Annotated in this window: 54 protein-coding genes, 2 tRNA genes and 1 other RNA gene (1 of these 57 cut by a window edge); 27 read left to right on the top strand and 30 right to left on the bottom strand. The window is 71.1% G+C overall.

Annotated features, from left to right (window positions below):
* Window positions 1–405, bottom strand: a 405-nt coding sequence (locus ACWKZU_RS13405) for a hypothetical protein (RefSeq protein WP_449282832.1), incomplete at its 3' end; no start/stop codon positions are given.
* Between the two features lie 160 nt (window positions 406–565).
* On the opposite strand from ACWKZU_RS13405, the gene ACWKZU_RS13410 reads away from it, so the two are divergent.
* From ACWKZU_RS13410 to glnA (ACWKZU_RS13420), 3 genes are all read left to right on the top strand, one after another.
* Window positions 566–1,255, top strand: a complete 690-nt coding sequence (locus tag ACWKZU_RS13410) for a DUF4191 domain-containing protein (protein WP_449282833.1) — start codon at window positions 566–568, stop codon at window positions 1,253–1,255.
* A 4-nt stretch (window positions 1,256–1,259) separates the two neighbouring features.
* On the top strand, window positions 1,260–1,688 hold the full coding sequence (locus tag ACWKZU_RS13415; RefSeq protein ID WP_449282834.1) for an RDD family protein: 429 nt from the start codon (window positions 1,260–1,262) through the stop codon (window positions 1,686–1,688).
* A gap of 182 nt (window positions 1,689–1,870) precedes the next feature.
* Window positions 1,871–3,295, top strand: a complete 1,425-nt coding sequence (gene glnA, locus ACWKZU_RS13420; protein ID WP_449282835.1) for a type I glutamate--ammonia ligase — start codon at window positions 1,871–1,873, stop codon at window positions 3,293–3,295.
* Between the two features lie 287 nt (window positions 3,296–3,582).
* Here glnA (ACWKZU_RS13420) and ACWKZU_RS13425 read toward each other — a convergent pair whose 3' ends face one another.
* The 3 genes from ACWKZU_RS13425 to ACWKZU_RS13435 form a co-directional block, all read right to left on the bottom strand.
* Window positions 3,583–6,693, bottom strand: coding sequence for a bifunctional [glutamine synthetase] adenylyltransferase/[glutamine synthetase]-adenylyl-L-tyrosine phosphorylase (locus tag ACWKZU_RS13425; protein WP_449282836.1), 3,111 nt, complete (start codon window positions 6,691–6,693; stop codon window positions 3,583–3,585).
* 2 nt (window positions 6,694–6,695) lie between these two features.
* Complete coding sequence (gene glnA / locus ACWKZU_RS13430) at window positions 6,696–8,033, bottom strand: type I glutamate--ammonia ligase (RefSeq protein WP_449282837.1); 1,338 nt, start codon at window positions 8,031–8,033, stop codon at window positions 6,696–6,698.
* Window positions 8,034–8,160: 127 nt separating this feature from the next.
* A complete protein-coding gene (locus ACWKZU_RS13435) occupies window positions 8,161–8,364 on the bottom strand; it encodes a methionine aminopeptidase (protein WP_449282838.1) in 204 nt (67 codons plus the stop codon).
* 76 nt (window positions 8,365–8,440) lie between these two features.
* Here ACWKZU_RS13435 and map point away from each other — a divergent pair, with 76 nt between their 5' ends.
* Together map and ACWKZU_RS13445 are read left to right on the top strand one after the other, a co-directional pair.
* Window positions 8,441–9,310, top strand: a complete 870-nt coding sequence (map, locus tag ACWKZU_RS13440; protein ID WP_449282839.1) for a type I methionyl aminopeptidase — start codon at window positions 8,441–8,443, stop codon at window positions 9,308–9,310.
* A 121-nt stretch (window positions 9,311–9,431) separates the two neighbouring features.
* Entirely contained in the window at window positions 9,432–9,941 is a 510-nt protein-coding gene (locus ACWKZU_RS13445) for a bifunctional nuclease family protein (protein WP_449282840.1), read from the top strand.
* Window positions 9,942–10,021: 80 nt separating this feature from the next.
* Here ACWKZU_RS13445 and rnpB read toward each other — a convergent pair.
* The 6 genes from rnpB to ACWKZU_RS13475 all read right to left on the bottom strand — a co-directional run bounded on the left by rnpB (window position 10,022) and on the right by ACWKZU_RS13475 (window position 15,017).
* Window positions 10,022–10,405: RNase P RNA component class A (gene rnpB / locus ACWKZU_RS13450), an RNA gene on the bottom strand.
* Window positions 10,406–10,609: 204 nt separating this feature from the next.
* Window positions 10,610–11,344: a zinc ribbon domain-containing protein gene (locus ACWKZU_RS13455; protein ID WP_449282841.1), complete on the bottom strand. Its 735-nt coding sequence runs from the start codon at window positions 11,342–11,344 to the stop codon at window positions 10,610–10,612.
* 30 nt (window positions 11,345–11,374) lie between these two features.
* Window positions 11,375–12,217: a Nif3-like dinuclear metal center hexameric protein gene (locus ACWKZU_RS13460; RefSeq protein ID WP_449282842.1), complete on the bottom strand. Its 843-nt coding sequence runs from the start codon at window positions 12,215–12,217 to the stop codon at window positions 11,375–11,377.
* A gap of 61 nt (window positions 12,218–12,278) precedes the next feature.
* Window positions 12,279–12,938, bottom strand: coding sequence for a methionine ABC transporter permease (locus ACWKZU_RS13465; protein WP_449282843.1), 660 nt, complete (start codon window positions 12,936–12,938; stop codon window positions 12,279–12,281).
* The gene (locus ACWKZU_RS13470; RefSeq protein ID WP_449282844.1) at window positions 12,935–13,966 is read right to left on the bottom strand and encodes a methionine ABC transporter ATP-binding protein; all 1,032 of its coding nucleotides are present in this window, start codon (window positions 13,964–13,966) and stop codon (window positions 12,935–12,937) included. The genes ACWKZU_RS13465 and ACWKZU_RS13470 overlap by 4 nt, the downstream gene beginning before the upstream one ends.
* A gap of 160 nt (window positions 13,967–14,126) precedes the next feature.
* Window positions 14,127–15,017, bottom strand: a complete 891-nt coding sequence (locus tag ACWKZU_RS13475; RefSeq protein ID WP_449282845.1) for a MetQ/NlpA family ABC transporter substrate-binding protein — start codon at window positions 15,015–15,017, stop codon at window positions 14,127–14,129.
* A gap of 207 nt (window positions 15,018–15,224) precedes the next feature.
* Here ACWKZU_RS13475 and ACWKZU_RS13480 point away from each other — a divergent pair, with 207 nt between their 5' ends.
* The 5 genes from ACWKZU_RS13480 to ACWKZU_RS13500 are packed head-to-tail and all read left to right on the top strand — an operon-like array spanning window position 15,225 to window position 20,731.
* The gene (locus ACWKZU_RS13480; protein ID WP_449282846.1) at window positions 15,225–16,664 is read left to right on the top strand and encodes a glyceraldehyde-3-phosphate dehydrogenase; all 1,440 of its coding nucleotides are present in this window, start codon (window positions 15,225–15,227) and stop codon (window positions 16,662–16,664) included.
* Window positions 16,665–16,707: 43 nt separating this feature from the next.
* The gene (locus ACWKZU_RS13485; protein ID WP_449282847.1) at window positions 16,708–17,547 is read left to right on the top strand and encodes a universal stress protein; all 840 of its coding nucleotides are present in this window, start codon (window positions 16,708–16,710) and stop codon (window positions 17,545–17,547) included.
* Window positions 17,548–17,569: 22 nt separating this feature from the next.
* Window positions 17,570–18,808 (top strand): glycoside hydrolase family 3 N-terminal domain-containing protein, encoded by a 1,239-nt coding sequence (locus ACWKZU_RS13490; RefSeq protein WP_449282848.1) that lies wholly within the window; start codon window positions 17,570–17,572, stop codon window positions 18,806–18,808.
* Window positions 18,809–18,837: 29 nt separating this feature from the next.
* Window positions 18,838–19,485, top strand: a complete 648-nt coding sequence (locus ACWKZU_RS13495) for an MBL fold metallo-hydrolase (protein ID WP_449282849.1) — start codon at window positions 18,838–18,840, stop codon at window positions 19,483–19,485.
* A 10-nt stretch (window positions 19,486–19,495) separates the two neighbouring features.
* Window positions 19,496–20,731: an MFS transporter gene (locus ACWKZU_RS13500; RefSeq protein ID WP_449282850.1), complete on the top strand. Its 1,236-nt coding sequence runs from the start codon at window positions 19,496–19,498 to the stop codon at window positions 20,729–20,731.
* An 18-nt stretch (window positions 20,732–20,749) separates the two neighbouring features.
* Here ACWKZU_RS13500 and ACWKZU_RS13505 read toward each other — a convergent pair whose 3' ends face one another.
* Window positions 20,750–21,871, bottom strand: a complete 1,122-nt coding sequence (locus ACWKZU_RS13505) for a glutathione S-transferase family protein (RefSeq protein ID WP_449282851.1) — start codon at window positions 21,869–21,871, stop codon at window positions 20,750–20,752.
* Between the two features lie 30 nt (window positions 21,872–21,901).
* Window positions 21,902–22,471, bottom strand: a complete 570-nt coding sequence (locus ACWKZU_RS13510) for a flavin reductase family protein (protein ID WP_449282889.1) — start codon at window positions 22,469–22,471, stop codon at window positions 21,902–21,904.
* A gap of 215 nt (window positions 22,472–22,686) precedes the next feature.
* On the opposite strand from ACWKZU_RS13510, the gene ACWKZU_RS13515 reads away from it, so the two are divergent.
* From ACWKZU_RS13515 to ACWKZU_RS13525, 3 genes are all read left to right on the top strand, one after another.
* Window positions 22,687–23,172, top strand: coding sequence for a glutathione peroxidase (locus tag ACWKZU_RS13515; protein WP_449282852.1), 486 nt, complete (start codon window positions 22,687–22,689; stop codon window positions 23,170–23,172).
* A 120-nt stretch (window positions 23,173–23,292) separates the two neighbouring features.
* Window positions 23,293–23,751 (top strand): peroxiredoxin, encoded by a 459-nt coding sequence (locus ACWKZU_RS13520; RefSeq protein ID WP_449282853.1) that lies wholly within the window; start codon window positions 23,293–23,295, stop codon window positions 23,749–23,751.
* An 84-nt stretch (window positions 23,752–23,835) separates the two neighbouring features.
* Window positions 23,836–23,908, top strand: a tRNA-Val gene (locus tag ACWKZU_RS13525).
* Window positions 23,909–23,941: 33 nt separating this feature from the next.
* Here ACWKZU_RS13525 and ACWKZU_RS13530 read toward each other — a convergent pair.
* Together ACWKZU_RS13530 and ACWKZU_RS13535 are read right to left on the bottom strand one after the other, a co-directional pair.
* Window positions 23,942–24,802, bottom strand: coding sequence for an aldo/keto reductase (locus ACWKZU_RS13530; RefSeq protein ID WP_449282854.1), 861 nt, complete (start codon window positions 24,800–24,802; stop codon window positions 23,942–23,944).
* A 157-nt stretch (window positions 24,803–24,959) separates the two neighbouring features.
* Complete coding sequence (locus ACWKZU_RS13535; protein WP_449282855.1) at window positions 24,960–25,385, bottom strand: hypothetical protein; 426 nt, start codon at window positions 25,383–25,385, stop codon at window positions 24,960–24,962.
* A 60-nt stretch (window positions 25,386–25,445) separates the two neighbouring features.
* Here ACWKZU_RS13535 and ACWKZU_RS13540 point away from each other — a divergent pair, with 60 nt between their 5' ends.
* Entirely contained in the window at window positions 25,446–25,991 is a 546-nt protein-coding gene (locus ACWKZU_RS13540) for a TetR/AcrR family transcriptional regulator (RefSeq protein ID WP_449282856.1), read from the top strand.
* A gap of 24 nt (window positions 25,992–26,015) precedes the next feature.
* On the opposite strand, the gene ACWKZU_RS13545 is transcribed toward ACWKZU_RS13540, so the two are convergent.
* Complete coding sequence (locus ACWKZU_RS13545) at window positions 26,016–26,819, bottom strand: NYN domain-containing protein (RefSeq protein ID WP_449282857.1); 804 nt, start codon at window positions 26,817–26,819, stop codon at window positions 26,016–26,018.
* Between the two features lie 212 nt (window positions 26,820–27,031).
* Between ACWKZU_RS13545 and aceE the strand changes: the two genes are divergently transcribed.
* From aceE to efeB, 8 genes are all read left to right on the top strand, one after another.
* On the top strand, window positions 27,032–29,758 hold the full coding sequence (aceE, locus tag ACWKZU_RS13550; RefSeq protein WP_449282858.1) for a pyruvate dehydrogenase (acetyl-transferring), homodimeric type: 2,727 nt from the start codon (window positions 27,032–27,034) through the stop codon (window positions 29,756–29,758).
* Between the two features lie 34 nt (window positions 29,759–29,792).
* Complete coding sequence (locus tag ACWKZU_RS13555) at window positions 29,793–30,983, top strand: PucR family transcriptional regulator (protein ID WP_449282859.1); 1,191 nt, start codon at window positions 29,793–29,795, stop codon at window positions 30,981–30,983.
* A 141-nt stretch (window positions 30,984–31,124) separates the two neighbouring features.
* Window positions 31,125–32,042 (top strand): ACP S-malonyltransferase, encoded by a 918-nt coding sequence (locus ACWKZU_RS13560; RefSeq protein WP_449282860.1) that lies wholly within the window; start codon window positions 31,125–31,127, stop codon window positions 32,040–32,042.
* 34 nt (window positions 32,043–32,076) lie between these two features.
* Window positions 32,077–33,081, top strand: a complete 1,005-nt coding sequence (locus ACWKZU_RS13565) for a beta-ketoacyl-ACP synthase III (RefSeq protein ID WP_449282861.1) — start codon at window positions 32,077–32,079, stop codon at window positions 33,079–33,081.
* An 89-nt stretch (window positions 33,082–33,170) separates the two neighbouring features.
* The gene (locus ACWKZU_RS13570) at window positions 33,171–33,419 is read left to right on the top strand and encodes an acyl carrier protein (RefSeq protein ID WP_017794148.1); all 249 of its coding nucleotides are present in this window, start codon (window positions 33,171–33,173) and stop codon (window positions 33,417–33,419) included.
* A gap of 122 nt (window positions 33,420–33,541) precedes the next feature.
* The gene (locus ACWKZU_RS13575; protein WP_449282862.1) at window positions 33,542–34,777 is read left to right on the top strand and encodes a beta-ketoacyl-[acyl-carrier-protein] synthase family protein; all 1,236 of its coding nucleotides are present in this window, start codon (window positions 33,542–33,544) and stop codon (window positions 34,775–34,777) included.
* Between the two features lie 149 nt (window positions 34,778–34,926).
* Window positions 34,927–35,682: a glutamine amidotransferase gene (locus ACWKZU_RS13580; protein ID WP_449282863.1), complete on the top strand. Its 756-nt coding sequence runs from the start codon at window positions 34,927–34,929 to the stop codon at window positions 35,680–35,682.
* Between the two features lie 62 nt (window positions 35,683–35,744).
* Window positions 35,745–37,091, top strand: coding sequence for an iron uptake transporter deferrochelatase/peroxidase subunit (efeB, locus tag ACWKZU_RS13585; protein WP_449282864.1), 1,347 nt, complete (start codon window positions 35,745–35,747; stop codon window positions 37,089–37,091).
* Between the two features lie 108 nt (window positions 37,092–37,199).
* On the opposite strand, the gene efeO is transcribed toward efeB, so the two are convergent.
* The 5 genes from efeO to ACWKZU_RS13610 form a co-directional block, all read right to left on the bottom strand.
* Window positions 37,200–38,489, bottom strand: coding sequence for an iron uptake system protein EfeO (gene efeO / locus ACWKZU_RS13590; RefSeq protein WP_449282865.1), 1,290 nt, complete (start codon window positions 38,487–38,489; stop codon window positions 37,200–37,202).
* The gene (gene efeU / locus ACWKZU_RS13595) at window positions 38,486–39,481 is read right to left on the bottom strand and encodes an iron uptake transporter permease EfeU (protein ID WP_449282866.1); all 996 of its coding nucleotides are present in this window, start codon (window positions 39,479–39,481) and stop codon (window positions 38,486–38,488) included. Before efeU ends, efeO begins: the two co-directional genes overlap by 4 nt.
* A 137-nt stretch (window positions 39,482–39,618) precedes the next feature.
* Complete coding sequence (locus ACWKZU_RS13600; RefSeq protein WP_449282867.1) at window positions 39,619–40,107, bottom strand: Dps family protein; 489 nt, start codon at window positions 40,105–40,107, stop codon at window positions 39,619–39,621.
* A gap of 168 nt (window positions 40,108–40,275) precedes the next feature.
* Window positions 40,276–41,025: a hydrogen peroxide-dependent heme synthase gene (gene hemQ, locus ACWKZU_RS13605; RefSeq protein WP_449282868.1), complete on the bottom strand. Its 750-nt coding sequence runs from the start codon at window positions 41,023–41,025 to the stop codon at window positions 40,276–40,278.
* Complete coding sequence (locus ACWKZU_RS13610) at window positions 41,025–42,137, bottom strand: ferrochelatase (RefSeq protein ID WP_449282869.1); 1,113 nt, start codon at window positions 42,135–42,137, stop codon at window positions 41,025–41,027. Before ACWKZU_RS13610 ends, hemQ begins: the two co-directional genes overlap by 1 nt.
* 186 nt (window positions 42,138–42,323) lie before the next feature.
* Here ACWKZU_RS13610 and ACWKZU_RS13615 point away from each other — a divergent pair, with 186 nt between their 5' ends.
* Together ACWKZU_RS13615 and ACWKZU_RS13620 are read left to right on the top strand one after the other, a co-directional pair.
* A complete protein-coding gene (locus tag ACWKZU_RS13615) occupies window positions 42,324–43,079 on the top strand; it encodes a FadR/GntR family transcriptional regulator (protein WP_449282870.1) in 756 nt (251 codons plus the stop codon).
* A 38-nt stretch (window positions 43,080–43,117) separates the two neighbouring features.
* Window positions 43,118–43,191, top strand: a tRNA-Ile gene (locus tag ACWKZU_RS13620).
* A gap of 82 nt (window positions 43,192–43,273) precedes the next feature.
* Here the strand turns inward: ACWKZU_RS13620 and ACWKZU_RS13625 are convergent.
* Window positions 43,274–43,864, bottom strand: coding sequence for a PepSY domain-containing protein (locus tag ACWKZU_RS13625; RefSeq protein WP_449282871.1), 591 nt, complete (start codon window positions 43,862–43,864; stop codon window positions 43,274–43,276).
* Between the two features lie 156 nt (window positions 43,865–44,020).
* The gene (locus tag ACWKZU_RS13630) at window positions 44,021–44,278 is read right to left on the bottom strand and encodes a hypothetical protein (protein WP_449282872.1); all 258 of its coding nucleotides are present in this window, start codon (window positions 44,276–44,278) and stop codon (window positions 44,021–44,023) included.
* A gap of 249 nt (window positions 44,279–44,527) precedes the next feature.
* On the opposite strand from ACWKZU_RS13630, the gene ACWKZU_RS13635 reads away from it, so the two are divergent.
* Window positions 44,528–45,067: a YaeQ family protein gene (locus ACWKZU_RS13635; RefSeq protein ID WP_449282873.1), complete on the top strand. Its 540-nt coding sequence runs from the start codon at window positions 44,528–44,530 to the stop codon at window positions 45,065–45,067.
* Window positions 45,068–45,123: 56 nt separating this feature from the next.
* On the opposite strand, the gene soxR is transcribed toward ACWKZU_RS13635, so the two are convergent.
* Complete coding sequence (soxR, locus tag ACWKZU_RS13640) at window positions 45,124–45,564, bottom strand: redox-sensitive transcriptional activator SoxR (protein ID WP_449282874.1); 441 nt, start codon at window positions 45,562–45,564, stop codon at window positions 45,124–45,126.
* Window positions 45,565–45,675: 111 nt separating this feature from the next.
* On the opposite strand from soxR, the gene ACWKZU_RS13645 reads away from it, so the two are divergent.
* Window positions 45,676–47,091, top strand: a complete 1,416-nt coding sequence (locus tag ACWKZU_RS13645; RefSeq protein WP_449282875.1) for an MFS transporter — start codon at window positions 45,676–45,678, stop codon at window positions 47,089–47,091.
* A 22-nt stretch (window positions 47,092–47,113) separates the two neighbouring features.
* Here the strand turns inward: ACWKZU_RS13645 and ACWKZU_RS13650 are convergent, their stop codons facing one another.
* Window positions 47,114–47,665, bottom strand: a complete 552-nt coding sequence (locus ACWKZU_RS13650) for a DUF308 domain-containing protein (RefSeq protein ID WP_449282876.1) — start codon at window positions 47,663–47,665, stop codon at window positions 47,114–47,116.
* Between the two features lie 125 nt (window positions 47,666–47,790).
* Between ACWKZU_RS13650 and ACWKZU_RS13655 the strand changes: the two genes are divergently transcribed.
* A complete protein-coding gene (locus ACWKZU_RS13655; protein ID WP_449282877.1) occupies window positions 47,791–48,462 on the top strand; it encodes a DNA-3-methyladenine glycosylase in 672 nt (223 codons plus the stop codon).
* Between the two features lie 109 nt (window positions 48,463–48,571).
* Here ACWKZU_RS13655 and ACWKZU_RS13660 read toward each other — a convergent pair whose 3' ends face one another.
* The 6 genes from ACWKZU_RS13660 to ACWKZU_RS13685 form a co-directional block, all read right to left on the bottom strand.
* Window positions 48,572–49,459: a siderophore-interacting protein gene (locus ACWKZU_RS13660; protein ID WP_449282878.1), complete on the bottom strand. Its 888-nt coding sequence runs from the start codon at window positions 49,457–49,459 to the stop codon at window positions 48,572–48,574.
* Window positions 49,443–50,369 (bottom strand): ABC transporter ATP-binding protein, encoded by a 927-nt coding sequence (locus tag ACWKZU_RS13665; RefSeq protein ID WP_449282879.1) that lies wholly within the window; start codon window positions 50,367–50,369, stop codon window positions 49,443–49,445. Before ACWKZU_RS13665 ends, ACWKZU_RS13660 begins: the two co-directional genes overlap by 17 nt.
* Complete coding sequence (locus ACWKZU_RS13670; RefSeq protein ID WP_449282880.1) at window positions 50,366–51,391, bottom strand: FecCD family ABC transporter permease; 1,026 nt, start codon at window positions 51,389–51,391, stop codon at window positions 50,366–50,368. The genes ACWKZU_RS13665 and ACWKZU_RS13670 overlap by 4 nt, the downstream gene beginning before the upstream one ends.
* Window positions 51,388–52,464, bottom strand: coding sequence for a FecCD family ABC transporter permease (locus ACWKZU_RS13675; protein ID WP_449282881.1), 1,077 nt, complete (start codon window positions 52,462–52,464; stop codon window positions 51,388–51,390). Before ACWKZU_RS13675 ends, ACWKZU_RS13670 begins: the two co-directional genes overlap by 4 nt.
* Complete coding sequence (locus ACWKZU_RS13680; protein WP_449282882.1) at window positions 52,461–53,495, bottom strand: iron-siderophore ABC transporter substrate-binding protein; 1,035 nt, start codon at window positions 53,493–53,495, stop codon at window positions 52,461–52,463. Before ACWKZU_RS13680 ends, ACWKZU_RS13675 begins: the two co-directional genes overlap by 4 nt.
* Window positions 53,496–53,587: 92 nt before the next feature.
* On the bottom strand, window positions 53,588–55,081 hold the 3' portion of the coding sequence (locus ACWKZU_RS13685; RefSeq protein WP_449282883.1) for a sensor histidine kinase. Its footprint extends 21 nt past the window's final position; only the last 1,494 of its 1,515 coding nucleotides appear in the window; the start codon falls outside the window, past its right edge; the stop codon is at window positions 53,588–53,590.

A 55,081-nucleotide genomic window follows, 5' to 3' on the forward strand; every position in this document is an offset into this window, starting at 1 on the left:
CTCCACCGGGAGTCGCGGCCCGCTTCGCGTTTGCGGGATCGGGGTGATCCGCTGCGCGATCGCGTAGCCGACGATCTCGCGGGCCTCCGCGGGCGACCACTCCTCCCCGAGCGCGTCGATCTCCTCCACCGCCTCGCGGAGCGCCTCGGTCAGCAGCCCGGCAGCACCCGCGCCGTCCCACCACCGGAGCGCCCGCACGGTGCGCTCGAGCGGGAGGCCGATGGCGCGGCACCCGGCATCGTGACCGCGCAGGGCGTGGCCGGCCTCGCGGCGATCGGGCGCCGCGCACACCCCGCGGGCGCGCAGTTCGATCCCCGCCGCGCAGAGCAGCTCGAGGCGGGCGGCGAGAGCCGCCGCGGCGCCCGGCATCGACGCGGGCGGACGCGAACGCTGGATCCCGAACATCCCTCCATTGTGCGCGCGGCACGGCAAGTGGGCGGCGCGTGCCGCGGATCCGGGGACAGCGGGCCTCCCACCGCCGCCGCACGCCCGCTGTGAGCGAACATGCGGCCGCTTCCCGCTCCCCGCGGACCGCACCCCCGCTCAGAGGCGATACCCTTGATGTATGGCAGAAGAGAAGGCAAAGCGGACCGGCCGTATTCGGCAGATGGTGGAGATCTACAGGACCACGAAGGTCCATGATCGAAACCTGCCGTGGGTGCTCCTGCTCTGCTTCATCGCGCCCGTCGCGGTCTCCGTGCTGCTCGCCTGGCTTCTGAGCGACAACTGGTTCGGATGGGTGCTGTGGCCGATCACCGGCATCCTCGTCGGCATCCTGCTGGTGATGATCGTGCTGGGCCGCCGGGCCGAGAAGATCGCCTACCAGCAGATCGAGGGCCGCCCCGGCGCGGTCGGCGCGGTCGTGCAGAGCGCGCTGCGCCGGTCGTGGCGCGGCTCGGAGGTGCCGGTCGCCATCAACCGCAACCAGGACGCGGTCTACCGCGTCGTGGGGCGGGGCGGCATCGTGCTCATCTCCGAGGGATCGCGGCAGCGCACGCAGCGCATGGCGTCCGACGAGGAGCGGAAGATCCGGCGCGCGCTGCGCAACGTCGAGATCGTGCACCTGTACGTCGGCCCGGACGGCGACGGCATCCCCCTCGCCAGGCTCTCCAAGACCCTCGTGAAGCTGAAGCCGAAGCTCAACCGCAACGAGGTCGCCGCGGTCTACAACCGCCTCTCCTCGCTGCAAGCCGCGCCCGTCGGCATCCCGAAGGGCATGGATCCGAACCGCATCCGCTCCCAGCGCCCGCGCTGATCCGATGGCGAGTTCAGCTCCGCAGCGCTTCGGCGATCTCGAGCCCAGCAAGTGGCCGGGCGAGCGCCTCGGCCTGCCCGATGCCGGCCCGCACTCGGTGGGCCGGCTCGGCCGCCGCGTTCTGGCGATCTTCCTCGACTGGGGTCTCGCGGCGCTTCCCGCCTACCTGCTGATCGGCGGCCCTCATCCCGAGTGGTGGAACTATCTGATCTTCGCGGTGATGCAGATCGTCTTCATCCCGACGCTCGGCGGTTCCATCGGGCACCGCCTGCTGGGGCTGCGCGTGGTGCCCCTCTCCGGCGGGTGGGTCGGCCCGTGGCGACCCCTCGTGCGCACGGTGCTGCTGTGCCTCGTGATTCCGGTGCTCGTCTGGGACTCGGACCAGCGCGGCTTCCACGACAAGATCGCGGGCACGGTGCTCATCCGCGCGTGAGCGGCTCCTCGTCGGCGCTCCGGTTTCCGGGCTGTTTCGGCGCGCTATGCGCCCCGCCCGCGTAACACGCGCGAAACACGGGAATCACGCTTCTGAAATCACGGTCGCGTAGGGTTGAACGCAGTCGTTCGGTTTCGCGCAGCGATCCCGAACGGAACTGCGCACAGGCGAAAAGGAGCAGCATGTTCAACACCCCGCAGGAAGTCATCGACTTCATCAAGGAGACGGACGTCAAGTTCGTCGACATCCGTTTCACCGATCTGCCGGGAGTGCAGCAGCACTTCAACATTCCCGCTGCCACGGTGGATCTCGACTTCTTCGAGGTCGGTCAGATGTTCGACGGCTCGTCGATCCGCGGCTTCGCGGGTATCGCCGAATCGGACATGCAGCTGATCCCGGATGTCACCACCGCCTACGTCGACCAGTTCCGCGCCGAGCGCACCCTGATCGTCATCTGCGACATCTTCAACCCCCGCACCGGCGAGATCTACGCGAAGGATCCTCGTCAGGTCGCCAAGAAGGCCGAGCAGTACCTCGCGTCCACCGGGGTCGCCGACACCGCGTTCTTCGCCCCCGAGGCCGAGTTCTACATCCTCGACTCGGTGCGCTACGAGACCACCCCCCGCCGCACCTTCTACGAGGTCGACTCGGAGGAGGCCTCGTGGAACTCCGCCCGCAAGGTCGAGGGCGGCAACCTGGGCAACACCACCCGCGAGAAGGGCGGCTACTTCCCCGTCTCCCCCGTCGACAAGCAGGCCGACCTGCGCGACGACATCTCGCTGCGGCTCATCGAGGCGGGCCTGCACCTGGAGCGCTCGCACCACGAGGTCGGCGCCCCCGGCCAGGCCGAGATCAACTACCGCTTCAACACGCTCGTGAAGGCCGCCGACGACGTGCTCAAGTTCAAGTACGTCGTGAAGAACACCGCCGAGCTCTGGGGCAAGACCGCCACCTTCATGCCGAAGCCCGTCTTCGGCGACAACGGCTCGGGCATGCACACCCACATGTCGCTCTGGAAGGGCGGCGAGCCGCTGTTCTACGACGAGAACGGCTACGCGCAGCTCTCCGACGTCGCTCGCTGGTACATCGGCGGCATCCTGCACCACGCCCCCGCGCTGCTCGCCTTCACCAACCCGACGATCAACAGCTACCGCCGCCTGGTCAAGGGCTACGAGGCGCCCGTCAACCTCGCCTACTCGGCCGGCAACCGCTCCGCCGCCGTGCGCATCCCGCTGACCGGGTCGAACCCCAAGGCCAAGCGCATCGAGTTCCGCGCCCCCGACGCCTCGGGCAACCCCTACCTCGCTTTCGCCGCGCAGATGATGGCGGGCCTCGACGGCATCCGCAACCGCATCGAGCCGATGGAGCCGATCGACAAGGATCTCTACGAGCTGCCCCCGGAGGAGGCCAAGAACATCCCCCAGGTGCCCGGCTCGCTCGAGGAGGCCCTCGACGCGCTCGAGGCCAACCACCAGTTCCTGCTCGAGGGCGGCGTCTTCACCGAGGAGCTCGTGCAGACCTGGATCGACTACAAGCGCGAGAACGAGATCGCTCCGATGGCGCTGCGCCCGCATCCGTTCGAGTTCGAGCTCTACTACGGCGTGTAACCCGCACGAGGCTCCCGAACGACGAGGACGTCCCCGGCCGATGGCCGGGGACGTCCTCGTTTCAGTTCGGGCAACGCCGCTGTTGCGCACGTGCGATCGGTCAGGATTCGAGTTCGTCCTCGAACTCGGCCCCGTCTTCGGCGAGCAGGGCCTCGAGAAATGATTGTAAGTACTGCATAACGATCAGATTACGCTTCGATAACGTTTTTGGCTAGCCCTCCAAGTAAACAATTGGAGCATGTTTCGTGAAGTGACGGTGAAGCGACGGCAGCGGCCGAGGCGGCCGCTCAGTACCGCGAGATGTGCGCGTCCTCGACGTAGCCGAAGAACTCCCGTTCGAACACCGCTCTCGCCCGGCGCGACACGGCGAACCAGCGCTCCTCGAACTCGGAAGTGCGGCCGCTCGGCAGGCCGAGCACGCCGGCGATGCCCTCGAGGTCGACCCAGTCGGCGGGCAGCGTGTCCGAGCGCCGGCCGGTCCACAGCTTCAGCGCCGACCGGACGCGGCTCGCGAACCGCCAGGACTCGGCCAGCTGTCTCGCGTCCTCGGCGGAGATCAGTTCGAGCTCGGCGGCGGCGTCGAGTGCGCGCAGCGTCGAAACGGTGCGCAGCCCGGCGTGGCGGGCGCCCTCCCGCAGCTGCAGCAGCTGGACCAGCCACTCCACGTCGCTGACGCCGCCGGGTCCCAGCTTGAGGTGGCGCCGCGGATCCGCCCCCTGGGGCAGCCGCTCCGCCTCCACGCGGGCCTTGATGCGGCGCACCTCGCGCACCTGCTCCTCGCCGAACGAGGCCGGGTACCGGATCTCGTCGGCCATCGCGATGAAATCGGCCCCGAGCCGCACCCCACCGGCCACGTGCCGCGCCCGCAGCAGGGCCTGCGCCTCCCAGGTCACCGACCACCGCTCGTAGTAGCTCCGGTAGGCGTCGAGGCTGCGCACCAGCGGACCGTTCTTGCCCTCGGGGCGCAGGTCGAAGTCGAGATCGACCGGGAAGCGCGGATCCGACACGAGCCGCCGCAGCTCCGACACGACGCGCGCGGCCGCCCTCGAAGCGCGATCGGCGGGGATCTCGGCCGGGGCGCGGAACACCGCGACGAGGTCGATGTCCGACGCGAAACCCAGCTCCCGGCCGCCGTAGCGCCCCATGCCGATGAGCGAGAGCTCGAGGCCCGCGGGCACCGCCGACGGCGCCACGGGGTCGTCCGAGCCCTCCGCCTGGAACAGCGCGATCAGCAGCGCGTCGAGCAGCGCGGTGTGAGCCACGTCGAGACCCGCCGCGACCTCGGCGTCGTCGATCGCGCCCACGATGCGCCCCATCGCGAGCCGCAGCACCTCCCGCCGGTGCACCGCCCGCAGCGCGGCGGCCACCGCCTCGATGCTCTCGCGTCGCGAGGCGAGCGCCTGCATCTCGTCGAGCAGGGTCGCGAGTGCGACCGGGCGCAGGGACTCGTCGCGCTCGAGCCAGGCCACCGCGTCGGGGATCGACTCGAGCAGCTCTGCGGCGAAGCGGGAGCAGGAGAGCACGCGGGTGAGGCGCTCGGCGGCGTCCGTGCCGTCGCGCAGCAGGCGGAGATACCAGGGGTTCTCGCGATTGGCCTCGCTCACCCGCCTGAACGCGAGCAGCCCGTAATCGGGATCGGTGCCCTCCGCGAGCCACTGCAGGAGCACCGGCATGAGGTTGCGCTGGATCCGGGAACGCCTGGAGGTGCCCCGCGTGAGCGCGGCGAGGTGTCGCATCGCGCCGTCGGGATCGCGGAAGCCGATGCTGGTGAGACGCGCCCGCGCCTCCTCCGATCCCAGCACGAGCTCCTCCTCGGGCAGCGCCGCCACCGCGCTCAGCAGCGGCGCGTAGAAGATCTTGAGGTGCAGCTCGCGCACCTCGCGCTTCGTGCGCTCCCAGAGCGCGAGCAGTTCCTCCCCCGTCCCCGCCAGGCCGCTGGCCCGCGCCAGCACCCGGAGCCCCTCGTCGTCGGTGGGCATGATGGCCGTGCGCCGCAGCTCGCGCAGCTGCAGCCGGTGCTCGAGCACGCGGAGCAGCCGGTAGTCGTCGGAGAGCCGCTCCCCGTCGCTGCGGGCCACGTATCCCCCGTCGACGAGCGCGCGCAGCGCGGGCAGCGTGCCGCGCAGGTGCAGCCGCTCGTCGTACTGGCCGTGCACCAGCTGCAGCAGCTGCACGCTGAACTCGATGTCGCGCAGCCCGCCGGGGCCGAGTTTGATCTGCACCTCGAGCTCGTCGTCGTCGATGTGCTCGGTCACCCGCCGGCGCATGCGCTGGACCGACCCGACGAAGTCCTCGCGGGACGAAGAGGCCCACACGAGCTCGCGGGTGCCGGCCACGAAGCGCTCTCCCAGCTCGAGATCACCGGCGAGCGGCCGCGCTTTGAGGAGTGCCTGGAACTCCCACCCCTTCGCCCAGCGCTCGTAGTAGCTGAGCATCGATCCGAGCGTGCGCACGAGCGGGCCGTGCCGACCCTCCGGGCGCAGATTCGCGTCGAGCTGCCACAGCGGGGGCTCGAGGGCAGGATCGTGGATCCCGCGCATGGTCTCGCTCGCCAGGCGGGTCCCCAGCCGGATCAGGGCGTCGCCGTTCACCGCGTCCTCGTCGGCGCTCTCGACGACGAAGATCACGTCGACGTCCGACACCACGTTCAGCTCCTCCGCGCCGCACTTGCCCATGGCCACGACGGCCAGGCGCAGTGCGGCGAGACGCTCGGCGCCGACGGGCGGACCCGAGCCGCCCGCCGCGATGGTGGCCCGGGCCACCGCCAGGGAGGCCTCGATCGCCGCGGCCGCGAGAGCCGACAGCGAGGAGGCCACCTGCTCGAAGGCATCGGCGGCGCGCCCTCTCCGCCCGCGGCGCAGATCGTGCAGCATCAGCGAGGCGAGCAGTTCGCGGTACCGCACCCGCAGCGCGTTCCACCCGGCCTCGCCCGCAATCGCCGGCGCCGACGATCCGGAGTCGGGCACGGCGCCCGATCCGGCGCGCGATCCGCCGTCCGCGTCGGCGACGGCCGCGAGAAGCTCCTCGCGCGCGGTCTCGACGTCGACGACACGACCGCCCTCGGCGAGGATCTCGCCCAGCCGCTCCGGCCGGCGCGAGAAGAAGTCGCCGAGCGCCGGCGAGGCTCCGACCAGCAGGCCGAGGCGCCGCAGCGATCGGGCGTCGAGCGTTCGCAGCATTCCGGGGTGCCGCTCCTCCAGATGCCGCACCCGCACGAGCGCGGCATCGGGATCCGCCGCGCGCGCGAACGCCTCGAGCAGATCCGCGACCGGGACGCCGAGCGAACCGGCGAGCTCCTGCAGCTCATCGCGCGCCGCCGAGAGATCCTGGAAGCCGGCGCGTGCGACGTCGGCGAGCTTCAACGCCGACGGCGCACCGCCCGTGTCGCCGCCGGGCACGGCTACACCGTGTCGAGCATCGAGGAGAGCTCGTAGGGGGTCACCTGGCTGCGGTACTCGGACACCTCGCGGCGCTTGTCGCGGATGAGGTAGGCGAACACCTGCTCTCCGAGCGTCTCCGCGACGAGCTCCGAGCGCTCCATCACCGCGAGGGCGTGGTCGAGGCTCGTCGGCAACGGGTCGAAGCCCATCGCCCGCCGCTCGCCGTCGCTCAGCGCCCACACGTTGTTCTCGGCCTCGGGCGGCAGCTCGTACTCCTCCTGGATGCCCTTGAGCCCGGCCGCGAGCAGCACGGAGAAGCCCAGGTAGGGGTTCACCGCGCTGTCCATGCCCCGGTACTCGACGCGCGCCGCGTCGCCCTTGCCGGGCTTGTACATCGGTACGCGCACCAGGGCCGAGCGGTTGTTGTGCCCCCAGCTCACGAACGAGGGGGCCTCGTCACCGCCCCAGAGCCGCTTGTAGGAGTTGATGTACTGGTTGGTGACGGCCGTGATCTCGGGCGCGTGCCGCAGCAGGCCCGCGATGAAGCGGCGGCCGGTCTGCGAGATCTGATACCTCGCCCCCGCGTCGTAGAAGGCGTTGGAGTCGCCCTCGAGCAGGGAGACGTGGGTGTGCATGCCCGAGCCGGGCTGGCCCGCGAGCGGCTTCGGCATGAAGGTCGCGTGCACCCCCTGCGAGATGGCCACCTCCTTCACCACGGTGCGGAACGTCATGATGTTGTCGGCGGTGGTGAGCGCGTCGGCGTAGCGCAGATCGATCTCGTTCTGGCCCGGGCCCGCCTCGTGGTGGCTGAACTCGACCGAGATGCCGAGCTCCTCCAGCATGTTCACGCTCTCGCGCCGGAAGTCGTGCGCGGTGCCGCCGGGCACGTTGTCGAAGTACCCGGCGCGATCCACCGGAACGGGGCCGTCCGGCCCGAAGTCCTTCGACTTGAGCAGGTAGAACTCGATCTCGGGGTGCGTGTAGAAGGTGAAGCCCTGCTCGGCGGCCAGGGCGAGCGTGCGCTTGAGCACGTTGCGCGGGTCGGCGACGGCGGGCTCGCCGTTCGGGGTGCGGATGTCGCAGAACATGCGCGCCGTCGGGGCGGTCTGGCTGCGCCACGGCAGCAGCTGGAAGGTCGAGGGATCCGGCACCGCCAGCAGATCGGACTCGTAGGCGCGGGTGAGACCCTCGATCGCGGAGCCGTCGAACCCGATGCCCTCGCTGAACGCGCCCTCGACCTCGGCCGGGGCGAGCGCCACCGATTTCAACGTGCCCGAGACGTCGCTGAACCAGAGGCGCACGAACTTCACGCCGCGCTCCTCGATGGTGCGGAGAACAAAATCGCGCTGCTTGCTCACACCGGCTCCGTTTCGCTCGTGCGTGATCCGGCCGGCTCGTCGGCCGGATCGAGCGGCACCCGCGCGCCGCCAGCATCAGACTATCGCGGCCCCGTGACATTCGTGTTACAGAGCCGAAACCCGCGGGTCAGTCCTCGGCGGCGTCCTCCTCCGCCCACTTCCGCGCGCGCTCGGCGATGATCTCCTCGGCGCGCGCGGCCTCGTCCCGCGTCGCGAACGGGCCCAGCCGATCGACCGACAGCGACTGCGGCCCCTCCTCCACCTCGCGCGTGCGCGTGTTGAACCAGTAGGTCTCCTGGGGATCGTCGATGCCCCACTCCTTCTTGGTCATGCTGCCACTCCGATCGTTACGTCGTCCGACACCTCGCACCGGTCTTCTGCCCGGCGCACTTCATAGACTATGAGGTATGCCCTTCGATGCACACGGCCATCTCGTTCCCGGTACCCTCCCGCCCGTCCGCACGGTTCCGGCGCGCATCGCGCGCCCGCCCTACGTCGGGCTCGCCGAACCTCCCGCATACACGGGCGACAACACCTACACCGAGGCCGAGATCGATCGCATCCGCGCCGCCGGACGCATCGCCTCGCGCGCGCTCGACGCGGTGGGAGCGGCCGTGCGGCCGGGTGTGGCGACCGCCGAGCTCGACCGCATCGCGCACGAGTACGTCACCTCGCACGGGGCCTACCCCTCGACGCTCGGCTACCGGGGCTACCGCGCCTCCTCCTGCACCTCGGTCAACGAGGTGATCTGCCACGGCGTGCCGGACGACACCGTGCTGCGCGAGGGGGATCTCGTCAACGTCGACGTCACCGCGTATCTCGACGGCTTCCACGGCGACACCAACCGCACCTTCCGCGTCGGCGCCGTCTCGGAGGAGGTGGACCTGCTGATCGAACGCTCCCACGAGGCCATGATGCGGGGCATCCGGGCCGCCAAGCCCGGTCGTCAGGTCAACGTGATCGGGCGTGTCATCGAGACCTACGCCAAGCGCTTCGGCTACGGCGTGGTCCGCGACTTCACGGGGCACGGCGTCGGCTCGTCGTTCCACACGGGCCTCATCATCCCGCACTACGACTCCGCGCCCGCCTACGCCGACGTGATCGTGCCCGGCATGGTGTTCACGGTCGAGCCGATGCTCACGCTCGGCACCCACGAGTGGGATCAGTGGGACGACGGCTGGACGATCACCACGCGCGACAAGAGCATCACCGCGCAGTTCGAGCACACGGTCGTCGTGCGCGAGGACGGCTTCGAGCTGCTGACCGTCTCCGAGTAGCGCTTCGCGAGCCGCGCAGCGGAGGATCTGCCCGGCGCGCGCCGCCCCTTGCGCGCCGCGGCGCCCCCGAGGAGACTCGAAGGGAGCGGGATCGGCGCCCGCGGGCGATCGGAGGAGGCTCATGGTCGAGGTCAGGGTGAGGGGCATGGCCCAGGACGCCCAGGGCCAGTTCGTCCTGCTGCTCGAACCGGTGACGGAGGGAGCGGCGGGAGGCAGGATCCTGCCCATCTGGATCGGCCAGCAGGAGGCCGCGTCCATCCTCATCGCGGTGCAGGGCGCCACGACCCCCCGGCCGCTCTCGCACGACCTCATGGTGCACCTCGTGGACTCCCTCGGCGCGCGCATCGGCCGCGTCGAGGTCAGCAGGATCGAGGATCGCACCTTCTACGCCGAGATCCACCTGGAGACTCCCGGCGGTCCCCGGGTGATCGACGCGCGCCCGTCGGACGCCATCGCGATCGCCCGCCGCGCCGGCGCGCCGATGCACGTGGCGGAGTCCGTGCTGGAGGAGGCCGGAGTCCCCGACCCGGCGGAGCAGGCGGACGAGGACGGGGAGGAGCTCACGGAGGAGCGGCTCGCCGAGTTCCGCAGGTTCCTCGACGACGTCGAGCCGGAGGACTTCGAGGACTGATCGGCCGAGCGCCCGTGGCCCGGAGTACGGATCCGGGACGACGCGCCGCGGCACGGGCTGCCGCTGCGCGGAAGCGGGATGGAATGGGCCGGGTCATACGCCGGGTTCTGTCTCCTCAGGCCCGTGCGGGCCCGGGGCGACGGTCATCTCTCTCGGGGCACTGTCGCCAGTACCCTCTAGCGGCCTACCCGAAGACTCGGCGGGGAGCGTCAACGTCTTCTGTCTGGCCTTGCTCCGAACGAGGTTTACCTGGCCGCCCGTGTCACCACGGACGCCGGTGGTCTCTTACACCACCCTTTCACCCTTACCCGTTCCGGCGAGCCGGTTCGGGCGGTCTGCTCTCTGTTGCACTTTCTCGCGGGTTGCCCCGGGTGGGCGTTACCCACCGTTCTCCCCTGCGGAGCCCGGACGTTCCTCGGCGCGCACCGCAAGCGGTACCGCGACGCGACCGTCTCGCCGACCCATTCCGCTTTCCAGACTACCCGCTATCGCGCACCTGGCCGAAACCGAGCCGATCGTTCGAAACCGAGCCGATCATTCCAAACCGATGCGTCCGGCACCGATGATTCGCGCGGTCTCGCGCACAGGGCTCGGTGCGGCGGGCGGGGCGAGGGCGGCGCAAGCTGCAGCTGCAGCTGCAGCTGCAGGCGCAGGTGTACGCCCAGCGGCTACCCCGCCGTGTCGGCGTCGCGCACCAGGATCGCCCCGGTCCCGGGGCAGAACACGATCTCGTCGGGAGCCGCGGCGCGGATGTCGCTGAGCTCCGCCGGCGCGAGCGCCATGTTGCTCGCCTCCGACACGTTGCCCCGCAGCCGCGCGGCCCCGATCCCGATGCGGCCGCGCAGCTCCTCGTAGAGGTCGATCAGCTCGCGCTGGATCTCCGCGGCGAGTCCGGCGCGCTCCTCCGTGTTCGACGCGATCTCGCGGTCGAGCCGCTGCTCCGCCTCGTCGATCCGCTCCTGCAGCGACGCCCGGCGCTCGTCGACGCCGCCCAGCAGGCGCTCGGCCTCGCCGAACTCCGCCTGCGCGCGCTCCTGCACCTCCATCAGCTCCAGCTCGCGGTCCTCCAGCTCGCCCTTGCGGCGCGCGAGCGTGTCCAGCTCGCCCTGCAGCGCCTGCGCCTCCTTGCTCGACGTGCTCACCGAGAGGAGCTGCTCGTCGCGCTCGCGGCGCTGGCGCACCATCGCGATGTCGGCCTCGACGCGCGCGATCTCGGCGTTCTGGGAGTCGAGCTCGCGCTGCACCGACATGAAGCGGTCGCGGGCCGCGGCGATCTCGCCGGCGAGGCCGTCGAGCTCGGCCCGCTCGGGCAGCGTCGCGCGCTTGCGGCGCAGCTGGGCGATGGTGTGGTCGAGCTGCTGGAGATCGAGCAGCAGTCGCTGCTGGCGGGGGCTGGCCTTCATGGCTGCAAGCCTAGCTTGATTCCGGGAGGCTCAACCGGCGCTCGCGCCGACGGCGAAGGTCCACGGATCGGTGCGCAGCCCGCTCACCCGGAACTCGACGCCCGGCAGCCGCTCCCCCAGCAGCTGCGCGGCCCCCTCGAGCCACAGCGACTCGCTCGCCCAGTGCGCCACGTCGACGAGTGCCGGGCCGCCGGCGGCCGCCGAGAGCTCCAGCGATTCCTGAGCGGGATGGTGCCGCAGGTCGGAGGTGAGGTACACGTCCGCCCCGCGCACGGCGGGATGGTCGAGCAGGCCGTCCCCCGCGCCGCCGAGCAGCGCGACCCGGGACACGGGTCGCGCCGGATCCCCCGCCACGCGCACCCCGGTGACGGTCGGGGGCAGGATCGACGCCACCCGAGCGGCGAAATCGCGCAGGGCGACCGGGGCCGGCAGCGCGCCGACGCGCCCGATCCCGAACACCTCGCCGGGCCGCGGGCCGTCCCCCGGCACGATCGCCTCGGCGCCCTCGAGTCCGAGGCGCGCGGCGAGCACGGCGGAGACCCCGCCCTCGGGCTGGTCGGCGTTCGTGTGCGCGGCGTAGAGGGCGCAGCCGCCCCGGATCAGCCGGGCGAGCAGCGCCCCCTTCGCGGTGTCCTCGGCGAGGGTGTGGATGCCGCGCAGCAGCAGCGGGTGATGGGTGAACAGTGCATCGGCCCCCCACTCCAGGGCCTCGTCGACGGTGGCCCCGACCGCGTCGACCGCGAGCAGCACCCGCCGCAGCGGGGCGCCGTCGGCCCCGGACACGAGGCCGACGCGATCCCACGCCTCGGCCGTGCCGACGGGCCACAGCCCCTCGCAGGCCCGCCGCAGATCGCCCAGGGTCGCTTCGCTCATGCCCCGAGCCTACCGGGCGCGAGACCGCGCGCCATCGGGTCTACCGGTTGCCCGCCACCGGCTACCGGCGCAGCAGCTTGCGCGCGAGGCCGTTGCCGAGCAGCTGCACGAGCTGCACGATCGCGATCATGATGAGCATCGCGGTCCAGGTCACCCACGGGTTGAACTGACGGTAGCCGTAGAGCAGCGCGAAGTTGCCGAGTCCCTCCGCACCCAGGATGCCGGCGAGCGCCGTCATGTCCATGATGGCGACGAAGGCGAAGGTGTACCCCAGCACCAGCGGTCCGAGCCCCTCGGGGATCAGCACGGTGAGGATGATGCGGATGCGGCTCGCCCCCATCGCGCGGGCGGCCTCGATGACGCCGGGCGGCACCGTGAGCAGGTTCTGCTCGACGAGCCGCGAGATGCCGAAGGTGCACGCGAAGCAGATCATGAAGATGAACGCCGGATCGCCGATGCCCGTGCCCGTGACGAGCCGCGCGAGGGGCTGCAGCGTGAAGGCCAGGATCAGGAACGGGATCGGCCTCACGAAGTTGACGAGGAAGTTCAGCGTGTAGAACACGGGCGTGTTCGGCGCGATGCCGCCGCGGCGGGTGACCACCAGCACGACGCCGAGGACGAGGCCCATTCCGCCGCCGATCGTCATCGCGGCGGTGACGTAGAGCAGCGTCTGGAGAATCGCCTCCGGGAGCTTCGGGAGCAGATCGATCAGGTCGTTCATCGCGCCAGCACCTCCAGCTCGGCCTGCTGGCCGAGCGCGGCGATCGCGTGCTCGACCTGCAGGTCGTCTCCGATGAGCTCGAGCGTCAGCTTGCCGAAGCTGCGGCCGCCGACGTCGGTGACTCCGCCGTGCACGATGCTCACGCCGACGCCGCGATCGGCGAGCGTCTGGAAGACGACGGGCTGGTCGACGTCGCCGTCGCGGAACGTGAGGGTCACGAGGCTGCCGCGGTGCCGGCGGTGCAACTCCTCGAGGTGCTCCGCCTCGGGCTGCGTGGGCAGCGCCGTCGACACGAACTTCCGAGTGGTCGCCGTCTGCGGGTCGGAGAACACGTCGAACACGTCGCCCTGCTCGACCGCGCGCCCCTGCTCCATCACGGTGACGCGGTTCGCGATGGAGCGGACCACCTCCATCTCGTGGGTGATGAGGATGATCGTGATCCCGAACTCCTCGTTCACCCGCTTCAGCAGCGCGAGGACCTCCTGCGAGGTCTCGGGGTCGAGCGCGCTGGTGGCCTCGTCGGCGAGCAGCACACCCGGATTGGTGGCGAGGGCGCGCGCGATGCCGACGCGCTGCTTCTGCCCGCCCGAGAGCTGATCGGTGTAGGCGGTCGCCTTGTCGCCCAGGCCGACGAAGTCGAGCAGCTCGGCGACGCGGCGCTTGCGCTCCCCCGCAGGCACGCCCGCGACGACGAGCGGGTACTCGACGTTCTTCGCGACCTTCTTCGAGTGGAACAGGTTGAACTGCTGGAAGATCATGCCGATGCTGCCGCGCACCGCGCGGAGCTTCGACTCGGGCAGCGCCGTCACGTCCTGATCGCCGACGAGGATGCGGCCCGAAGTCGCCTGCTCGAGCCCGTTGACGAGCCTCAGCAGGGTGCTCTTGCCGGCGCCGGAATAGCCGATGATCGCGTGGATCTCGCCCGAGGCGACATCGATCGAAACGTCGTCGACCGCGACGACCGGAGCCGTCTCGCTCCCCCGCCCGGGGTAGCGTCTGCCCACCCCGATCATTTGCACGCGAGTCATCGTTCTCCTTCTGCTGCGTGGAGCTGATACCTCAGGAATTGTCGCACGGGATCCGCCGCGGTGATCCCGTCGGCGGCGGATCGGGCGCGGGCGGCCGCGCTCGCCCATCGGAGGGGAGCACGGCCGCCCGTCGACTCGGATCCGTCTGCTCGGTCAGCGGTCAGCTGTTGGCCCGGATGTCCTCCTGGACGCGCTCGAGGCTCTGCAGCAGGTCCGCGACGGGCACGTTCGCCATGACGGCGGTCCCACCGGAGTCCTCGACGACGCCGTCCTGCACCGCCTGCGTGCCCTGATAGATCTCGACCAGCTTGCGGTAGGTCTCGTTGTCCTGGTCCTCGGCCCGGGCGGCGAAGATGTTGACGTAGGGCAGGGCGTTCGGATCCTCCGGATCGTCCTGCGCGATGGCGTCGGCGTAGTCGAGGCCGGCCTTGGTCGCGAACTCGTTGTTCACGACGCCGCCCGCGACGTCCGCGAGGGAGTTCGGCACGAGGTCGGCCTGCACCTCGATGATCTTCACCTTCGAGGTGTCGGGATCGATCTCGTCGGGGGTCGAGAAGATCGAGCCGCCCCCCTCGAGCTCCAGCAGGCCCGCCGACTGCAGCACGAGCAGCGCGCGGGCGCGGTTCACCACGTCGTTCGGGATGGCGATCTCGCTGCCCTCGGGGATGTCGTCGACCGACTCGTACTTGTCCGAGAACAGTGCGAGCGGGTAGATGGCCGTCGAGCCGATCGGCACCAGGTCGTCGTCGTTCGCGACGTTGTACTCGGCGAGGTACACGACGTGCTGGAACTGGTTCAGGTCGAGGTCGCCGTTGCTCAGCGCCGGGTTCGGCTGGTTGTAGTCCTGGAAGTCCACGAGGTCGACCTCGATGCCCTCCTCGGCGGCCGCCTCCACGAAGTCCGCCCAGTACGGGTTGCTCTCGCCGACGACGCCCAGGCGCACGGTCTCGGTGGAGCCCTCGCCCCCGCCGGCGCCCGACGAGCAACTGGTCAGCAGCAGTGCGAAGGCCGCGAGGGAGGCGGCGAGCACGCCGCGCTTCGTGAAGGTCATGATCATCCTCTGCAATCGAATTCCGGTGCGGAAACGCGCCGCGGTGCACGCGGCGGCGAACCGTTCCAGCGTGACGGATGTCGCCTGGCAGCCGAAATCGCGGTGTCACACGGCGTCATCCGCATGGGATACTGGAGCTGACGTCAACGCGTCGCCGGCGGGCAGGCCGATCCCTCTTCACACCACTGGAAGGAATCCTCCGTTCACATGATTCAGCGTGCTGATGCTCACCTCGAGGCGTGGAAGGCGAAGCAGGAACTCGCAGAGCGGATGATTCCGCTGATCGGGCAGCTCTACCGGGACCACGACGTGGTCATGTCCGTGCACGGCCGGAGCCTCGTGGGGCGCTCCCCCATCGACATCATCCGCGCGCACAGCTTCGCCCGGAAGATCGACGACGTGGAGCTGCCGCTCGCCGAGACCTCCGCCGTCGTCGAGGCGCTCGCCCGCATCCAGCCCGGCCCCGTGTCGATCGACCTGGCGCTGCTCGCCAACGGCTTCCGCACGAGCGGCGGCGGAGACCTCGACGCCTACCTGCGCGAGCAGCTCGCCCCGGCGATCGACGCGCAGCCCGGCCGGGGCACCGACGTCGTGCTCTACGGCTTCGGGCGCATCGGCCGCCTGCTCGCCCGCATCATCATCGACCACTCGGGCAGCGGCCGCGGGCTCAACCTGCGCGCCATCGTCGTGCGCAAGGGCTCCGAGAACGACCTCCTGAAGCGCGCGAACCTGCTGCGCCGCGATTCCGTGCACGGCCCGTTCAACGGCACCATCAAGGTACTCGAGGACGAGAACGCGATCCTCGCGAACGGCGTGCGCATCCAGGTGATCTACTCGAACGATCCGGCCAGCGTCGACTACACGCAGTACGGCATCGAGGACGCGATCCTCGTCGACAACACCGGCCGGTGGCGCGACGCCGACGGGCTCGGCCAGCACCTGCAGAACCGCGGCATCTCCCGCGTGCTGCTCACCGCTCCGGGCAAGGGCGACATGCTCAACGTGGTCTTCGGCGTCAACAGCGACAGGATCACCGCCGAGCACACGATCCTCAGCGCCGCCTCCTGCACCACCAACGCGATCACGCCGGTGCTGAAGGTCATCAACGACCGCTTCGGGGTGAAGCGCGGCCACGTCGAGACGGTGCACTCGTACACGAACGATCAGAACCTCATCGACAACTTCCACAAGGGCGACCGTCGCGGCCGCTCGGCGGCGCTCAACATGGTGCTGACCGAGACCGGCGCCGCGAAGGCCGTCTCGAAGGCGCTCCCCGAGTTCGAGGGCAAGCTGACCGGCAACGCGATCCGGGTTCCCACGCCCGACGTGTCGATGGCGGTGCTCAACCTGCAGCTCGAGGGCGAGACCACGCGCGACGAGATCAACCAGTTCCTGGAGCAGGTCTCCCTCACCGGCGCGCTGCGCACCCAGATCGACTACGTGGAGTCCGCCGAGATCGTCTCGACCGACTTCGTCGGCTCGAACCGCGCCGGCATCGTCGACGGGCTGGCCACGATCGTGACCGGCGACAGCGCGGTGCTGTACGTCTGGTACGACAACGAGTACGGCTACAGCTGCCAGGTGGTGCGGATCATCGAGCAGCTCGCCGGAAATCACCCAGCGCACCTTCCGGCGCGCGAGGACTGAGCCGCGCTCGCGGCCTCAGCACACCCGAGAGAAAGGACCGGAGATGTCGGAGAAGTACCTCATCGGAGTAGACGGATCTGAGCAGAGCCGGGTGGCGCTCGCGTGGGGTCTCGCGCGGGCGACCGAGCGCGGCGCCTCCGTGGAGCTGCTGCACGTGGCCGACGACTCGTTCCTCTCGGAGAGCGTCGCGTTCCTCTCGGAGGCGCAGGAGGCCTCCGAGCAGATGCTGCAGGGCGAGACGGAGTACGCCCGCAGCCTCGGCTTCGAGGGCCACATCTCGGGCACCGCGGTGGTGGGCCACCCCATCGCCGAGGTCGAGGAGGCCTCCCGGCACGCCGACCTGCTGGTGCTCGGGGCCCACGGCGGCAGCCGCTTCGCCGGTTCGTTCTTCGGCACCCGCGCGGTGAAGGCCGCCGCGACGGCGCACTGCCCCGTCGCGGTGATCCCGAAGCACGAGCCCGGCACCGGCGTGGTCGTCGGCGTGGACGGTTCGGACGCCTCCAAGCGCGCCATCGCCTTCGCGGCCGAGGAGGCCTCGCTGCGCGGCGCGCCGCTCATCGCGGTGTACGCCTGGATGCCTCCCCTGACCCCCGGCCTCGAGTACCTGTGGAGCGAGGAGCTCGTCGAGTCCCAGCGCGCCGCCGCGGAGGAGGCGATCGCCATCGGCGTCGCCGGTCTCGCGGAGCGCTACCCGGACCTCGAGGTGCGCCGCGAGATCGTGCAGTCGCCGCCCGTGGCCGCCCTCGTGCAGGCCGCGGAGCACGCCGAGCTGCTCGTCGTCGGCAGCCGCGGCCGCGGCGGCATCTCGCGCCTGCTGCTCGGCTCCGTGAGCCACGGCGTACTGCAGGCCCTGCCCTGCCCGGTGGTGGTCACCCGGGCGTGAGCCGGAACCCGAGGGGTCCCGGATGAGGACCGCCCGATCCCTGGCCCTGCTCGCGGTGGGCGCGGCGCTCCTGCTCGCGCCCACCGCCTGCACCCCGGCGTCCTCCGGCGGATCGGGCACTGGCGGCTCGACGACGCGGACGCCCTCCACGGACGCCTCGGCCTCCCCCTCCCCGGCTCCGGAGGCGCCGAACCCGGCTGAGGCGCGCCATCGACGGGCGGTTGAGCTGGTCGCCGCCGCGTCCACCCGCGAGAACGTCGCGAGCGTGCTGATGGCGACCGCCCCCGGCGCCGATCCCGACGCGCTGGGCGCGTTCATGGACGATCACGGCCTCGGCGGCTTCATCCTGATGGGCGACAACGTGCCGGGCTCGCCGGAGGAGCTCGCCGTCATCACTGCGAGGCTCTCCCCCGACCGCGTCTATCCCGCGCTCATCGCCATCGACGAGGAGGGCGGGATGGTGACCCGCCTGCCCTGGGACGACCTCCCCGGTGCCGACACCCTCAAGCACGAGGAGCCCGCGGCCGCCGAGCGCGCCTTCGCCGACCGCGCCGCGCTGCTCGCCGAGGCGGGCGCCAACGTGAACTTCGGGATCGTCGCCGATGTGGCCGCCGACCCGGGCGGCTTCATCCACCCCCGCGCGCTCGGCACGACACCGGCCGACAGCGCCGCGCGGGTCGCCGCGGCCGTGCGCGGGGAGCACGGCGTCGTGTTCTCCACGCTCAAGCACTTCCCCGGCCACGGCGCGGCGCCGGGAGACTCGCACGCGCAGATCCCGGCATCCGGCGTGACGCTCGAGGAGTGGAGGACCGGCGACGCGCAGCCGTTCCGCGCCGGCATCGACGCCGGCGCGGAACTCCTGATGTTCGGTCATCTCGCCTTCACCGCCGTCGACCCGGCCCCGGCCTCCCTCTCGGCCGAGTGGCATCGCCTCGCCCGGGAGGAGCTCGGGTTCGCGGGCGTCGCCGTCTCCGACGACCTGGGCATGCTGCTCTCCTCCGGAATCGACGAGTACCGGGATCCGGTGCGGAACGCCGCGGCGGCCCTCGCAGCAGGAAACGACCTGCTCGTGCTCGTCGCGGGCTCCGACGAGGCGACGCTGCGCGCGACGATCGACGGGCTGACCGCCGAGGTCGACGAGGGGCGGATCCCCCGGCAGCGCCTCGAGGAGGCCGCGGTGCGGGTCGCCGAGCTGCGTCTCGAGGCCGGCGAGCGCGCGAGCGCGCGACCGCCGACCGGACGGGCGATCGCCGACCGCTAGGGTGGATGGACGAGGAAGGGCGGAACGGCATGTCAGAGGTGCGGATCGATCGGGTGGTCACGAGCGGGCACATCGGGGCGGGCAGGCCCGGCTTCCCGCCCGAGGGCGTCGAACTCGAGAACAACGTGTGGGTGATCGGCGACGACGACACGGCCATCGTGATCGACGCCGCCCACGACGCCGAGGCGATCGCGCGGGCCGTCGGGGAGCGCCAGGCGCTCGGGATCCTGCTCACGCACGGGCACGAGGACCACGTGAACGCCGCGCTCGCGACCGCGGCGCTGCTCGACACCCACCTCTATCTGCATCCGGCCGACCTGTTCCTCTGGGAGCAGACCCACGGCGCAGAGACTCCGGACTTCGAACTCGCCGACGGCGCGGTCTTCGCGGTGGCCGGCGCGGAGATCGTGACGCTGCACACGCCCGGGCACACGCCGGGATCCGTCTGCTTCGCCGTCCCGGCCCTCGGCACCGTGTTCTCCGGTGACACGCTCTTCCGAGGCGGGCCGGGCGCCACCCGGTGGGACTACTCCAGCTTCGAGCAGATCGTCGCCTCGATCCGGGGCCGACTGTTCGCCCTGCCGGCCGAGACGAGCGCGCGGCCCGGCCACGGCGACAGCACGACGATCGGGCAGGAGCAGCCCGATCTCGAGGCGTGGCTCGCCCGCGGCTGGTAGGCGGGAGTCGTTGCAGACCGCACTCCTGCGCCGCAACCTCGCGCTCTTCGCGCTCGCGCTCGGCGGCTTCGGCATCGGCGTCACCGAGTTCGCCGCCATGGGCCTGCTGCCGGACATCGCACGCGAGCTGATCCCCGGGTTCGAGCAGTCCCCCGATACCGCCATCGCGCAGGCCGGCGCGCTCATCTCCGCCTACGCCCTCGGCGTCGTCGTCGGAGCCCCCACCTTCGCCGTGCTCGCGGCGCGCATGTCGCAGAGCCGCCTGGCGTTCTGGCTGCTCGGGCTGTTCATCGTCGGCACGGTCGCCTCGGCGTTCATGCCCACCTTCGGCACGCTCGCGCTCTTCCGCTTCGTTGCGGCGCTGCCCCACGGCGCGTACTTCGGCGTGGCCTCGCTGCTCGCCGCCCGCATCATGGGCCCCGGCAGCCAGGGGCGCGGCGTGGCGCTCGCGATGTCCGGGCTCACCATAGCGAACGTGTTCGGTGTGCCCATCGCCACCTGGCTGGGCCAGGCGTTCGGATGGCGCATCGCCCTCGTCTTCGTCGCACTGATCTTCGCGGCCGCGCTGCTGCTGGGCCTCGCCTTCCTCCCCCGCTTCCCGGGCAACCCGGATCGCAGCCCGCTCAAGGAGCTCTCCGCCCTGCGCAACCCGCGCACCTGGATCATGATCGCGGTCGGCTCGGTCGGCTTCGGCGGCTTCTTCGCGGTCTACTCCTACATCGCGGAGGTCACGACCCGCGAGACCGGCCTCGATCCGGGCGCCGTCCCCTGGGTGCTGGCCTGCCTCGGTGTCGGGATGACCCTCGGCAACCTGATCGGCGGGTGGGCGAGCGACCGCGATCTGCGGCGCACCATCACCTGGGGCTTCGTGTCGTTCATCGCGGTGCTCGCGATCTACACCCAGCTGGCGCGGTTCCCGGTGGGGCTCTTCGTCTGCGTCTTCCTCCTCGGCCTCACGTCTTCCATGCTGATCCCCTCGATCCAGATGCGCCTGATCCGCATCTCCGATGAGGCGGCCCTCCTCGGTGCCGCGGTGAATCACGCGGCCTTCAACATCGGCAACAGCCTCGGCGCCTGGCTCGGCGGCGTCGTGATCGCGGGCGGGCTCGGGTACCTCGCGCCCGGCTGGGTCGGAGCCGCGCTCGGGGCGCTCGGCTTCGCGCTCGCCCTGCTCAGCCTCGCGGTCGAGCGCCGCGACAAGGCCCGGGACCTGAACACCGTGGGGATCCCGATCCGGGACGCCTGACGGGAGCGGGCGCCGACGCTACGCGGGGTACAGCGGGTTGTGGCCCGCGAGGATCCGCTCCCGCTCCGGGACCGGACCCGGAGCGCTGCCCTCGCCGAACGGGGAGCCGCCGAGGCGCTCCCGCCCGTGCGGCTCGAGCCAGTTCGCCAGGTCCGGCCCGGCCGGCACGATGCGGGTCGGATTGATGTCGGTGTGCGTGGCGTGGTAGTGGCGCTTGATCTGCACGAAATCCACGGTGTCGCCGAAGCCCGGGGTCTGGAACAGGTCGCGCGCGTAGGCCCAGAGCCGATCCATCTCGGCCAGCTTGTTGCGGTTGGTCTTGAAGTGCCCGTGATACACCGCGTCGAATCGCACGAGTGTCGTGAAGAGGCGCACATCGGCCTCGGTGATCGTGTCGCCGACGAGGTACCGGCTGCCGGCCAGCCGGTCCTCGAGCCAGTCCATCGCCTCCCACAGTCGGGCGTAGGCCGCATCGTAGGCGTCCTGGCTCCCCGCGAAGCCGCACCGGTACACCCCGTTGTTGATCTCGGTGAACACGCGCTCGATCACCGGCCACATCTCCGGGAGCCGATCCGCGGGCAGCAGATCGGGCGCGCCCTCGCGGTGGAACTGCCGCCACTGCGTCGAGAAGTCGAGTGTGATCTGCGGATAGTCGTTGGTGACCACCGCCCCGCTGGGCACGTCGACGATCGCGGGTACCGTGATGCCGCGCGGATAGTCGGGGAAACGCGCGAAGTAGTTCTGCTGCAGGCGCTCGGTGCCGAGCACGGGATCGACACCGCCGATGTTCTCGGGGGATCCCTCGAGGTCGAAGGTCCACGAGCGCGCGTCGTGCACGGGGCCCGGGCGCCCGAGCGAGATCACGTCCTCGAGCCCGAGCAGCCGTCGCACGATCACGGTGCGATTGGCCCAGGGGCAGGCGGCGGCCGCCACGAGCCGGTAGCGGCCCGGCTCCACCGGCCAGGCCTCCGCATCCGGGGCGAGGCCGTATCCGACGGAGCCGATCTTCGAGGTCGGCGGAGCGGGCAGCGCGCGCACGGCCGCCGGATCCGCCACGATGCGATCCTCGATGTACTGGGTGTCGCGCTCGAACGGCTCTCCGCTCGCCACGTAGCCGCCCATGGTCTGCTCCTCCGACATGATCCCGTCCTCCCGCTCGATGCTGCCAGCCTAGATCGTCCCGCCGTCCCGCGTTCCTTCGGTTCGGGCTCCTGCGGCTGAGGCTCCTCCGGCCGGGGCTCCGGATCCCGCGGCCCGGGGATCGTCGGCGAGGGTGCGGAACTCCCGATCGTGGTACACCATGGGCTCGTGCGCGTCGCCGAAGCGGGCGTCGAGCACCTCGGCGACGACGATCACGGACGCGCCCACGCCCAGCGAGTGCAGCGTGCGGCAGCGCAGCGCGACCCGAGACTCGGGCAGGTAGGGTTCGCCCGTGGGCAGCTCGGTCCACCCCTGCTCGGGGGTGAAGCGCTCCGCCCCCGAGATCGCGAACGAGCGCGCGACGTCGGCGTGCCGCGCGTCGAGCAGGTGCACGAGGTAGCTGTCGGCGCCCAGGATCCCGCCGGCGCTGCCGGTCGCGCGCGTCACCGAGAAGGAGATCGCGGGCGGATCGATGCCGACGGAGGCGACACTCGACGCGGTGAGTCCCACCGGCCCCTCGTCGGTCTGCGCGGTGATCAGCGCGACACCCGTCGGGTGCTCCCTGAACGCCCGTTTAAGCGCCTCGGCCCCGGTCTCCATATCGATGGCGCGTTCCGATCCGCTCACGTCCGACCCCATTCCGATGTCTCCCTTCCCGCCGCGCTCCCGTTCGATCCGGGCGCGGTCCACGGCATCCTCAACATAGCGGCTCCCGTGAACATTCCGAAGCGGCCGCTGGCCACCGCCGCGGCCTCGCGGGCGCTCCCTCCACCGCTCCCCTGCCCTCCCGGCCTCCGCGAGCGTACTCTGGTGTCATGAAGCTGCGCGAGATCCCCCTGACCACCATCGACGGCGACACGACGACGCTCGCGGAGTACGCCGACCGCGCGGTGCTCGTCGTCAACGTGGCATCGCGCTGCGGGCTGACCCCGCAGTACACGAAGCTCGAGGAGCTGCAGCGGCGGTACGGGGATCGGGGCCTCACGGTGCTCGGCTTCCCGTGCAACCAGTTCATGAACCAGGAGCCGGGCGACGCCGAGGAGATCAAGACCTTCTGCTCGACGAGCTACGGGGTCACGTTCCCGCTCATGGCGAAGGTGCGCGTCAACGGGCGCCGCAAGCACCCGCTCTACGAGCTGCTGCACGAGGTGCCCGATGCCGCGGGCAGGACCGGCCGGGTCAAGTGGAACTTCGAGAAGTTCGTGGTGGCGCCAGACGATTCGATCGCCCGCTTCCGGCCGACGGTGGAGCCCGACGATCCGGCCGTGATCGACGCGATCGAGGCCGCCCTGCCGCGCTGAGCCCGGCCGGGCACGAGTCGCGTCGAGCGGGCGGGTTCCCGGGCTCGGCGACGCGGGCGGCGATAGGGTGGACGCTGACTCATCATCACGAGGGGCGCATCGCGCCGGGAAGGGGGCACCATGGTGCTCGAGGTCGGCGCGCAGGCGCCGGATTTCACGCTGTCGGATCAGCACGGCGAGGAGCTGACGCTGTCGGAGCTCGTCGCGGAGGGGCCGGTCGCGCTGGTCTTCTTCCCGCTCGCGTTCTCGGGCATCTGCACCGGTGAGCTGTGCGAGCTGCGCGACAATCTGTCGGTGTTCTCCGACAGCAAGGTGCGGCTGGTGGGCGTCTCGGTCGACTCCGTGTACGCGCTGAAGGCGTGGGCCGAGCAGGAGGGCTACGAGTTCTCGATCCTCTCCGACTTCTGGCCGCACGGCGCGGTGGCGCAGCAGTACGGCGTGTTCGTCGAGGAGGCCGGCATCGCGACGCGCGCGACGCTCGTGATCGGCGAGGATCGGCGTGTGCTCGCCTCCTTCGAGACGGCACCGGGTCAGCCCCGCGATTTCTCGGCGTACCGCGAAGCGCTCGCGGCGCTCTGAGCGTCGACGCGCACGAGCGGCGGGCGAACACCCGCTAGGCTTGTGCAGGTCCGTTCCCCGGGTTCGTCCCGCGGGCGCGGACGGGGGCCTGTAGCTCAGCTGGTAGAGCGCCACGTTTACACCGTGGATGTCGTCGGTTCGATCCCGGCCGGGCCCACCTCTCCCTCAATCCCCGTCCCCGCGTCCGGCCTCAGTCCACTCGGCTGGTGCCCAGGCGGGAGACCATGGCGGGGTCTCGGTGGTCGAAGAACAGCGAACCGCCCTGGTCGAGACCGGCGATGGTCTCCATCTCGCCGGGGGCGAGTTCGAAGTCGAACACATCGAGGTTCTGCCGGATGCGCTCCGGAGTGACCGATTTGGGGATCGCGACGACATCCGACTGGATGAGCCACCGCAGCACCACCTGCGCGATGGACTTGCGGTGGGCCTCGGCGATCGGCGCGAGCACGGCGTGCGTGAAGATGCCGTTGCGGCCCTCGGCGAACGGCCCCCACGACTCGTGCTGCACCCCGTGCTCCACCATGAGCGCATGGTCCTCCGCACGCTGATGGAACGGGTGGGTCTCGATCTGATTGACCGCCGGAACGATCGCGTTGTTGAGGATCAGGTCGAGGAGCCGGTCGGAGTGGAAGTTCGACACCCCGATGGCCCGGGTTCGGCCGTCCCCGTAGAGGCCCTCCATGGCCCGCCACTCCGAGTAGTAGTCGCCATAGGGCTGGTGGATCAGATACAGGTCGAGATGATCGAGCCCGAGCTTCGACAACGACGATTCGAAGGCGCGGACGGCGCGCTCCTCGCCGGCGCCGCCGGGCCCGCTGTCCTGCACCCAGAGCTTGGTGGTGACGAACAGCTCGTCGCGCGGGATCCCGCTCGCGGCGATCGCGCGGCCGACCGCCTCCTCGTTCCCGTAGCCGGCGGCGGTGTCGAGGAGCCGGTACCCGGCTTCGAGCGCGGCCGACACGGCCCGTTCGGTCTCGGGGACGGGGATCTGGTAGACCCCGTATCCGAGGACGGGCATGACGACGCCGTTGTTCAAGGTCACGGTCTGCATGATGCGGCTCCTCCCGGGAGGCCGCTCGACCCGGGCCGGGTCGGAAGCAGCGGCGTTCCCGTGCATCCATTGGAGCGCAAGACGCGGATCTGCGATAGTCGCGGTTCTGACGAGCGGGCCTCGATGCGACGACCACCGCGTTCCTCGAGTCGCGCGACTAGCCCGCGACGGTCGCGACGACGCAGATCGCGAGCATGCCGAACCAGGCGAGCGCTCCGACCAGCGCGTGGAGCGCGGGGACGGGGCGCCGGAAGCTCAGCACGTCGCCGCTCACGGCGCGATACCCGGCCTCGGCCGCGCCCGGATGCCGGGCTCGATGGGAGGCGAACATCAGCAGGTCGCCGAGCACCTGCCCCGCCGTGATCACGGCGAAGGCGATCCACCCGAGCGGCACCGCGCCCGTGATCGCGAACGCCGTCCAGATCCCGATGCTCAGGATCTGGAGCACGACGTGAGCGGTGATCCTCCCGGCCGGGAAGCCGGCCGCGCGGTGGCGCGACCAGACGAGGAGCGCCGCCAGGCCGAGGCCGGCGGTGATCAGCAGGAGGGCGAGATCGGCGATCGCCCAGACGACGATGGGCATGAGACTAGATTACTACGGATGTAGTAGCCAGGGAACTACGGATGTAGTTATGCTGGTGGCATGACCTCCAATCGGGATCGGGCGCTGACCGCCGCGATCGAGATCCTCGCCGACGAGGGCGTCCGCGCGCTCACCCACCGGCGCGTCGACGAGCGGGCGGGACTCCCCCAGGGATCGGCCTCGAACGCCTTCCGGACGCGCGAGGCGCTGCTGCTCGGCATCACCGAGCGCATGGCCGGCGCCGAGCTCCCCGCGGTCTCCGAGTCCCTCGCGGCCGGGTCGCCGGAGGAGCTCGCGGACGCGCTGCACGAATTGTTCGCGCAGCAGGTCGGGCCGCTGCGCACGCAGACCGCCGCCCGCCTCGCGCTGTTCGTCGAGGCCGGGCACGACGACGCGATCCGCGCGGCTCTCGGCCGCGGCCGATCGGTGGTCGTCGAACCGCTCCGCTCCGCCTTCGCCGCGCTCGGAGCCCCCGATCCCGACCTCGCCGTGCATCTCGTGGCGAGCTGCTTCGAGGGGCTCTTCCTGCACGCGCTCGGGCGTCGCGCCGACCTCGACCCCCGTCCGGTCATCACCGCCGCCGTGCGCGGGGCGCTGATCGGCTGACCGAGCGGAGGCGCTCGGCCTCGCTCAGCGGACCTGCCCCTTCTTGGCGGCGAGCCGCACCTGCAGCTTGGAACCGCCGTTCGGGATCGGGATCCGCTCGAGCTCGAACAGCCCGATCGCCTCGATCAGATCTCCGAGTTTCGCGTACCCCCAGTTGCGCGAATCGAAATCGGGGGACTGCTTCCGAATGGTCGAACCGACGTTCGAGAGGTTGGCCCACCCGTCCTCGTCGGCACCCCCCGCGATGCCGGAGCGCAGCAGATTCATCAAGCGCGTGTCGCCGCGGAGCGCGTGGGGCGCGGTCTTGTCCGGTCCCGGTGCGCCGGCCTCGATCCTGGCATCATCCGGCTCGCGCGATCCGCGCGCGGATGGAACGGCCTCCACCCCGTCGACCCGCAACGCGTCGAGATAGGTGAACACATCGCAGGCGTTCACGAACGGCGTCGGGGTCTTCCGCTCCCCGAAGCCGAACACTTGGGCCCCCGATTCGCGCAGACGGGCCGCCAACCGGGTGAAGTCGCTGTCCGAGGAGACGAGCGCGAACCCGTCGAGCCTGTTCTGATGCAGCAGGTCCATGGCGTCGATGATGAGCGCACTGTCGGTCGCGTTCTTGCCGGTCGTGTAGGAGAACTGCTGGATCGGCTGGATCGAATACTCGTTGGCGGCGGACTTCCAGCCGCGCAGACGGTCCGTCGTCCAGTCGCCGTACATCCGGCGCACCGAGGTCGTGCCGTATCTCGCCAGTTCTGCAAGGACGTTCGCGATGTGATCCGCGCTCACGTTGTCGGAGTCGATCAGAACGGCGATGCGGGAAGAGCTCTCTGCCATAGGAGCATCCTGGCACATCCCCCCTGCCCGCCTCTCCCGCCCGCAGGCTTGTGCGAACATCACACCTCCCACAAGGAATGTGCGGGTTTCATGGTGGACATTCGCTAGTCTGGACCTACGCCCGCGAATCATCGCGGGAGTCTCTCGTGCCGTGCCCGGACGCAGGAACCCGCTCCGCGGCCGCACAACCTCATGGTGAATGGAGCACAATCTTGGCTGTGAACACGCAGGATCCGTACGCACCGGACAGCGATGACGTGGATCCGCAGGAGACCTCGGAGTGGCGCGATTCGCTCGACGCCGTGGTCGAAGAGCGCGGCGCCGGCCGCGGCCGCGAGATCATGACGAGCCTGCTCGATCGATCCCGCCAGCTCCACCTCAACGTGCCGCAGGTGCCGACGACCGACTACGTCAACACGATCGCCTCGAGCGACGAGCCCGACTTCCCCGGCGACCACGACATCGAGCGCCAGTACCGGTCCTGGATCCGCTGGAACGCGGCCATGACCGTGCACCGCGCCCAGCGCCCGGGCATCGGCGTCGGCGGCCACATCTCCACCTACGGCTCGGCGGCCTCGCTCTACGAGGTCGGCTTCAACCACTTCTTCCGCGGCCAGGACCACCCGGGCGGCGGCGACCAGATCTTCGTGCAGGGCCACGCCTCCCCCGGCGTCTACGCGCGCGCCTTCCTCGAGGGCCGCCTCACCGAGGACCAGCTCGACGGCTTCCGCCAGGAGAAGTCGCACGCGCCCAACGGCCTGCCGAGCTACCCGCACCCGCGCCTGCTGCCCGACTTCTGGCAGTTCCCGACCGTGTCGATGGGCATCGGCCCCATCAACGCCATCTACCAGGCGCAGTTCAACAAGTACCTCACCAATCGCGGTATCAAGGACGCCTCCGACCAGCACGTGTGGGCCTTCCTCGGCGACGGCGAGATGGACGAGGTCGAGAGCCGCGGCCAGCTGCAGGTCGCCGCGAACGAGGGCCTCGACAACCTCACCTTCGTGATCAACTGCAACCTGCAGCGCCTCGACGGGCCCGTGCGCGGCAACGGCAAGATCATCCAGGAGCTCGAGAGCTTCTTCCGCGGCGCCGGCTGGAACGTGATCAAGGTCATCTGGGGGCGCGAGTGGGACGAGCTGCTGAACCGGGACACCGAGGGCGCGCTGCTCAACGTGATGAACACGACCCCCGACGGCGACTACCAGACCTACAAGGCCGAGAACGGCGCCTTCATCCGCAACCACTTCTTCGGCAAGGACGAGCGCGCGCTGCGCCTCGTCGAGGACTACACCGACGACCAGATCTGGCAGCTCCGCCGCGGCGGCCACGACTACCGCAAGGTGTACGCCGCCTACGCCGCCGCGCTCGCGCACAAGGGCCGCCCCACGGTGATCCTCGCGAAGACCGTCAAGGGCTACGGCCTCGGCCCCCACTTCGAGGGCCGCAACGCGACCCACCAGATGAAGAAGATGACGCTGGAGGATCTCAAGCTCTTCCGCGACACCATGCACATCCCCATCTCGGACGCGCAGCTCGAAGCGGATCCCTACCGCCCGCCCTACTACCACCCGGGCGAGAACGACACCACGATCCAGTACATGCACGAGCGCCGTCGCGAGCTCGGCGGGTACCTGCCCGAGCGCCGCTCCCGGCACACGGAGGTCGCCCTCCCCGAGCCGAAGAGCTACGCGATCGCGGCGAAGGGCAGCGGTACGCAGGAGGCCGCGACGACGATGGTGTTCGTGCGCATGCTCAAGGACCTCATGCGCGACAAGGGCTTCGGCTCGCGCTTCGTGCCGATCATCCCCGATGAGGCGCGCACCTTCGGCATGGACTCCTACTTCCCCACCTCGAAGATCTACAACCCGTACGGCCAGAACTACGTCTCGGTCGACCGCGAGCTGCTGCTCGCCTACAAGGAGAGCCCGCAGGGCGTGCTGCTGCACGTCGGCATCAACGAGGCCGGCGCGGCCGCCGCGTTCACCGCTGTGGGCACCTCGTACGCCACCCAGGGCGAGCCGCTGATCCCGATCTACATCTTCTACTCGATGTTCGGCTTCCAGCGCACCGGCGACGCCTTCTGGGCGGCGGGTGACCAGATGGCCCGGGGCTTCATCATCGGCGCCACCGCAGGACGCACCACGCTCACGGGCGAGGGCCTGCAGCACGCCGACGGCCACTCGCTCGCGCTCGCCTCGACGAACCCCGCCGTGATCTCCTACGATCCCGCGTACGGCTACGAGATCGGCCACATCGTGCGCGCCGGCATCGAGCGCATGTACGGCGGCGAGCACCCCGATCCCAACGTCATGTACTACCTCACCGTGTACAACGAGCCGATCGTGCACCCGGCCGAGCCGGAGAACACGGACGTCGAGGGCATCGTGCGCGGCATCCACCGCGTGAGCGAGGCCGGCGAGGGCGCCCACCGCGCCCAGATCCTCGCCTCGGGCGTCGCGGTGCCGTGGGCGATCGAGGCTCAGCAGCTGCTGGCGCGCGACTGGGACGTCGCCGCCGACGTGTGGAGCGTCACGAGCTGGAACGAGCTGCAGCGCGACGGCATCGCCGCGGATCAGCACAACTTCCGCCACGCGGATCAGGAGCCGCGGGTGCCCTACCTCACCCAGAAGCTGCAGGACGCGGAGGGTCCGTTCGTCGCGGTGAGCGACTGGGCGACGATGGTGCCGGATCAGATCCGCGCCTACGTGCCGGGCGACTACTCGGTGCTCGGGGCCGACGGCTTCGGCTTCTCCGACACCCGCGCCGCCGCGCGCCGCTACTTCGGCATCGACCGCGAGTCGGTGGTGGTGCGAGTGCTGCAGCGCCTCGCCGCGCAGGGCGCGATCGACGCCGAGGTGCCCCTCAGGGCGGCCGAGCAGTACCGCCTGAACGACGTGAACGCCGGCACCACCGGCGGCGCGGGCGGGGAGTCCTGATGGCGGAGGCGGAAGCGTAGGCGGACCGATTCACATGGATCGCACGAAAGAGCAGGAGCTCGCCTGGCTGAAGACCATCACCGGCGAGCTCTCCACCCGCATCATCACACGGCTCGACGACACCCTGCCCTGGTACGGCAACATGCCGCCGAGCCGCAGGTCGGCGGTCGGCCTCGTCGCGCAGACCGGGATCGCGTCGTTCATCCAGTGGTACGAGGATCCCTCCTCCACGCCCTGGATCGCGTCGGACGTGTTCAGCGCGGCGCCGCGCGAGCTGCTGCGCTCGATCAGCCTGCAGGAGACCCTGCAGCTGATCCGCGTGGTGGTCTCGGTAGTCGAGGAGCGCGCGGCGCCCCGCAGCGAAGCACTGCGGGAGGCCGTGCTGCACTACTCGCGCGACGTGGCCTTCGCCGCGGCCGACGTGTACGCCCGCGCCGCCGAGGCGCGCGGGCTGTGGGACGCGCGCCTCGAGGCGCTCGTGGTCGACTCGATCCTCACCGGCGAGAGCGACGACGAGCTGCCGAGCCGGATCGCGGCCCTCGGCTGGCACGGCGAGGGCGAGGCCGCGGTGCTCGTGGGCACCGCGGAGCGGTCCGTCGACGTGGACCAGCTGCGCCGCACCGCCAGGCACGCGGGCGCGGACGTGCTGATCGGCCTGCAGGGCACCCGGCTCGTGCTGGTGCTCGGCCGGGTCGAGGCGCCGCCGAAGGATCCGTCGACCGCGCCCGAGCCGCTCGGCTTCCTCGAGATCGCGCAGCGGCTCGCAGACGGCTTCTCCGACGGGCCGCTGGTCCTCGGCCCGGCCGTGGAGAACCTCGTCGACGCCTCGCGCAGCGCGCGTGCGGCGCTCGCGGGGGTCGCGGTGGCCCGGTCGTGGCGGCATGCGCCGCGGCCCGTGCTCGCCGACGACCTGCTGCCCGAGCGCGCGCTCGCGGGCGACGGCCTCGCGCGGCGCACGCTCATCGAGCAGATCTACGAGCCCCTCGCGGCGCACTCGGGCGAGCTGCTCGAGACGCTGTGGTGCTACCTCGACAACGGCCGGTCGCTCGAGGCGACCGCGCGCGAGCTGTTCGTGCACCCCAACACCGTGCGCTATCGGTTGAAGAAGGTCTCCGAGGTGATCGGCTGGAACGCGACCGGCGCACGCGAGGCGCTGATCCTCCAGTCCGCGCTCATCGCGGGCTCGATCGCCCAGCACCAGGGCCGCCGCGGCAGACAGCGCTGAACCCCACCGTCCGGCGATGAGGATCCCGGCGATACTCCCTGAGCTTCCCGACGACTCCCCTGCGGTTTCCGACAACATTTTCCGCGGAACATGATGGAGAATATGCAGGATCCCACGCCCCGATCTGAGAAACTTGAACACGTGATTGTCATCGCATGCCCTGGACAGGGCTCACAGACCCCCGGATTCCTGAACGAGTGGCTCGAGCTCCCCGGCGCTCGGGACTTCCTCGGCGAGGCCTCGGAGCGCGCCGGCGTGGATCTCGTGCAGCACGGCACCGTGAGCGACGCCGACACCATCCGCGACACCGCGGTGGCCCAGCCGCTCATCGTGGCCGCCAGCCTGCTGGCGTGGCGCGAGCTGTCGGCCCGCACCGCACTCGGCGACGCCGGTGTGGCGGGCCACTCGGTCGGCGAGTTCGCAGCCGCCGCCGCCGCGGGCATCCTCTCTGAAGGAGAGGCTCTGCAGCTCGTGGGCGTGCGCGGGCGCGCCATGGCCCGCGCCGCCGCGCAGGCCCGGACGGGGATGTCCGCCGTGGTCGGCGGGGTCGAGGCCGACGTGCTCGCGAAGATCGAGGCACACGGCCTCACCCCGGCCAACCGCAACGGCGGCGGCCAGATCGTCGCGGCCGGTGCGCTGGACGCGCTGGCCGGGCTGGCCGAGGACGCACCGCGCGGCGCCCGGGTGATCCCGCTGCAGGTCGCCGGGGCCTTCCACACGGACTACATGGCGAGCGCGATCCCGGTGCTGCGCGAGGCCGCCGAGGCCGTCTCCCCCGCCGATCCGAAGCATCCCGTCTGGAGCAACGCCGACGGCGCGCGCGTGTCCGACGGCGCGCGCTTCGTCGAGCTGCTCGTCTCGCAGGTGGCGAACCCGGTGCGGTGGGACGCGTGCATGGAGAGCTTCCAGCAGGCCGGCATCACGGGACTCGTCGAGCTCGCCCCCGCCGGCGCGCTCACCGGCATCGCGAAGCGGGCGCTCAAGGGCGTGCCGAGCGTCGCGATCAAGTCCCCCGCCGATCTCGACGCCGCGGTCGCGCTCCTCGCCGACGCCGCCTAGACCGGCACACAGCCTGACGAAAGGACTCACGCCCATGGCATCACTGGTGCAGCCCACGGGTCCCGCGCACACGCGGATCCTCGCCCTCGGGGCCGCTCGCGGAGATCTCGACGTGCCCAACGACGATCTGGTCGGACCGATCGACTCCTCCGACGAGTGGATCCGTCAGCGCACCGGCATCGTGCAGCGCCGCCGCGCGAGCGCGTCGATCGGAGCGGTCGATCTCGCCGTCGCCGCCGGCGAGGAGGCGATCGCCGAGTCCGGGCTCGACCGCTCGGAGATCGACGGCGTGATCATCTCGACCATCTCGAACGTCGCCGTGACCCCCTCGATGGCCGCACTCGCGGCGTACCGCCTGGGACTGACCCCGGCGGCCGCATTCGACATCTCGGCGGCGTGCGCCGGCTACGTCTACGGCGTGGCCCAGGCCGACGCCCTCGTGCGCGCGGGCACCTGCCGGAACGTGCTCGTCATCGGCTCGGAGAAGCTCTCCGACATCGTCGATCCGGCCGACCGCAGCATCTCGTTCCTGCTGGGCGACGGCGCCGGCGCCGTGATCGTGGGGGCGAGCGACCACCCCGGCATCGGCCCCACCGTGTGGGGCTCCGACGGCGAGAAGTGGGACGCGATCCGCATGACCTCGACGTTCGAGGAGTACCGCAGTAACCCGGGCGAGGTGCCCTGGCCCACCCTGCGGCAGGACGGGCAGACCGTGTTCCGCTGGGCCGTGTGGGAGATGGCGAAGGTCGCGCGTCGCACCCTCGAGGTCTCGGGGCTCGAGCCCGGCGACCTCGCCGCGTTCATCCCCCACCAGGCCAACATGCGCATCGTCGACGAGTTCGCGAAGCAGCTCAAGCTGCCGGAGAGCGTCCTCGTCGCCCGCGACATCGAGATGCAGGGCAACACCTCGGCGGCCTCGGTGCCGCTCGCGATGCACGCGCTGCGAGCGGAGCACCCCGAGCTCTCCGGTGGCCTCGCGCTCACGATCGGCTTCGGCGCCGGCCTCGTGTACGGCGCGCAGGTCGTGGAGATCCCCTGAGCCGAGCGCTCGCGCGCGTCGGTGCCGAGCCGGCGCGATCCGCACGTAAACTTCTACAGCCACAACCCATATCCAAGGAGAAACACACCATGGCATTCAGCAACGAAGAGGTCCTCGCAGGTCTGGCGGAGCTCATCAACGATGAGACGGGGATCGCGGCCGACGTCGTCGCCCTCGACAAGTCCTTCACCGACGACCTCGACATCGACTCGATCTCGATGATGACGATCGTCGTCAACGCCGAGGAGAAGTTCGACGTCAAGATCCCCGACGAGGAGGTCAAGAACCTCAAGACCGTCGGCGACGCCGTCGACTTCATCGTCAAGGCCCAGGCCTAAGCACTGCGATCGGGAGGCGGGACACGATCCCGCCTCCCAGCCTCGCACCCCACCGTCTTCCCCGGCGCGTCGCGCGCCTCCGGAACCCACTCGTTCCACACGATCACGCGGAGCCAGCAAACATGACCAAGAAGATTGTCGTCACCGGCATCGGCGCCTCCTCCCCGATCGGCGGCACCGCCCCCGAGAGCTGGGAGGCCCTGCTGCAGGGCGAGTCCGGAGCCCGCAGCCTCGACCACGACTGGGTCGAGCAGTACGACCTGCCGGTCCGCTTCGCCGCCGAGGCGAAGGTGCGACCCTCGGAGGTGCTGGAGCGCCCGGTCGCCAAGCGGCTCGACCCCTCCAGCCAGTTCGCGCTCATCGCCGCGCAGGAGGCCTTCGCCGACGCGGGCAGCCCCGAGGTGGCATCCGAGCGCTTCGGCGTCGACTGGGCCACCGGGATCGGCGGCCTCTGGTCGCTGCTCGACGCCTGGGACACCCTCCGCGAGAAGGGCCCGCGCCGGGTCATGCCGCTGACCGTTCCGATGCTCATGCCCAACGCGCCCGCGGCGGCCGTGTCCATGCACTTCGAGGCCCGCGCCTACGCGCGCACCGTCGCCTCGGCCTGCGCCTCGAGCACCGAGTCGCTCGTCAACGCATTCGAGCATCTCCAGGCCGGCTTCGCCGACGTCGTCATCGCCGGTGGATCCGAGTCGACGATCCACCCCATCACCCTCGCCGCCTTCTCGTCGATGCAGGCGCTCTCGAAGCGCAACGACGATCCGGCGGTCGCCTCGCGCCCCTACGACACCGCCCGAGACGGCTTCGTCATGGGCGAGGGCGCCGCGGCGCTCGTGCTCGAGACCGAGGAGCACGCGCTCGCCCGCGGCGCGCGGATCTACGCGGAGATCGCGGGCGGCGGCGTCACCGCCGACTCGTACCACATCACGGCGCCCGAGCCCGAGGGCAAGGGCGCGAGCCGGGCCGTGCTGCTCGCGCTCGAGGCCGCCGGCGCCACGCCGGATCAGGTCACCCACGTCAATGCCCACGCCACCTCGACCCCGGTCGGCGACATCGCCGAGTACACGGCGCTGCACCGCGTCTTCGGCGACCGCGTGAAGGAGATCCCGGTCTCGGCCACGAAGGCGTCCACGGGGCACCTGCTCGGCGGAACGGGCGCACTGGAGGCCGTGTTCACCGTGCTCGCCGTGCAGAACCGCGTGGCGCCCCCGACGATCAACCTCGTCGACCAGGATCCCGACATCCCGCTCTCCGTCTCCTCCGAGGCGCGGCCGCTCGGCGACGGCCCCCAGCTGGCCATCTCGAACTCCTTCGGGTTCGGGGGCCACAACGCCGTCGTCGCCATCCGCTCGGTGTAGAGGGATTCACCCGTCATCCCGCGCGGGGCGAGCGCGGCGAACGCAGTCGCAGGATCCGCGCCCGCGGGTGCTGCGACTGCGCCGTTCCGCCGGTGTAATACTTCGATACCCGGGCACGGGAACGGCTTCGTGGAGGTACGGTAGATCCCATGAAGCCGTTCCTGCTCATCACGACCCGGGGGGAGGACACCGAGGCTGCCGACGAGCACGCCGCGTACTGTCGCCTGACGGGCCTGCTCCCCGAGGAGCTCGAGTGGCGGCGCATCGATCGGGGGCCGCTCGGCGCGGTCGACTTCACGCGCTACTCGGGGATCATCCTCGCCGGCAGCCCGTTCACCGTGAGCGAGCCCGTCGAACGCAAGTCCCCCACCGAGCTGCGCGTGGAGGGCGAGCTCGCCCGGCTGCTCGACGACGTGGTGCGGCACGACTTCCCGTTCCTCGGGGTCTGCTACGGCATCGGCACGATCGGGGCGCACCAGGGGGCCAGGGTGGATCGCACCTACGGCGAGACCTCGCAGGCCGTCCGCATCGGCCTCACGCCGGCCGGGCTCGAGGACCCGCTGTTCTACCAGCTGCCGCCCGAGTTCGAGGCCTTCGTCGGCCACAAGGAGGCGATCGCCGAGGTGCCGCCGAGCATCAACGTGCTCGCGAGCTCGCCGAGCTGCCCGGTGCAGGCCTTCCGCGTCGGTCGCAACGTCTACGCCACGCAGTTCCACCCCGAGCTCGACACCGCCTCGTTCAGCTCGCGCGTGCGCGCCTACGCGGATCACGGCTACTTCGACCCCGCCGAGGTCGACGCCATCATCGAGCGGGTCGAGAGCGCCGACGTGCGGGCCTCGCACATGGTGCTCGGCCGTTTCGTCGAGGAGTATCTCGACTCCCGCACCACGGTCACCGCAGCCTGACCCTCAGTCTGAGCGCGGGCCTCCGCACGCATTCATATGATGAAGTGCGATAGAATGTGGCAATGCCCCCGATGCGTCGCGCCCCCGCCGCGCCCGACCGCGCGGGGAGCCCGGATCCCGCAGACGCGCGGACGCCCGCGCCACCGCGCGGCCTCTCCCGGCGCGGTGCGCTCGCGCTGCTCGGCGGAGGAGCGGCCGGGGTCGCCCTCGGCGCCGGCGCCGCGGTCGCGCTGACAACCGTGAGCCGCGCCTCGGGATCGGGCGGCCACGAACTCAGCTACCCGTTCTACGGGCCCCATCAGGCGGGCATCATCACCCCGTCCCAGGACCAGATGCACTTCGCCGCGTTCGACGTCGCGGCCCGCACCACCCGTGCGGAGCTCATCGAACTGCTGCAGGACTGGACCTACGCGGCCAGCCGACTCACCCAGGGACTCGAGATCAGCGTCGCCGGCGCGTTCGACGGCGGGGAGTACATGCCCCCGGACGACACCGGCGAGGCGGTCGGCATCTCCCCCGCCGGGCTCACCATCACCTTCGGCTTCGGCTCCAGCCTCTTCGAGACCGCGGAGGGCGAGGACCGGTTCGGGATCGCCGCCCGGCGCCCGGGCGACTTCGCCGAGCTGCCGAAGATGACCAACGACTTCATGGATCCGGCGCGGTCGTTCGGAGACCTCTGCGTGCAGGCCTGCGCGAACGATCCGCAGGTCGCCGTGCACGCGATCCGCAACCTCACCCGCATCGCCTTCGGGCGCGCGCAGATGCGCTGGTCCCAGCTCGGCTTCGGCCGCTCCTCCTCCACCTCCGTCTCCCAGGAGACGCCGCGCAACCTCTTCGGGCAGAAGGACGGCACGGCGAATCTGCATGCCGAGGAGCCGGCCCTGCTCGACGAGCACGTGTGGATCGGCGACGGAGCGGACCGCCCGTGGGCGGCCGGCGGCAGCTATCTGGTGGCGCGCCGCATCAGCATGACCATCGAGGTGTGGGACAGCCTGCAGCTCGGCGAGCAGGAGCGGGTCACCGGACGCGACAAGCGCGAGGGAGCGCCGCTCTCCGGCGGCACGGAGTTCACCGAGCCCGACTTCGCGGCGACGGGCGAGGACGGCGCGCTGCTCATCGACGAGCGCTCGCACGTGGCGCGGGTGCACCCCGACCACAACGACGGCATCAGAATGCTGCGCCGCAGCTACAACTTCGTCGACGGCAACGACGCGCAGGGGCGCCTCGATGCGGGACTGTTCTTCATCGCGTTCGTCAACTCCCCCGATCGATTCTCGCGCGTGCACCGCAGCATGTCCCGCGACGACATGTTCGTCGAGTATCTGAAGACCACGGGCACGGGCGTCTACCTCGTGCCCCCGGGGATCGAGGACGGCCAGTACATCGGGCAGCAGCTCTTCGAGGGATAGCCGCGCCTGCCTCGTCATCCTGCGCGAGCACCGGCGAGGGGAACGCGAATCCCGGGCCGCCCATCTCGACAAGCTCGATGGGCGGCCCGGGATCCCGATTCCCTCGGATCAGCCGTCGATGCCGAGCACCGTGCCGGTGAGCTTCGACAGCGGCTCGCGAAGCGCGTCGATCTGCGCCACGAGCTCCTTCTGCTGCTCATCGGTCACCTCGTCGTAGAGGGTGTATCCGCTCTCGAGGCTGCCGTACTGATCGAGCAGCGACTGGAGGGCGTCGAACTCCTCGTCGATCTCGGCGGCGAGCTCGGCGCCCTCGGCGCTCTTGCGCTCCGCGATCGGGGCGACGAGATCGAAGGCGATGCGCGAACCCTGCAGGTTGGCCTGGAAGTCCCACAGGTCGTAGTGCGACCACCAGTTCTCCTCGCCGGTCACCTTGCCCACCGCGATCTCCTCCAGCAGGCCGATGGCGCCGTTGGAGACGGTGCCGACGTTGATGCCCTGCTCCGCGATGAAGTCCTCCGCGTGCACCGCGTCGTACAGCTCGTTCACGTCCGCGATCAGGGTCTCGCCGATCACCTTGCGCTGCTCGGGGGTCGACGGCTCCCAATCCTCCCAGGCGTTCACGCCATCGGCGTTCAGCGCGTCCTTGGCGGGCTGCCAGAGATCCTTCTCGATGCGGTGGAAGCCGAGCCACTCGGTGAAGGTGGGATCATCGCCCTCGAGCTCCTCGGCCTCGGCGATGTAGTCCACCTCGCGGTAGTCGATGCGCGGGTCGAGCACGCCGAGCGCCTCGGCCACGGGCTCGATCCGCTCGTAGTTGACGCGGATGTCGGCGTAGAGATCCCTCGCCTGCTCGTCGTCGCCCTCGATGTAGGCGTTCGCGAAGGTCTCGACGTTCGGCACGAGCTCGGCGACCTCGTTCTTGACGAAGTTCACGTAGTCGACGACGACCGCGTCGAAGAGCTCCTGATCCTCACCCTCGAGCTCGATCTCCTCGCCCGTCACGGTGAAGCCGGCCTCGCCGACGTTCGCGCCGCGCATGCCCGGCTTGCAGGCGGTGAAGTAGTCGCCGGGCTGCAGCGCGACGGTGAGGTCGGCGGAGGCCCCGGGGGCGATGTTCTCCTTCTCGGCGGCGATGCGCAGGCCGTCGCTGCCGAGCAGGTAGAACTCGGTGGTCTGGTCGCCGTCGTTGGTGATGCTGAAGGTGACGTTGCCGCTTTCGACCGTGGCCGCCGAGACCACGCAGTCGTCCGCGGTCGAGCTGACGGTCAGCGCGTTGCCGCCGCCGGCCTGGTCGCCGGTCGCGTCCGCGTCGGTGCCGTCGGAGTTCTGGACGCAACCCGCGAGCAGGAGCACGCCCGCGGTCGCGAGACCGGTCGCTACGAACAGTTTCTTCTTCAATGTGTCTCCTTTGTGAGAATCGCAGGGGTGCGAGCTGAGGGGGTCTGCGGGGTCGCGATCGGGGGTTGCGCGACGGGCTTCGCGCGAGGGGCCCGGGCCGCGCGCGCCTGCGCGATCACGCGGCTGAGGAAGAGCGGGAACACGATGCCGATGTAGAGCGCCCAGGCCGTGACCTCGAGCCAGCTCATCAGCGGCACGAAACCGAAGATGCCCTTGAGGAAGGCTGCGAGAGCACCGCTGGGGGCGATCACGTCCTCGACGTTGAAGGCCCATCCGAAGGGGTACGCCGCCAGCCAGAACGGTCCCTCGAAACCGGTGAGCACCTCGCCGGTGCGGAAGTTGGTGGGGGTGATCGGGTGGCCCGAGAACGGGCCGGGCAGCACGGCCGCCTCCTGGAGATCGTGGATGCCGTAGGCGAGCACTCCGGCCGAGACGATGACCAGGAAGGCGCCCGTCCACGCGAAGAACACCCGCAGGTTGATGCGCAGTGCGCCGCGATTGAGCATGACGCCGATGGCGACCGCGATGGCGATGCCGCTCAGCGCTCCGCCGAAGGCGAGCGGACTGTTCGCCCAGCCCCACAGGAGCAGCGTGGTCTCGATGCCCTCGCGCCCCACCGTGACGAACGCGAACCAGAAGATCGCCCATCCGGTGCCGATCGCCAGCGCGTGATCGACGCCCTCCTGCAGCTCGGCCTTGAGGCTGCCGGCCGTGCGCATCATCCAGAACACCATCCAGGTGATCATCGCCACGGCGACCAGCGACATCGTTCCGCCGATGATCTCCTGGGCCTCGAAGGTGAGGCCGTAGCGCCCGAAGGTGAAGATCGCACCGAGCGCGAGCGAGAGCAGCACCGCGATCGACACGCCCAGCCAGATCTTGCGCTTCACGTCGCCGCGTCCGAGTCTGCCCACGTAGGCGAGGAGGATGCCGATGACGAGGGCTGCTTCCAGCCCCTCGCGGAGGCCGATCAGGAACGAGGCGAAGAACAAGGGCGTACTTTCATGTGATCAATGTAAGGCGACCCTTACCTCATTAACATAGTAGAAAACATCAGATGAAGGCAACATGAAAAAGGGGCGCCACCCCGAAGGGTGACGCCCCGAGCCCGGAACGGCCGGCCGGCTCCTTACTCCGCGTAGTGGGAGAAGAGGAACCAGCGATCCTTGTCCAGCTGCTGCGCGAGGGAGATGACGATGTCCTGGCTGACGAGGTCGATGTCGTCGAGCCCCTTCACCGCCGCGTACACGGTCTCGAGAGTGGCGTCGAGCTGCGCCACGACCTCTCGGACGGTCACGTCGGACTGCTGGAAGCCATCGCTGAGCTCCGGCGTGGTGGTGCGCGCCGCGACGGTGCCGATGCGGGCGTCGATCGGCAGGCCGAGCGCCACGATCCGCTCGGCGACCTCGTCGGCTCCGTCCTGAGCGTGCGCCACGACCTCGTCGAGGAACTCGTGCACCCCCATGAAGTTCTCGCCGCGAACGTGCCAGTGGGCCTGCTTGCCGTTGACGGCCAGCGCGACGAGATCGTGCACGACCGGGCTGAGGTACTGCGCCACGCCCGTGGGGCGATGCAGGTCGCCCTGCGCAGCGGGAACGGTAATCTGCTTGGTAGCCATCGAGTGGAACCCCTTTCGTGTACGAGAACTGATATCTATAACCGTACGCCGATTTCCGCGGACCGCAAGCAAGGGTAGCCTGCACTTACCGCGAACATTTCCCCAGATGACAGCCCAAAAAAGCGCGGAATCGCATGAGATGCGCCTGGGAATCCCGACGCGGTCCGCTCAGGCGGCCACTCGCGCGAGCAGCTGCTGCGGCTCGCAGCGCGGTCCCGTGAAGAACGGCGTCTCCTCGATCACGTGGCGCCGAGCGCCCGTGGCCCGCAGCTCGCGCATCAGGTCGACGATGCGCAGCAGTTCGTCGGCCTCGAAGGCGAGCAGCCACTCGTAGTCGCCCAGCGCGAAGGCCGCAACCGTGTTGGCGAGCACATCGCCGTAGTCCCGCGCCGCCGCGCCGTGCTCCCGGAGCAGCTCCCGGCGCTCGTCGTCGGGCAGCAGATACCACTCGCGGCCGCGCACGAAGGGGTACACGCACACGTAGCCGCGGGGCTCGTCGCCGGCGAGGAACGCCGGCACGTGGCCGCGGTTGAACTCCGCGGCGCGGTGCACGCCGATGTTCGACCACACGGGGGCGAGGCGGCCGCTCCCCCAGTCGAGCACCGTGCGATACGCGCGCTGCAGCGCCTCGGGAGTCGGCGCATGCCACCACACCAGGATGTCGGCATCGGCGCGATATCCCGACACGTCGTACCAGCCGCGGGTGACGAGCCCGTCGATGCCCTCGAGCTCGCCGAGCAGGCCCCGGACGATCCCGCGCCAGGCCGGCGAGATGCCGACCCCGGCGGCCGCGCGCTCCACGCGGTAGACGGCGTACATCGTGTAATTGACTCCGGCGTTGATCTCCTCGGCGACGTGCCGATGATCGACCCGTGCCGCCGTACTCGGCTCGCCCATGTGCGTCTTCCCCGATTCCATCAGTCCTCCGAACCCGCGATGACAGGGATCCCCGTCACCTCGCCGTGCCGCATCCGGCAGCTCCCTGCCGGCGCCTCGTCGGGGAACGCTCCGAGCGAACCCACGGTGCGGGCCTGCGCCGCGTCTCCGCGCTCGCGCCTCGCGCGCTCCACGATCATGTCCACGAGACCGCCCACGAAGGAGGGGCGCACGCCGACCGTCCCCGCGCGCACCGCCTGCACGCCGTGCTCGGCCGCCGTCTCGAGGGCCTCGACGTCGAGGTCGAAGGCCACCTCCATGTGATCGGAGATGAAGCCGATGGGGGCGATCACGATCTTCCGCACGCCCTGCGCCGCGAGCGCCTCGATGTGGTCGTTGACATCTGGCTCGAGCCACGGGACGCGCGGGTCGCCCGAGCGCGAGCAGTACGCGAGCGACGACGCGAGCCGCACGCCGAGGCGCTCCGCGAGCGCGGTGTCGATCGTCGCGCGCACGTCCTCGTGCTGCTCGCGGTACCCCGGCCCGGTGACCGCGGAGGCGTCCTGCATCGTGTCCGGGATGGAGTGCGTGACGTAGACGACGTGGGCGCCGTCCAGGCCGCCGTCGAGCGAGGCGGCCGCCTCCTCGATCGCCTCGATGTTCGCGGTGACGAATCCCGGGTCGTTGAAGAACGGGCGCAGGATGTCGATGCGGGGGGCGGCCCCGCCCAGCTCGGCCACGGCGGCCGCGAGGTGCTCCCGGTACTGGCGGCTGCCCGAGTACGAGGCGTAGGCGCTCGTCACGAGGGTCAGGATCCGGCGCGCTCCGAAGGCGCCGGCGTCGCGGAGCGTGTCGACCGTATAGGGGTGCCAGTTGCGGTTGCCCCAGATCACGGGCAGATCGATGCCGCGGGTCTCCAGCTCGCCGCGCAGCGCATCGACCAGGGCGAGGTTCTGCTCGTTGATCGGGCTGCGGCCGTCGAAGTGGTGGTAGTGCTCGCCGACCTCCGCCAGACGCTCCTCGGGGATGCCCTTGCCCCGGGTCACGTTGCGCAGGAAGGGGATCACGTCGTCGGTGCCGTTCGGCCCGCCGAAGGAGCAGAGCAGGAGGGCGTCGTACGGTGCGGTCTCGCTCGAGGGCGCTTTTTCGGTCATGACTTGCACCGTATCATCAGCGTCCCTGTAGATCTGATGTATAACATCTGATCTGCGGCGCCTCCTCGCCCCACCGCCCCTGCGCGGTCGGGATCCCACGCCAGGGCGGCGCCGATCCGCTGCCGCGCGCCCGCGCTGGCTATAGTTGATGCAGGTTTCACGCACATCACCAGAGGTCACTCCCCCATGACAAGTCCGACGCGCGGCTCCCAGAAGGCACGCGACACCCTCGATTTCCTGCGCGGCAAGATCGCGAGCAGCGAGTGGGGCGTCGGCGACCTCATCCCGAAGGAGCCGGAGCTGATGGAGCTCATCGGCGTGGGCAAGTCGACGGTGCGAGAGGCGGTCCGCTCACTCGCGGCCTTCGGCATGCTCGAGACCGTGCCCGGCGTCGGCACGTTCGTGCGCTCGCGCACGCCCGTGAGCACGATCCTCACCGAGTTCCTCGCCGACCACGATCTGGAGGAGGTGCTGGTCTACCGTCGCTCGCTCGAGATCGAGGCGGCCCAGCACGCCGCCATCAACCGCAGCGAGGAGCATCTCGAGCTGCTCCGCCAGGCGCACCGCCGCGCGCGGGAGGCCCCGCACGAGCCCGTCGACACCTGCGATCACAGCACCGTGCCCGGCTCCTTCCACCTGCTCGTGGTCGAGGCGAGCGGCAGCAAGCTGCTGCTCGACCTCTACCTCGGCGTGATGTCCGTGCTGCAGCGCGCGAGCTCCGAGGGCCGCGTGATCCTCGGCACCACGCTCGAGACGATGCGCCGCGATCACGGCGCGGTGCTCGAGGCGATCGAGGCCCGCGACGTGCGCAACGCCGCGCACTCGATGGCGCTGCACGTCGACCGCGATCTCGGCCTGCGCACGGACATGCTGGAGTTCAACCCGCGCACCGAGCGCGCCACCTCGCTCATCGACGCCGGCTACGATCCGGACGCCGCCTGAGGGCCCGGGCGACCCGGTAAGCTGGAACGGTTGCCCGAGGGGCGGTAGCTCAGTCGGTTAGAGCAGCGGACTCATAATCCGTCGGTCGCGGGTTCAAGCCCCGCCCGCCCTACTCCACGTCTCGTTTCCCGCCGGCGCCCCGGGTCGCCGTCGTCGGCGCCCCGGCCGGCCGGCCGGCGCGCGACCGTTCGACGTCAGTCGTCGAACTCCTGCTTCAGGATGTCTCCCGTGGTGGCGTCCACGTAGAACTCGATGAGCCTGCCGTTCTCGCCGGCCAGGATCTCCCAGACCATCGCACCGCGGTCGGTGTCGAGGTCCAGCTCCCGGATCTGCCCGTCGGACAGGGCCCCGAGGGCGATGTCCATCGCCGCTCCCGCGGTGATCGCCGGAGCCGAGCTGCGGGCTGCACTCGGGAGGGCTTCGCCCCGCTCACGCCGCACCTCGCCCGAGACGGCGTCGACGTAGAGCTCGACCCCGTCGCCGGCCTCGGTGCGCACGAGCACGCTCCAGACGTCGCCGCTCTCCGGATCGACGGAGATCACCGCGCCCGGCCGGGCCGCCAGAGCGGCCTCCGCCGCGCGCACCGCCGGGTCGGCGCTCCCGGGCTCGCCGGTCGGCTCCTCGTCGGGCGTCGGAGCGTCCTCGGCCGCCGAGGGCGACGGATCCGGCTGCGCGGACTCCTCGACGGTCGGCGCGGAGGGCCCGGTGGCGGAGGCGCATCCGGCCGTCAGCAGCAGCACGGCGCCGAACAGGAGGCCGGTGACGACTCTGGTAGGGGCGTTCATGATGTCCTCCTCGACTCTGACGTGCTTCAAGTCTCCGCGCTTCGGGCTTCGCCGTCGAGCCCTGGCCGCTGCGTCACCGGAGGCTATGTCGATCGAGCCGAGGCACGGCGCACCGCGGACGCGACGCGCCGCCGACGCCCGGGCGCGCACCCGCGGCTACGCCGTGGCGCGCTCGACGCAGACCATGACCCTGCCGCGCTTGGCGCACACCCTCCAGCGCTTCTTCGTGAGCATCCCCCCGTCGCCGTCCTCGCCCGCGGAGCCTGCGAACTCGATCGAGACGCCGTCGACGTCCTCGATCGCGAGTCCCACCTCCGCGAGGAGCGCGGCGATGTCCACCCGCACGGAGAGCAGGTCGGCGACGCGCTGCAACTCGTCGCCGTGCGCGGACAGGCGCTCGAGATCCTCGGACATCGCTTCCTCCTCGAGTCGGGTTCGGAGCATCAGCGTACGTCCGGCCCCGCAGCCCGGCGACGGGGATACGTATTTCCTCCCGCCGATGCGGTCGGTGCCGACCGGAGCGGCCGCGGTTCGCTCCGTCGAGCCGGTGCCGGGTAGGCTCGTCTCGAGTCGGAGAGGTGCGCGGGATCGCCATCGCCCGACGCGCGCGGGCGCGGGCCCGCGCGATCCACCCGCCCTCCCCCTTCCGCAGAAATGAGCGCCATGGCGATCGGTTCGACGATGCACATCTTCGAGGTGGAGCTGGCCGACGTCGACCGCGGGGTGTACGAGAGCTTCACGATGCGCGTGGCCCGCCACCCCTCGGAGACCGACGCGTTCATGATGACGCGCATCCTCGCCTACTGCCTCGAGTACGAGGAGGGCATCGTCTTCGGGGGCGGGGTCTCGACCCAGGACGAGCCGGCGGTCGCCGTGCGCGACCTCACCGGAGCGATGACCGCGTGGATCGAGGTCGGCGCCCCCGACGCGGCCCGGGTGCACGCCGGCAGCAAGCTCGCGGGCCGGGCGGCGGTCTACACGCATCGGGACCCGGCGAAGGTGCTCGCCTCCTGGGCGGGGAAGACCATCCACCGCGCCGAGGACGTCGTGCTGCGCAGCTTCGACCCGGGCTTCATCGACGACGCCGTCTCGGCGCTCGAGCGGCGCAGCGCGCTGACCGTCTCGGTGACGGAGGGCCAGCTCTACCTCGAGCTCAACGGCGCCGCGCTGAGCACCGCGGTGCACGAGCACGGGTACAGCTAGCCGCTCCGCCCGGACGCGGCGGCGCCGGTCCCGGCGCGATCCCCGGCACGGCGGCCTCAGATGCGGCGAGGACCCGGCCCGTCGATGCCGAGTTCGTCCTCGGGGTTCAGCAGGCGGCAGGCCTTGAGGGACAGGCAGCCGCAGCCGATGCATCCCGTGAGCTCGCGCTGCAGATGCTCGAGCTGCGTGCGGCGCTCCTCGAGCTGCGTGCGCCACAGCTTCGCGACCCGTCGCCAGTCCCGCTGCGAGGGCAGGTGGTCGAGCGGCAGGCTGACGAAGACCTCCTGCACGTCGCTCAAGGGGATGCCGAGCCGCTTGGCGACGACGATCAGGGAGATCCGCCGGAGCATGTGGCGCTGATAGCGGCGCTGGTTGCCCGCGGTGCGGGTGGATGCGATGAGGCCCAGCTGCTCGTAGAAGTGCAGGGCCGAGGCGGGCACGCCGGTGCGTCGCGAGACCTCGCCGATCGCGAGCAGGTCGTCCGGTTCCAGGGTCATCGTCATCTCCTCTTGACCTCGAGTTTACTTGAGGTATTAGCGTGATGAGCGGACGCCGGCCCGGCCCCCGGAGGCGACGAGCCTCCGACCGACCACGGAGAGGGACACACGATGACGACGACCGAGCAGGACACCGCGTCGGCGGGAACCTGGAGAGAGCTGTTCGGCACGCGGTACGCGCCGATCGCCGCGGTGCTCGCGGGCGGGGTGCTCCTCGAGGCGAGCAACGTCTACCTCACCACCAGCCTCCTGCCGACGATCGTGGGCGAGATCGGCGGCGCCGAGTTCTACGCCTGGACCATGATGGTGTTCCTGCTCGCCTCCGTCGTCACCTCGATGCTCGTGAGCAGGGTCCTCACCCGGCAGGGCGCGGTACGCGCCTACATCGTCGCGCTGGGCCTCTTCGGGCTGGGCTCCATGCTGTGCGCCGCGAGCCCGTGGATGTGGGCGCTGCTCGCCGGACGCGCCGTGCAGGGCCTCGGCGGCGGACTGCTCGCGGGCCTCGGCTACGCGCTCATCCAGCGGGCGCTGCCCGAGCGTCTCTGGGCGCGCGGCGCGGCCCTGGTGTCGGCGATGTGGGGCGTCGGAAACATCGTCGGCCCGGTGGTCGGCGGCGCGGCCGCCCAGGTGGACGCCTGGCGCGCGACGTTCGTCGGCCTCGCGGCGGTCTCGGTGCTCATCGGTCTCGTCGTGCTGCGGTGGATGCCCCGCACCGCCCGTTCACGGCCGAGCGACTCGGTCCCGTGGGCCTCGCTCCTGCTGCTCGCGGGCGGCGTGACCGCCGTCGGGGTCGCCGGCGTCGTACCGACGGGCGGCTCGACCGCGGTCGCGATCGTCGTCGGGATCGCCCTGGGCGCCTGGTTCCTGCGGCACGAGGGCCGGAGCCGCGACGGGATCCTCCCGAGGATCACCTTCGCCCGCGGATCATCGCTGCGATGGGTGTACCTGTCGGTGGCCGTACTGGCCTTCGGCATCGGAACCGAGGCCTTCATCCCGCTCTTCGGACAGGAGATCGGCGGGCTGATCCCCTTCACCGCCGGACTGCTCGGCGCGGCGATGTCGTTCGGATGGTCGGCGACGCAGATCTTCACCGCGAGCGCGTCGCGGGACGGGTCGCGTCGCGGGCTGATCCTCGCGGGCCCGCTGGTGGTCGGAGCCGGGCTCGCGGCCTACGGCCTGCTCCAGCACGACGGGCCGTCCGCCCTCGTCGTCGCGCTGTGGTTCGTCGCGCTGTTCATCGCCGGCGCCGGCATCGGCCTGGGCTTCCCCCATCTGACCGTCGCCGCTCTCGGGAGCACGACCGGCGAGGAGGAGGGCGCGAAGGCGGCCGCCGCCGTGAACACCGTCTTCATCATCGCCAGTGCGTTCTCCGCCGCGCTGGCCGGCGTGCTCGTCAACATCACCGCCCCCGACCTCGTGCGATCGGCACAGCTGCTCATGCTCGTGTTCGCGGGCGTCTCCGTCCTCGGGGTGCTCGCGGCGCGCGGTGCCGGGCGCGGGATCGGCCGCGGTACCGACCGCGACTGATCGCCCGGCGGAGCCGAGACGGCTACATCACGATCGTGGTGGTGCTCGCGTTCACGTGCCGCAGCCGGGTGGCCGCCGAGACGATGAGCACGCCGATGAGGATCAGGCAGAGCCCGCCGACCACGGCGACGATCGAGAGCGCCAGCGCCGGCAGCACGAGGGCGGTGACGCCCCCGAGCAGCATGAGCGCACCCGGCAGGATCGCGAGGGCCCGTCGCCCGGCCAGCCGGGCCGCGACGGCGATCCAGATCGCCCCGAGCACGATGAGCCCGGCGCCGACGGAACTCACGAGCACGGCGACCGTGAACTCCGAGAACACGATCGCGAGCACCCCCGCGGCGAGCAGCAGGAGGCCTCCGATCACGGCGGCCGAGGATCCGCGCGCGAGCAGCGCGAGTCCGTTGGCGATGAGTGCGGATCCGAAGAGGATCGCCAGCGCCCAGCCCCCGGCGAAGAACGGCCAGATCAGGAAGCCGACCCCGACGAGCGCGATGAGCACCCCCGCGATCAGCGGGGTCCACCAGGGGAACCGACGCGTCGTCGTGACGCGGTAGGGAACGGGCTGCTGGCTCACGTGCGACCTCCTCCGGTCAGGGCCTCGTCTTCAGGGTACGGCACCCCGCCGTGTGCGCGCCCCGTGATCGCCGACGGCGTAGCCCACCACGGCCGGACGGGCGAGGCGCCTGGGAGAATGGGAGCATGACCCGCGAGCTGTTCCTCTCCCCCGCACTGGAGGCGGCCCCGCGGCTGCTCGGCGCACTGCTCACCGTCGCAGCGCCGGAGGGGGACGTCACGATCCGCATCACCGAGGTCGAGGCCTATCACGGAGTGGGCACCGACGGCCCGTACGATGCGGGCTCCCACTCGAAGGACCGCCGCACCGAGCGCAACGCCTCGATGTTCGGGCCGCCCGGTCACGCCTACGTCTATTTCAGCTACGGCATGCACTTCGCGCTCAACATGGTGTGCTCGCCCGAAGGGGCCGCCTCGGGGGTGCTGATCCGCGCGGGCGAGGTGGTCTCGGGCGCCGAGCTGGCGCAGGCGCGGCGCGCGGCGAAGCGCGGCGCGCCGATCGCCGCGCGGATGCTGGCCCGAGGTCCCGGCAACCTGGCCTCGGCGCTCGGGATCCGCCGCGAGACCCACGACGGCCGCGATCTCTTCGCGGCGCCCTTCGCGCTGCGACTGCCGGGAGCCTCTTCGGCGCCGACGCCCGAGGAGGTCGCGAGCGGGCCGCGCGTAGGGGTGGCGGGCGAGGCCGGCGGTACCGCATTCCCGTGGCGGTTCTGGATCGCGGGCGACCCCACGGTCTCGGCGTTCCGCCCGGGTCGCGGCGCGCAGCCCTTCCTCGCGGTCGAGAGGTCGCGCCGATAGCACCGGGTCATTCCGCGCGCGGTCGCAGAATCCAGAGCAGTGGTGGATCCCGCGGCTCGCCTGGCGCGGTGGCGGATGACGAGGAGGACCGGCGCGACCGCTGAGCGGCTCAGCCCTTCATCGCGACGCCGCGACGCCAGTAGCCCATGAAGGCGACCTGCGAGCGGGCGATGCCGAGATCGCGCACGAGGTGGCGTCGCACGGTCGTCACCACTCCGCTCTCGCCGGCGATCCAGAAGTAGCGCTCGTGGCGGCCGGGCTCCTGCGCGATCTCCTCGCCCAGCCCGGAGTACTGCGGGGTCTCCCAGAGCAGCTGCTCGGCGCTCGGCCCGCCGGAGGCGGGGGCCTCCTCCGCCTCGGCGTCCGGGGCCCCGGGCGCATCGGAGTCCGAGGGGTCGCCCAGGTGCTCCAGGACGGCCGGGATGAGCTCCGTCCCGTGCAGCCCGTCTCCGCGCGGCAGCCAGCGCAGCTCCACCCCGGCGGGCGCATCGACCGGCAGGCGGTCCGCTGCCAGCGGCACCTCGATGAACGCGATCCCGCGCGCCTCCGCGGGCAGCTCCTCGAGGATCCGGGCGATCGCGGGGGCCGCGGTCTCGTCACCGGCGAGCAGCACGCTCGCCGCATCGCCGGGCTCGAACTCGATCCCGCCGCCGTCGAGACGCCCGCGGCGCGGGGCGACGAGGAGCAGCTCGTCGCCGGCCGCCGCGCGGCTCGCCCAGAGCGACGCGGGCCCGGTCGCCCCGGCCTCGAGGTGCAGCACGAAGTCGACGACGAGGCGCGTCTCCCCGTCCGCGCCGACCTGGAGCTCGCGGATCGAGTAGGTGCGCATCGATCCCCGCGCCTCCTCCGGGATCGCGAGCCAGGCCGCGTACCAGTCCGGGCCGTCCTCGAGCCGCGGCAGCGCCCCGGATCCGGGCGGGAAGATCAGCTTGATCCGCTGGTCGAGCGTGCGGTCCGGGTTGCCGACCCCGCGCAGCGGATCACCGCCGAACGTCACCCGGACGAACGTCGGGGAGACCCGCTCCACCCCCAGTACCGTCGTCCGCACCACCGCGAAGGGGGTCGGTGCCTCGTGCTCCGGCTTCGCCGGTCGCCTCTGCTGCGTTGCTGACATGATGCCTTCCGATCGGGATGACGAGGGGGGTGCCGGAGACCGGATCCGCGATCACCCGGCAGTCGAGCGCGAACACCTCGCGCACGAGCGACGGATCGAGGACGGCCGTCGGGGCGCCCACCGCACGGATGGTCCCCTCGCGCACCGCGACGAGCACGTCGGCGTAGCGCGCGGCGAGGTTGAGGTCGTGCAGCACCATCACGATGGTGGTGCCGCGCTCGCGGTTGAGCTCGCGGAGCAGGTCGAGCACCTCGAGCTGGTGGGTGACGTCGAGGTAGGTGGTCGGCTCGTCGAGCAGCAGCACCTCGGTCTCCTGCGCGAGCGCCATGGCGATCCACACGCGCTGGCGCTGCCCGCCCGAGAGCTCGTCGACGGCGCGATCGGCGAGGTCGCCCGTGCCCGTGGCGTCGAGCGAGGCGGCGACCACCTCGTAGTCGCGCGCGTTCCAGCGGGCCATGGCCCGCTGATGCGGATGCCGGCCGCGCCCGACCAGGTCGGCCACCGTGATGCCCTCGGGAGCGATCGGGTTCTGCGGCAGCAGGCCGAGCACGCGCGCGAGCTCCTTCGTGGACCGGGTGTGGATGGCACGGCCGTCGAGCGTCACCGCGCCCGCCTGCGGTTTGAGCAACCGGGCGCAGCTGCGCAGCAGCGTCGACTTGCCGCAGCCGTTGGGACCGACGATCGCCGTGATCCGTCCGGGCTCGAAGGCCAGGTCGAGACCGTCGAGGATGCGTCGGTCGCCGTAGGCGATGCTCAGCCCCTCGGCGGTGAGCTGGTGCGGGGAAGCGGTCATGAGGTCTGTCCTGTGCGGTTCATGCGGATGAGGAGGAGGATCAGGTAGGGCGCTCCGAGCACACCCGTGACGACGCCGACGGGGTAGCGCTCGCCGAGCAGGTTCTGCCCGACGAGATCGGCGAGCAGCACGAGCAGCGCGCCCGTGAGCCCCGCGGGGACGAGGATCGATGAGCCCGGCCCGGTGAGGCGGGCGGCGATCGGGCCGGCCATGAACGCCACGAACATGATGGGCCCGCTGCCCGCGGTGGCGAAGGCCAGCAGCGCCACGGCGGCGACGATCAGCACGAGGCGGGCACGCCCCACGGGCACCCCGAGCGCGGTCGCGGCGTCGGAGCCGAAGCGCAGCAGCTCGAGCGAACGGGCGCCGAGCAGCAGCACGGGCAGCAGGGCGGCCGTCGCGAGCGCGAGCGGCGCGAGCTGCTCCCAGGCGGCGCCGTTCAGGCTGCCGGTGAGCCACTGCATGGCCCGCTGGATGTCCCACTCCGCCGCGCGGGCGAGCATGTAGGAGGTGATGCTCTGCAGCATCGATGCGAGGCCGATGCCGATGAGGATGAAGCGGGTGCCCACGAAGCCGCCCCGGTTCGACAGCAGGAAGATCGCCCCGGCCGTCGCCAGGGCCCCCGCGAGCGCGAAGACCGAGGTCGCCGAGTCGTTCAGCCCGAGCACGATGATGCCGAACACCGCGGCGGCCCCGGCGCCCGAGCTCACGCCGAGGATGTCGGGCGACGCGAGCGGGTTGCCGAGCATTGTCTGGAACGTGGCGCCGGCGATCCCGAAGGCGAAGCCCGCGAGCACGGCGAGCGTCGCGCGGGGCAGCCGGAGCTCCCCCACGGTGAACGCCGCACCGGGCACCGGCTCGCCGAGTACGACCCGGACCACCTCGTCGAGGCCGTAGAAGGTGCGGCCCACCATGAGCGTGGCGGCGAAGGCGAGCAGCACGGCGGCCGCGAGACCGGCGACCGCGAAACTGCGTCGGCGCGACCGCCGCCGCCTCCCCGTCGCGATCAGCGTCGCGCTCACAGCTCCCGCACCTTCTGCCGGCGCACGATCCAGATGAGGAACGGCGCACCGAGGAAGGCGGTGACCACACCCACCTCGACCTCCTCGGGCCGCGCGATCACCCGGCCGAGCACGTCCGCGCCGAGCAGCAGCACGGCGCCCGCGAACGCCGAGCACGGGATCAGCCAGCGGTGGTCGGGGCCGATGAGCGTGCGGCAGAGGTGCGGTACGAGCAGCCCGACGAAGCCGATGGGGCCGGCGACGGCGGTGGCCGCCCCGCACAGGATGACCGCTCCGCCCGCCGCGAGCGCGCGGGTGCGCATCACGTGCTCGCCGAGCCCGGCCGCCAGGGAGTCGCCCAGCGCCAGCGAGTTCATGCCCCGGGCGGTCCACACGCAGATGAGCGCGCCGATCGCGAGGAACGGCAGCGCGACGGAGACGCTCTCCCAGGTGGCACCGCCCACGCTGCCGACGCGCCAGAACTGGAAGGTGCGCAGCAGATCGACGCGGGGCAGCATGATCGCGTTGGTGAGCGAGATGAACGCCGCGGCGCTCGCGGCGCCCGCGAGCGCGAGCTTGTACGGGGTCGGCCCGCCGCTGCCGAGCGAGCCGACGGTGTACACGAAGACGGCGGCGAAGGCCGCGCCCGCGATCGCGATGCCCATCAGCGCGAAGGGCCGGTGCGCGCCGAGGAAGCTGATGCTCGCCACCACCGCGAGCGCGGCGCCGCTCGACACGCCCATGATGCCCGGCTCGGCGAGCGGGTTGCGGGTGACCGCCTGCATGGCGGTGCCCGCCACCGCGAGCGCGGCGCCCACGAGCACCGCGAGCACGGTGCGCGGCAGGCGCTTGAGCACCGCGCCCTCGCCGACGGTCTCCGACGAGCCCTGCAGCGCGCCGACGACCTCCGCGAGACTGACGTTGCGCGCGCCGATCGCCACGGAGGCGATGCAGAGCAGCAGCACGAGTGCGACGAGCACCAGCAGCCAGCCCGTGCGCCGGGCCGCGCTGCGCCGCAGCACTTCGAGGGCCGGAGCCCCGGCGCCCGGAGTTCCGGGTGCCGGGGCTCCGGCCGCCGCCGCCGTCGGGATCACTCCCCGCTCTGACCCGAGGTCGCGGCCGCGAGCAGCGCGAAGTAGTCGTCGATGCCCCAGCCGATGGAGAGCGGCGAGGGGTTCGCCGAGGCCGCGAGCGGCGTCGCATCCTCGAGGATGGCGATCCGTCCCACGGTCACCGCGGGGATCTTCGAGAGCAGCGGGTCGGCCTGGATCTGCTTGACGAACGCGCCCTCGGCGTCGCCGTAGGTGACGATGACGTCGACGTCGTCGAAGCGGTCGGCGACGTCGGAGCTGAGCTCGACGTAGAACTCCTCGGTCTTCGCGCTCTCCTCCTCGACGATCGCCGGCTGGGGCAGGCCGAGACCGGCGAGGAAGCCGGGACGGGTGTCGTGCACGGTGTAGAAGCCGATCGTGGAGAGATCGGAGGGGTTCAGGTACGCGAAGAGCAGCTTCTGGCCCTCGAGTTCGGGGTGCGCGGCGAGCGACTCGTCGATCTGCGCGTGCAGATCCTCGATGAGCGCCTCGCCCTCCTGCTGCAGGCCGAGCGCCGTCGAGTTGAGCGTGATCATGTCCTCGAGCGAGGTGCCCCACGGCGTCTCGGGGTACGCGACCACCGGGGCGATCTTCGAGAGCGTGCGGTAGTCCTCCTCGGTGAGGCCCGAGTAGGCGGCGAGGATCACGTCGGGCTCGGTGTCGGCGACGGCCTCGAAGTCGATGCCGTCGGTCTCGTCGAAGAGCGCGGGGGTCTCGGCGTCGAGCTCCTCGAGCCGCTCCTCGACCCACGGCAGCACCCCGTCGCCGTCGTCATCGCCCCAGGTGGCCTTGCTCATGCCGACCGGCACGACGCCGAGCGCGAGGGGCACCTCGTGGTTCGCCCAGGCCACCGTGGCCACGCGCTCGGGCTGCTCCGTGATCGTGGTCGTGCCGTAGACGTGCTCGATCTCGATCGGGAAGCCCTCGCCCGATCCGGTGCTCTCGGTCTGAGCCGCGCCTCCGGACGAGCAGGCGGCGAGTGCGGTGGCGAGCGACAGAGCGGCGGCGCCGCAGAGAAGACGTGAGACGCGCAAGAGCGTTCCCTTCTGATGGACCGTCGAGCGGCAGAGCCCGAGGCGCACCCTTCGCGCGCCACATCACATGATGGTTAGGCACACCTAATTTGTCAAACGCTATGGCCGTCCCCCGCAGCGCCTGAGCCGCCCCGCGGCAGCTCCAGGCCGAACCTCGTGTCTCCCGGCCGGCTCGTCAGTCCGACGGTGCCTCCGTGCCCCGCGACGATCGCGCGCACGATCGCGAGTCCCAGGCCGGTGCTGCCCGTCGCGCGCGCACGGGAGTCGTCGCCGCGGGCGAAGCGCTCGAAGAGCTCGGGAATCCGGTCCGGCGGGATGCCCGGTCCCGTGTCCCGCACCTCGATCACCGCGCGCTCCGGCTGCTCCTCCAGCACGACGGCGACGCGCGTGCCGGGGGGCGTGTGCACCCGCGCGTTCGCGAGCAGATTGACGAGGGCCTGGTGCAGCCGCCGCGCATCCCCCGCCACGACGACCGGGTGCGCCGGGGACTCGAGGAGCCACTCGTGATCCGGGCCCGCGACGCGGGCGTCGTTCACCGCATCCCTGACGAGCTCGGTCAGGTCGACGCCGCCGAGCTCGAGCTCCTGGCCCTCGTCGAGCCTGGCCAGCAGGAGCAGGTCCTCCACGAGACTCGTCATCCGCACCGATTCCGACTCGATCCGGCTCAGCGCGTACGCGGCGTCGTCCGGGAGGTCCTCGGCCATGCGACGGGTCAGCTCCGAGTACCCGCGGATGGAGGCGAGCGGCGTCCTGAGCTCGTGGGAGGCGTCGGCGACGAAACGGCGCACCTTGGCCTCGCTCGCCTCGCGCACCCGGAAGGCGCGGGCCACCTGGTCGACCATGGAGTTGAAGCCGGATACCAGCCTCCCGATCTCAGCCGCCGCACCGGGTCCCGGCTCCGCGGCCCGCTGCAGCTCGACGCCGCCGCGGTCCAGCGCGCTGCCCGCGATCCCCTCCGCCGTCGCCGCGACCCGCTCCAGGGGACGCATCTCGTGCCGGATGTACCACGCGGCGAGCGCCCCGAGGACGATGCACCCCCCGAGGGCGACGATCCCGATCGTGAGCGCCACCGTCGACACGGTCTGCTCGGCTCCGGCGAGCGGGAGGCCGACGATCACCGTGCTCGTGCCCCGCTGCTCTCCGACGAAGCGGTAGACGCCGTTCCCGGCCCCCGGGTCCACCTCGTGGCGGGGTCCGTCGCCCCAGCTGTCGAGCACGCGGATCACCCACTCCTCGTCCATGCTCTGCACGGTGTACTCGTCGTCGACGTAGACGCCCGTGATCCCGGACCCGTCGCCGACGATGGCCATGGCGCCGCCCACGACCCCCGGCCCCTCGAGCGCCCGGTGCAGCGCTTCGGCGTCCGCACCGGGAGCCGCCCCCGGCGCCGCGGCGGCGAACATCACCCGGGACGAGAGCATCCGCAGCTCGCCGTCCAGCTGCTGCACCAGCGAGGCGCGCAGCGTCGTAAGCGCGATGACCCCGATCGTGCCGGAGAGGAGGATGACGGTGAACGCGAGCACCGCCACGATCCGGCTCCGCAGGGACCAGGTGCGGGCGTCGACCGCGCGGCGGGCGGCGCGGAG

The organism is Leucobacter sp. (assembly GCF_053528595.1).

Excerpts from the sequence above, each read along its gene's own strand:
- ACWKZU_RS13410 (WP_449282833.1), top strand. The coding sequence starts at position 566 with ATGGCAGAAGAGAAGGCAAAGCGGACCGGCCGTATTCGGCAGATGGTG.
- ACWKZU_RS13415 (WP_449282834.1), top strand. The coding sequence starts at position 1,260 with ATGGCGAGTTCAGCTCCGCAGCGCTTCGGCGATCTCGAGCCCAGCAAG.
- glnA (WP_449282835.1), top strand. The coding sequence starts at position 1,871 with ATGTTCAACACCCCGCAGGAAGTCATCGACTTCATCAAGGAGACGGAC.
- ACWKZU_RS13435 (WP_449282838.1), bottom strand. The coding sequence starts at position 8,364 with ATGACCAAGAAGGAGTGGGGCATCGACGATCCCCAGGAGACCTACTGG.
- map (WP_449282839.1), top strand. The coding sequence starts at position 8,441 with ATGCCCTTCGATGCACACGGCCATCTCGTTCCCGGTACCCTCCCGCCC.
- ACWKZU_RS13445 (WP_449282840.1), top strand. The coding sequence starts at position 9,432 with ATGGTCGAGGTCAGGGTGAGGGGCATGGCCCAGGACGCCCAGGGCCAG.
- ACWKZU_RS13455 (WP_449282841.1), bottom strand. The coding sequence starts at position 11,344 with ATGAAGGCCAGCCCCCGCCAGCAGCGACTGCTGCTCGATCTCCAGCAG.
- ACWKZU_RS13460 (WP_449282842.1), bottom strand. The coding sequence starts at position 12,217 with ATGAGCGAAGCGACCCTGGGCGATCTGCGGCGGGCCTGCGAGGGGCTG.
- ACWKZU_RS13465 (WP_449282843.1), bottom strand. The coding sequence starts at position 12,938 with ATGAACGACCTGATCGATCTGCTCCCGAAGCTCCCGGAGGCGATTCTC.
- ACWKZU_RS13470 (WP_449282844.1), bottom strand. The coding sequence starts at position 13,966 with ATGACTCGCGTGCAAATGATCGGGGTGGGCAGACGCTACCCCGGGCGG.
- ACWKZU_RS13475 (WP_449282845.1), bottom strand. The coding sequence starts at position 15,017 with ATGACCTTCACGAAGCGCGGCGTGCTCGCCGCCTCCCTCGCGGCCTTC.
- ACWKZU_RS13480 (WP_449282846.1), top strand. The coding sequence starts at position 15,225 with ATGATTCAGCGTGCTGATGCTCACCTCGAGGCGTGGAAGGCGAAGCAG.
- ACWKZU_RS13485 (WP_449282847.1), top strand. The coding sequence starts at position 16,708 with ATGTCGGAGAAGTACCTCATCGGAGTAGACGGATCTGAGCAGAGCCGG.
- ACWKZU_RS13490 (WP_449282848.1), top strand. The coding sequence starts at position 17,570 with ATGAGGACCGCCCGATCCCTGGCCCTGCTCGCGGTGGGCGCGGCGCTC.
- ACWKZU_RS13495 (WP_449282849.1), top strand. The coding sequence starts at position 18,838 with ATGTCAGAGGTGCGGATCGATCGGGTGGTCACGAGCGGGCACATCGGG.
- ACWKZU_RS13505 (WP_449282851.1), bottom strand. The coding sequence starts at position 21,871 with ATGTCGGAGGAGCAGACCATGGGCGGCTACGTGGCGAGCGGAGAGCCG.
- ACWKZU_RS13510 (WP_449282889.1), bottom strand. The coding sequence starts at position 22,471 with ATGGAGACCGGGGCCGAGGCGCTTAAACGGGCGTTCAGGGAGCACCCG.
- ACWKZU_RS13515 (WP_449282852.1), top strand. The coding sequence starts at position 22,687 with ATGAAGCTGCGCGAGATCCCCCTGACCACCATCGACGGCGACACGACG.
- ACWKZU_RS13520 (WP_449282853.1), top strand. The coding sequence starts at position 23,293 with ATGGTGCTCGAGGTCGGCGCGCAGGCGCCGGATTTCACGCTGTCGGAT.
- ACWKZU_RS13530 (WP_449282854.1), bottom strand. The coding sequence starts at position 24,802 with ATGCAGACCGTGACCTTGAACAACGGCGTCGTCATGCCCGTCCTCGGA.
- ACWKZU_RS13535 (WP_449282855.1), bottom strand. The coding sequence starts at position 25,385 with ATGCCCATCGTCGTCTGGGCGATCGCCGATCTCGCCCTCCTGCTGATC.
- ACWKZU_RS13540 (WP_449282856.1), top strand. The coding sequence starts at position 25,446 with ATGACCTCCAATCGGGATCGGGCGCTGACCGCCGCGATCGAGATCCTC.
- ACWKZU_RS13545 (WP_449282857.1), bottom strand. The coding sequence starts at position 26,819 with ATGGCAGAGAGCTCTTCCCGCATCGCCGTTCTGATCGACTCCGACAAC.
- ACWKZU_RS13555 (WP_449282859.1), top strand. The coding sequence starts at position 29,793 with ATGGATCGCACGAAAGAGCAGGAGCTCGCCTGGCTGAAGACCATCACC.
- ACWKZU_RS13565 (WP_449282861.1), top strand. The coding sequence starts at position 32,077 with ATGGCATCACTGGTGCAGCCCACGGGTCCCGCGCACACGCGGATCCTC.
- ACWKZU_RS13570 (WP_017794148.1), top strand. The coding sequence starts at position 33,171 with ATGGCATTCAGCAACGAAGAGGTCCTCGCAGGTCTGGCGGAGCTCATC.
- ACWKZU_RS13575 (WP_449282862.1), top strand. The coding sequence starts at position 33,542 with ATGACCAAGAAGATTGTCGTCACCGGCATCGGCGCCTCCTCCCCGATC.
- ACWKZU_RS13580 (WP_449282863.1), top strand. The coding sequence starts at position 34,927 with ATGAAGCCGTTCCTGCTCATCACGACCCGGGGGGAGGACACCGAGGCT.
- efeB (WP_449282864.1), top strand. The coding sequence starts at position 35,745 with ATGCCCCCGATGCGTCGCGCCCCCGCCGCGCCCGACCGCGCGGGGAGC.
- ACWKZU_RS13600 (WP_449282867.1), bottom strand. The coding sequence starts at position 40,107 with ATGGCTACCAAGCAGATTACCGTTCCCGCTGCGCAGGGCGACCTGCAT.
- hemQ (WP_449282868.1), bottom strand. The coding sequence starts at position 41,025 with ATGGAATCGGGGAAGACGCACATGGGCGAGCCGAGTACGGCGGCACGG.
- ACWKZU_RS13610 (WP_449282869.1), bottom strand. The coding sequence starts at position 42,137 with ATGACCGAAAAAGCGCCCTCGAGCGAGACCGCACCGTACGACGCCCTC.
- ACWKZU_RS13615 (WP_449282870.1), top strand. The coding sequence starts at position 42,324 with ATGACAAGTCCGACGCGCGGCTCCCAGAAGGCACGCGACACCCTCGAT.
- ACWKZU_RS13625 (WP_449282871.1), bottom strand. The coding sequence starts at position 43,864 with ATGAACGCCCCTACCAGAGTCGTCACCGGCCTCCTGTTCGGCGCCGTG.
- ACWKZU_RS13630 (WP_449282872.1), bottom strand. The coding sequence starts at position 44,278 with ATGTCCGAGGATCTCGAGCGCCTGTCCGCGCACGGCGACGAGTTGCAG.
- ACWKZU_RS13635 (WP_449282873.1), top strand. The coding sequence starts at position 44,528 with ATGGCGATCGGTTCGACGATGCACATCTTCGAGGTGGAGCTGGCCGAC.
- soxR (WP_449282874.1), bottom strand. The coding sequence starts at position 45,564 with ATGACCCTGGAACCGGACGACCTGCTCGCGATCGGCGAGGTCTCGCGA.
- ACWKZU_RS13645 (WP_449282875.1), top strand. The coding sequence starts at position 45,676 with ATGACGACGACCGAGCAGGACACCGCGTCGGCGGGAACCTGGAGAGAG.
- ACWKZU_RS13655 (WP_449282877.1), top strand. The coding sequence starts at position 47,791 with ATGACCCGCGAGCTGTTCCTCTCCCCCGCACTGGAGGCGGCCCCGCGG.
- ACWKZU_RS13665 (WP_449282879.1), bottom strand. The coding sequence starts at position 50,369 with ATGACCGCTTCCCCGCACCAGCTCACCGCCGAGGGGCTGAGCATCGCC.